The organism is Halomonas sp. KM-1 (genome assembly GCF_000246875.1).
Taxonomy (GTDB): domain Bacteria; phylum Pseudomonadota; class Gammaproteobacteria; order Pseudomonadales; family Halomonadaceae; genus Halomonas; species Halomonas aerodenitrificans.
In genome coordinates this window covers 1-55570 of the sequence record NZ_BAEU01000168.1, presented here as the reverse complement: position 1 = coordinate 55570, position 55570 = coordinate 1, and the positions used below count along the sequence as shown (strand labels likewise).

Sequence of the window (55570 nt, the reverse complement as noted above, 5' to 3'; positions counted from 1 at the left end):
GGGCAGGCGCCTGCGCTCTCTTTCGAAGAGGTCGTGCTGACCGGCATGGCCAGCGATGGCGGTCTCTACGTGCCGGAAACCATTCCGCAGCTCTCCCGTGAAGAGCTTGCCGGCATGGCTGGGCTCTCCTATGCCGAGATCGCCTTTCGCGTGATGCGGCCGTTCGTCAACGGCGAGATCGACGACGAGACCTTCCGCGGCATCGTGCGTGACGCCTACGCCACCTTCAGTCACGACGCCGTGGTGCCGCTCAACCAGCTCGACGCCAACCACTTCCTGCTGGAGCTGTTCCACGGCCCCACACTGGCCTTCAAGGACGTCGCCCTGCAGCTGCTGGGGCGTATCCTCGATCACTTCCTGGTCAAGCGCGGCGAGCGCGCGGTGATCATGGGCGCCACTTCCGGCGATACCGGCTCGGCGGCCATCGAAGGCTGTCGCCACTGCGACAACCTCGACATCTTCATCCTGCACCCGCACAACCGGGTCTCCGAGGTGCAGCGTCGCCAGATGACCTCGGTGCTGGCCGACAACGTCTTCAACATCGCCATCGAGGGCAACTTCGACGACGCCCAGGCGATGGTCAAGGCCAGCTTCGCCGACCAGGGCTTCCTCGATGGCACCCGCCTGGTCGCGGTGAACTCGATCAACTGGGCGCGCATCATGGCCCAGATCGTCTACTACGTGGCCGCTGGCGTGGCGCTGGGTGCGCCGCACCGTCAGGTCAGCTTCTGCGTGCCCTCGGCCAACTTCGGCAACGTCTTCGCCGGCTACATGGCCTACCGCATGGGGCTGCCGGTCAAGCAGTTCATCATCGCCACCAACGCCAACGACATCCTGCACCGCACCATCGCCGCCAACGACTTCTCCAAGCAGGAGCTCAAGGCGACCCTGGCGCCCTCCATGGATATCGTGGTGTCGTCCAACTTCGAGCGCTTGCTGTTCGAGGCCTACGAACGCGACGGTGCCGCCGTGGCTGCGCTGCTCGAGCGCTTCCAGTCCGAGCCCACGGCGCTGGCGGATGCGCCACTGGAGCGGCTGCGGGCGTTGTTCGCCAGCCATAGCGTCGACGATGCCACCATACTCGAGGTGATCCGCGAGGCGCACCACCGTACCAAGGAGGTGCTCGACCCGCACACCGCTACCGGTTACCGTGCCGCCGAGCGGGCTCGGGCCGACGCCGAGACGCCGATGATCACCCTGGCCACGGCCCACCCGGCCAAGTTTGCCGAGGCGGTGGTCAAGGCGGGCTTCCCCGGTGTGCCGCTGCCGCCGCACATGGACGATCTGCTGGAGCGCGAGGAACGTTACACCGTGCTGCCGGCGGAGCTGGCGAAGGTGCAGGCGTTCGTGGCCGAGAACCGGAGGTAAGCACCTTCGTTGACCGTCGCTGGCTGGCTCGGAGCTATGCCGGCGACAGGTCTTCGAGGAGGCGCTGTGAACCCATCCCTGGGCGCTATATTTGCCATCCATGGCAAATAACCTCCTCTACGACCTGTCACCTGCGCTCCTCGCTTCGAGGCAGCCCGAGCGGTGAACGGTGCCCTGCTCTCCTCGCATCGAGGCAGCCCGAGCGGTGGTCAGTGTCGGCGAAGATAGGCCCGGCGCCACTCGATGCCCATTAGCCGGCCGCAAAACCCGTCATGCAACAGGAGCCACGCTTGGACGCGACCGCGCCGCCCAATCTGCACGCCCGACTCAAGCCGCGGCTGTTGCTGCGCCCACGCAACGAGGCTCTCTACGCCCGCGCGCTCAGCGAGGGGCTGACCGAGCTGCAGGCCCGGGTGCTGGCCGGTCGCCTGACTGACTACGAGGGTGAGTTGGCACCGCTGACTCAGCCCAGCCTGCGCTATCTCGAACATCCGGAGCGCCTGGCCGACGGTCGTCGCGCCGCCGAGCGCATCGCTACCGCCGTGGCCGAAGGCGAGCACATCGGCATCCTCACCGACTACGACGTCGACGGCATCACCTCCCACGTGGTCATCCGACGTACCCTGGTGGAGCTCTTCGGCGTACCGGAGTCGCGCCTGCACAGTCTGATCGGCCATCGTATCCACGACGGCTACGGCATCAGCCTGCCGCTGGTGGAGCGTACGCTCGGGCTCTCGCCGCGGCCGACGCTGGTGATTACCGCCGACTGCGGCAGCTCCGACGAGCCGCGCATCGCTCGGCTCAAGGCGGAGGGTATCGACGTGGTGGTGAGCGACCATCACGCCCTGCCGGTGGAAGGGCCGCCGCCCTCGGCTCATGCCGTGGTGAACCCGACACGCGACGACTGCCAGTACCCCGACCGCACCATTGCCGGCTGCATGGTGGCCTGGCTGGTCATGTCGCTGACGCGCAGCGTGCTGGTGGAGTGGGGCGTGATTCCCGAGGCCACGCCCAAGCTCTCCGCCTGGCTCTCCTACGTCGCCTTGGGCACCGTGGCCGACTGCGTGTCGCTGGGCGCGAGCCCGGCCAATCGCGCCGTGGTCAGCCATGGGCTGACGTTGATCAACCGCATGGAGGCCGCCTGCTGGCGTGCCATGGCCACCCGCCTGGGCGATGACAGCGTGCCGTTCTCCGCCGAGACCCTGGCCTTCCAGATGGGGCCGCGCATCAACGCCCGCTCACGCCTCGACGACCCCTACGCGGCGCTGCACTTCATGCTGGCAGGGGATGACACCACAGCGATACGCCATTTGCAGACGCTGGACGACGACAATCAGTCACGCAAGGCGATCGAGGCGGAAATGGTGGAAGAGGCCCGGGCTCTGGCCCTGCCTCAGCTCGAGGCCGACCGGCCGGCGCTGATCGTCTATCTGGAAAGCGGTCATCCGGGGGTGCAGGGCATCGTCGCCTCGCGCCTGGTGCAGGCCTTCGGCCGGCCTGCGTTGGTGCTGACGCCAGCGGCGGCGCCCGGCATGCTCACTGGCTCGGGACGTTCCATCGAGGCGCTGCACCTGCGCAATGCGCTGCAGCGCGCCCATGAGCTGGCGCCCGAGGCGCTGCCGCGCTTCGGTGGGCATCGCGGCGCAGCAGGTGTCGGCGTGCCGGTGGAGCGGCTGGAAACGTTCCGGTCAGTCCTGCTGCAAGCGGTGAGCGAGCAGTTGGGAGAGGCCGAGCTGTTCCCTCATGTCTTCACCGACGGGGCACTTGCCCCCGACCAGCTACGACTGACCACCCTGCTCGAGCTCGAGGCGCTGGGCCCCTACGGGCGCGAGTTCGACGCGCCGCTGTTCGATGGGGAGTTCCTGATCGAGTCGATACGTGCCGTGGGCGCCGAGGGCAATCACCTCTCGATGCATCTCTCATCGGGTGCGACGAGTCTCAAGGCGATCTGGTTTCGCGCTCTCACGCCGGGAGAATTGCCCGCCTTCGGCCTGGGCGATTGGTTGCGCTGCGCCTATCGGCTCAATCGCAATCGCTGGCGGGGCCAGGAGTCGCTGCAGCTGATGATCGAGTATGCCGAGCCGCTCCACCATCCCAAGGAATCGTGAATGGATCCACAAGATCTTCCCACCGATCCCCATCGCCCCTACGAGGACGTGATGGCGATGCTGGTGGGCACGCTGTTCGTCGCCCTCGGCGTCAGCTTCTATACCCAGGCGCTGCTGCTCACCGGCAGTACCGCCGGCATGGCCTTCTTGATGCAGTACGCCACCGGCTGGCGCTTCGGGGTGTGGTTCTTCCTCATCAACCTACCGTTCTACTACCTGGCGGTGAAGCGCATGGGCTGGTCGTTCACCCTGCGCACCTTCGTCGCCATCGCCCTGGTGTCGCTGTTCTCCGAGCTCACCGGCAAGTGGGTCGTTTTCGACAGCCTCGATCCACTCTACGCCTCGCTGATGGGAGGCAGCCTGATCGGCATCGGCATGCTGGTGCTGTTCCGCCACCGCACCAGCCTCGGTGGCATCAACATCCTGGCGCTCTATCTCCAGGCCCGCTACGGCCTGCGCGCCGGCTACGTGCAGCTCGGCATCGACGGGCTGATCATGCTCGCCGCCTTCCTGGTGCTGCCGGCCGACAGAGTGGCGCTCTCGGTGCTCGGTGCGGTGGCGCTGAACCTGATCATTGCCCTAAATCACAAGCCCGGCCGCTATATGGGCGTGAGCTAAAAAGCGGCTTCGCTCGCCGACTTTTCGGTGGGTATCGCTCTTGTCAGTAATTCGGCCAGACGCCCGGCGTGGCCAACTCGATGAGGTGCCCATCGGGGTCGCGGAAGTAGAGGCTCTCACCGCCGCGGGGCCAGTGGGTGCGCCCTTCGATGGCCACGCCATGGTCATCCAACTGGCGCTCCCAGGCGGCCAGCTCCTCGGTGGCGATGGCGAAGGCGACATGCACCCGCCCCTTGCCGTCATGGGGCGGGATGGTGCCCATCTCGTTGGGCAGCACCACGGTTTGCAGCGTCTCGCCCTGCAGGAACAGCAGCAGCACTGAGCCGGCACCGGCATCGTAAGCGGTGAATCGATGATCGGCATTGAAGGGCACGAGGCCCATCACGCCTTCGAAGAAGACCCGCGCCCGGTCCATGTCGTCGACGTAGAGTGCGGTCTCCAGTACGCCGTTGAGCTTGGGCATGGCCATCACTCCCTCTGGCATATGCTTTCAGCTTAGCAGGTGCTGTCGACCGTCCGGCTTAGCGGCGCCACCAGAACCACCACACGATAAGAGCGATCAGCGCCAGGCCGGCGAGGTTGACGATCCAGCTCATGGCAGCATCTCCTCTGTTCGTGCCGGTGCTGCCTGACGCCCGGAGCGGATATCGCCACGGGTCTTGAGCAGCCGCAGCCGGTTGGCATTGCTGACTACCGTGATCGAGGAGAGCGACATGGCCGCCCCGGCGATCATGGGTGAGAGCAGCATGCCGGTGAAGGGGTAGAGCACCCCGGCAGCGATGGGAATGCACACCACGTTGTAGCCGAAGGCGCCCACCAAGTTCTGCTTGATGTTGCGCAGGGTCATGCGGCTGATCTCGATGGCATCGGCGATGCCATGCAAGGAGCTGCGCATCAACGTGATGCCGGCGCTCTCGATAGCCACGTCGGTGCCCTGGCCGATGGCGAAGCCGACATTGGCCCGGGCCAGCGCCGGGGCGTCGTTGATGCCGTCGCCGACCATGCCGACCACCTCGCCGGCCTGCTGCAGACGCTCGATCTCGGCGTGCTTGTCCTCAGGCAAGAGCCCGGCGCGGAAGTCGTCGATGCCCACCTCGCGGGCGATGGCCGCCGCAGTGTGCTTGTTGTCGCCGGTGAGCATCACCACCTTGAGGCCGTCGGCCTGCAGTCGCTTGACCGCCTCCACGGTGTCGGCCCGCAGTGGGTCGCTGATGCCGAACAGCGCGGTCAGCCTGCCCGCCACGGCGAGATAGACCACAGTACGCGCCTTCTGCTCGAGATCGCGAGCCAGTTCGTCTGCGGCACTGAGCGCGATGCCGGCCTCCCTCAGCAGCCGGGTATTGCCCAGCAGCAGCGCTTCTCCGCCAGGCCCGGTGGCCTTGACGCCGCCCCCGGTGACGCTGTCGAAGCCGCTGATGTCGGCGGCCACGGCGCCGGCCTGTTCGGTGTGCTGCAACAGGGCGGCTGCCAGAGGATGCTCCGAGCCGCGCTCCAGCGCCGCCACCAGTCCCAGCAGGGTCGACTCGTCGTTTTCGAGGAAGTGCACTTCGGTGACTCGCGGCTTGCCCTCGGTCAGGGTGCCGGTCTTGTCCACCACCAGGGTGGTGAGGCGGCTGGCCGTCTGCAGCGCTTGGCCGTTTCTCACCAGTACGCCATGCTCGGCGGCCTTGCCCACGCCGATCATGGTCGAGATGGGCGTGGCCAGCCCCAGGGCGCAGGGGCAGGCGATGATCAACACCGTGGTGGCGGTGACCAGCATGTGGATCAGCCGCGGCTCGGCACCGAAGTTGAACCAGGCCAGTGCCGTGATTACGGCGATGATCATCACCGCAGGCACGAAAATGCTCGATACCTTGTCGGCCAGCTCGCCGATGGGCGGACGCGAGTTCTGGGCCAGGGCCACCTGTTCGGTGATCTGACCCAGGCGCGTGTCGCTCCCCACGCGGGTGGCGCGATAGACCAGGCCGCCGCGACCGTTCACCGTGCCGGCGTTGACCTCGTCGCCTTCGCCCTTGGCCACCGGTAGTGGCTCGCCGGTGAGCATCGACTCGTCGATATGACTGCTACCACTGCTCACCACGCCATCCACCGGCAAGCGTTCGCCGGGGCGCACGCGGATATGGTCGCCTTCGCGTACCGCTTCGATGGGCAGCTCGCGCTCGTCCCCATTGCGGATCACCCGCGCCGTGCGGCTCTGCAGGTCGAGCAGGCGCTTAAGCGCCTCGCTGGTACGCCCGCGGGCGCGCAGCTCCAGGGCGTTGCCCAGCAGCACCAGGCCGATGATCATCGCCGAGGCCTCGAAGTAGATGCCGTGGGCCACCGCCGGCAGCCAGGGGGCGAAGGCCACCACCGCCATGGAGTAGAGCCAGGCGGTGCCCGTGCCCATGGCGATCAGGGTGTCCATGTTGGCCTGATGGTGCTTGAAATTCTTCCAGGCGTTGACGAAGAAGTGGCGGCCGGGGCCCACCAGTATCGCCAGCGTCAGCAGGCCGATCACCAGCCAGTAGAGCCGCCCCATGCCCATCGGGTGAGGATGGTAGACGAACATGCTGGCCATCAGCGGTACCGCCAGTGCCAGCGACCAGAAGCTTCCACGCAGGCGGCGCCGATAGGTCTCGGCATCCTTGGCGGTGCGGGCTTCCTCGGCCTGGCGCAGGTCGACGATGGGTTCGGCGTCGTAGCCCGCGGCCTGCACGGCCTTCACCAGTGCCTCGGCATCGATACGACCGTGCACCTGGGCCACGCGGGTGCCGAAGTTCACCGATGCCGTGGCCACGCCCGGGGTGCGCTCCAGCGCCTGCTGCACGCTCTTCACGCAGCTGGCGCAGGTCATGCCCGAGATCGCCAGACGGTAGGTCGTGCCGCCTTCGCGGCGGGGGGCGTCGGCACTATCGGCCGGCGGTGTGGCAGCCCCGGCCTGAGGCGGATAGCCGGCCTGGGCCAGCGCGCCGTCGAGGCGTTCGACATCCAGGGAGGAATGCACCACCAGACGTTTCTCGGCGGGAAAGCCGGTGACCTCGGCCTCGGGGTCGAGAGCCTGGATCGCCTCGCGCATGCGCTTCACGCAGTTCTGGCAGTTCATGCCCGGTACGCTGCGCTCGAGATGGAGCTGGCTCATGTTGATCGTTCCTCGCCGACTCGGGAACAGTGGGAAGGCGCCGCCTCGGGAAAGCTTTCGATCAGGCGGCACAGGCTATGGCCGTCGGGGGTACCGTCGGGCATCTCGGCCCAGGCGTCGAGCGCCTGTTCCATGCGTGCTGCCAGCGCTTCCAGCTCGCGGATGCGGGCACGGATCTGCGGCAGCCGGCTGGCCAGCAGGTCGCGCACCATGGGGCAGGGCGAGTCGCCCTGATCGGCATGGGCCAGGATGTCGCCGATCTCGGCTACGCTGAAGCCCAGTGTGCGGGCACGCTGGATGAAGCGCAGCCGTTCGAGATCGGCCTGGTCGAACAGCTGATAGCCGTTGTCGGGGTCGCGCTGGGGATGCAGCAGGCCTTCCCGTGTGTAGTGACGCACCGTCTCGGCGGTGACCTCGGCCCGCCGGGCCAGCTCGCTGACTTTCATGATGGATCTCCTGGGAGATAGGGATCATGTCAGCAGTGTAAAACCTTTGGGTTACACAAAGGTCAAGCGTGCACGCAGCGCCTCGAGAGGTGGGCTTGCTGCAACGCACAAAGGAAAAGTTCAATGGTTTACGCTAAAACTCAACTAAAGTATTACGCCATATGGCATTAAAACGAACGTTTGGCCTTGAATCGAACGGATGTTTGGCGAAAACTGGCTTGGTAGGGCACCGCTCCGCTGAGGACGGAACAATAACCAGCGCCAGCTCGTATCTGGAAGAGGACGTCGAGACATGCAGAACAAGTTCAACAGGATTACTTGGGCCGTGGCCATCGCCGCTGCCGCCTTCGCCAGCCAGGCCAACGCCGGCGGTTACCAGATCAACGAGCAAAGCGTCAGCGGCCAGGGCTATGGCCATGCCGGACGGAGCTCCAACGTCAACGATGCCACCATCGTCTTCGGCAACCCGGCGGGCATGTCGTTCCTCGACCGTGCCCAGCTCACCGCCGGTGGTACTTACCTGAACGTTAACAGCCGCATTCGCAACGCACGGTCGGACTCCTCGATTGATGGGGCAGCTGCAGGGCTCCCGGTGGCTCCAGGTGATGTACAGGTGCCGTTGGGCCCGATTGATGGCACCAATGATGGCGATATGGTCCCGGGAACCCTGATCCCCTTTGCTTTTTATGCCCATCCAGTCAATGAGCGGTTGGCCTTTGGCTTCGGTGTTTATGCTCCTTTCGGTTCCAAAACCGAGTATGAAGATACGTTCGAGGGGCGAAATTTTGGCAACTATACTGAGGTGAGGGTCATAAGTGCTCAACCTACGGTATCTTATCGGTTCAACGACCAGTGGTCGGTCGGCGTGGGTGTTACTTACAATCGCGTTGACGGCGAATTGGCAACCAGGATTCCTGGCACTCTTTTAGGTCGCCCCGGTGGACCAGACGGAGAGGTTCGGGTTGAAGGTGACGATGAGGCTTACGGTTATAATATCGGGGTGATGTATCAGCCGGTCCCTGAGACGACGTTTGGTCTGACTTACCGCTCAAAGGTTTCCTATACCTTGGAAGGCTCGTCTCGAGCGTCAGGTGGTGCTGAGGCATTGATTCCAAACCAGAATGCTTCTCTTGAGTTGACCACGCCAGAAACGGTCAACTTTTCTGTCACCCAGCAAATGTCAGATAGATTGAAGCTGATGCTCGGAGCCTCTTGGGCGCGCTGGAGCCGTTTCGAAGAGATCCGCATCGATGGTAGTCTCAACCCGGACCCCATTACCCAGGAGACTCAGAACTACTCCAATGCCTGGGCCTTTGGCGTTGGTGGTGAGTATCAGCTCAACCGGCAGCTGGCGCTTCGTGCCGGCGTCACTATAGACAATACACCAACCAGCGATGAGTTCCGCAGCGTGCGTATCCCATCTGATGATCGACGCATTTTCTCGATCGGTGCTGGCTGGAGTCCGACTGAAGATATTACCCTGGACTTCGCCTACTCATATCTGACCGAGCGTGGTACCACCATCGACAGGCAAAGAACGTTAGGGCCAATGGAGTTGGATTATGCTGCCGATTACAAAAACGAGGCCCACGGCTTCGGCGCTCAGCTGACCTATCGCTTCTGAGTCAGTCAAACGCTTGATGTGAGTCAGGCATTCGTTCAAGGCCCGGCAGCTGATGAGCTGCCGGGCCTTGTGCGCAGGGGCTGAGATTTTGAGGGCTAGTCTGGGATTGGCCTGCCGGTCGGCAAGGATGCGCCCCTGCGCCGAGTTCGCTACAATAAGCGCCTTTTCCGCGCCGTCCGCCCAGGGTTCGTATCCTTCGGCGGCGTCGTTACTCCCTAGCGAATCAGGCGAGCGAGCCCCATGCTGGAAACCAACCCCATTCACAACCTCATCAAGGACCTGGCCGAACGGACAGACGTCCTGAGGGGGTATCTTTGACTATGCCGAACGCAAGGATCGGCTAGAGGAAGTCTCCCGCGAGCTGGAAGACCCGAACGTCTGGAACGACCCCGAGTACGCCCAGAAGCTGGGCAAGGAGCGCGCCGCGCTGGAGCTGGTGGTCGAGACCATCGACGAGCTGGACCAGGGGCTGGCGGACAGCCGCGACCTGCTCGAGCTGGCCGAGATGGAGGAGGACGAGGACACCGTCGCCGAAGTTCGCAAGGAGCTCGACGGCCTGCAGGCGAGCCTAGAGAAACTCGAGTTCCGACGCATGTTCTCCGGTGAGATGGACGCCAACAACGCCTACCTCGACATCCAGGCCGGCTCCGGTGGCACCGAAGCCCAGGATTGGGCCAACATGCTGCTGCGCATGTACCTGCGCTGGTGCGAGCACCACGGCTTCAAGGCCGAGATCACCGAGCTTTCCGCCGGTGAGGTGGCGGGTATCAAGTCGGCCACGATTCACGTGCAGGGCGACCACGCCTTCGGCTGGCTGCGTACCGAGACCGGCGTGCACCGTCTGGTGCGCAAGAGCCCGTTCGACTCCGGTGGCCGTCGCCACACCTCGTTCGCCTCGGTGTTCCTGTCGCCGGAGATCGACGACAGCTTCGAGGTCGACATCAACCCGGCGGATCTGCGCGTCGACACCTACCGCTCCAGCGGCGCCGGCGGTCAGCACGTCAACACCACCGATTCCGCGGTGCGTATCACCCACGAGCCCACCGGCATCGTGGTGGCCTGTCAGAGCCAGCGCAGCCAGCACGCCAACCGCGACTTCGCCATGAAGCAGCTCAAGGCGAGGCTGTGGGAGCACGAGATGGAGAAGCGCAATGCCGCCAAGCAGGAGGCGGAAGACTCCAAGGCCGATATCGGCTGGGGCAGCCAGATCCGCTCCTACGTGCTCGACGACCAGCGCATCAAGGACCTGCGGACCGGTGTGCAGACCAGCAACTGCGACCGGGTGCTGGATGGCGATCTGGACGCCTTCATCGAAGCCAGCTTGAAGCAAGGCTTGTAAGCGGCACTAGCGTTTGCCGATACGGTAGAGCCCCTCGATTCGAGGCGTGAAATAACGCGCCTCTCTGGTCGAGGGGCGTCTTGTCTCGGTATCTTTCGAACGGATGAATCCAACAGGTAGCAACATGGCCAACCAGAGCTCCTCCCCGGAAAGCCCCCAGACCGACGAGAACCGTCTGATCGCCGAGCGTCGGGCCAAGCTGGCGGCACGCCGCGAGCGCGCCGCCGCCACCGGTGGCAGCGCCTTCCCCAACGACTTCCGCCGCGACAGCCTGGCGGCCGAGCTGATCGATGAGCTGGGCGAGAAGGACAAGGCCGAGCTGGAGGCGCTCGGCCGTCCGGCTGCGGTGGCCGGGCGCATCATGCGCAAGCGCGGCCCCTTCCTGGTGATCCAGGACCCCAGCGCCACGATTCAGCTCTACGTCGACAAGCAGGGCCTGCCGGAAGAGGTGCTCGAGGACATCAAGGGCTGGGACATCGGCGACATCGTCGCGGCCCGCGGCCCGGTGCACAAGTCGGGCAAGGGCGACCTCTACGTGATGATGGAAGAGGCCAAGCTGCTGACCAAGAGCCTGCGCCCGCTGCCGGACAAGTTCCACGGCCTGACCGACATGGAGGCGCGCTACCGCCAGCGCTACGTCGACCTGATCATGAACCCCGACTCGCGCAAGGTGTTCGAGACCCGCGCCGGGGTGATCAGCGCCATGCGTCGCTTCTTCGAGGAGCGCGGCTTCATGGAGGTGGAAACCCCCATGCTGCAGCCGATTCCCGGTGGTGCCACCGCGCGACCCTTCATCACCCACCACAATGCGCTGGACATCGACATGTACCTGCGCATCGCCCCCGAGCTCTACCTCAAGCGCCTGGTGGTGGGCGGCTTCGAGAAGGTGTTCGAGATCAACCGCAACTTCCGCAACGAAGGCCTCTCGACCCGCCACAACCCCGAGTTCACCATGGTCGAGTTCTACCAGGCCCATGCCAACCATCATGACCTGATGGATCTCACCGAAGAGATGCTGCGCACCATCGCGCTCAAGGTGCTGGGCACCACCACGGTGGTCAACACCGTGCGCAATGCCGAGGGGGAAGTGCTCGAGACCTTCGAGTACGACTTCGGCAAGCCACTGAAGCGCATCAGCGTGTTCGACTCGATTCTCGAGTACAACCCGGACATTCACGCCGAGGCGCTGGCCGACGAGGCCGCCGCGCGGCAGATCGCCGAGCGGCTGGACATCGACGTCAAGGACGGCTGGGGCCTGGGCAAGATCCAGATCGAGATCTTCGAGAAGACCGTCGAGCATCGTCTCAAGGACCCGACCTTCATCACCGACTACCCCACCGAGGTGAGTCCGCTGGCGCGACGCAACGACAGCAACCCGTTCGTCACCGAGCGCTTCGAGTTCTTCGTCGGCGGGCGCGAGATCGCCAACGGCTTCTCGGAGCTCAACGACGCCGAGGACCAGGCCGAGCGCTTCCGCGCCCAGGCCGCGGAGAAGGAGGCCGGCGACCTCGAGGCGATGTACTACGACGCCGACTACTTGCGCGCGCTGGAGTACGGCATGCCGCCCACTGCCGGTGAGGGCATCGGCATCGACCGCCTGGTGATGCTGTTCACCGACAGCGCCTCGATCCGGGATGTATTGCTGTTCCCGGCCATGCGTCCTGAAGGGGAATGAAGGGGCTGCGCTTCGGCCAGGCGTTGTTGCTAGGGAATGAGGCGAACACCTGAGCGCCTAGCCTGGCCTTTGCTCGCCTCCTTCCGCTGGGAGCGGTGGCTGAGCAAGGGGCGCCGGGGGGAGGCCGGAGAGGAGGTCTTTTGCCAGGGATGGCAAAAGTAGCGCCCAGGGATGGGTTCACAGCGCCTCCTCGAAGGCCTGCCCCCCGGTAAAGCCCCGGACTTCTCTGTGTCGACCCGGCGGAAGTATTGGTAAGCGGCGGCGCTAGCGCCCATAATGATCACCGTTTCGACGTCGAGGAGACCGCGATGAAACTGCTCAACCGCTCCGCCCTGAGCGTCAGGCCGACCCGGCACTTCGTGGACTGGATCAATGCGCTGGAACCCACCATGGGGGAGGACGACCTCACCCTGGAAGACGTCGAACGTGAAAGCACGGTCTATCTGATTCCCGAAATGGACACCCCGGAGGCCCTGGAGGCCTTCGTGCGGGAGCGCTATCTCGAGATCCTAGAGACCGAGCTGCGCGCCTGGGAAGAGGACGAGCGGCAGTGGCCCGAGGCCCTGGACTGGGCACTGTTCCAGCGTTTCCTGCAAGTCGAGCACAGCTATCTCGCCATCGACCTGGACGACGAAACGGCGCTGGAAATCTCCGAGGTCGACGATTCCCTGTTGCTGGAAACCGACCAGGACTAACCGCCTTTTCTTAAGCATCACGAGAAACCGGCTGCGGCCGGTTTTCTCGTTACGAACTCCGCAGTGATGGAAACCGAATGAGCCGACTCTTTTCGACCCGGCCCGGCGACGATGGCCTGCCGGGTCCCGAGCGACGCCTGGCGCTGCTGGCGCTGATTCTCGGCACGCTGATGGCGGTGGTCGACGTCACCATGGTCAACATCGCGCTGCCGTCGATAGCGCGCGATCTACAGATTTCCGATGCCCGCGCGGTGTGGGTCACCAACCTCTACCAGATCGTCTGCGCCGCCTTCCTGCTGGTATGCGCCTCCTTCAGCGAGATGATCAGCCGCCGGCGCCTCTACGTGGCCGGGCTGTTCCTGTTCGTGTTCGCCTCGCTGGGCGCGGCGCTGTCGCGCAGCCTGGAGTGGCTGCTGCTGTTTCGTGCCCTGCAGGGTCTGGGGGCGGCTGCCACGCTCTCCATCGGGCCGTCGCTCTACCGTTCTATCTTTCCCACCCGGCTGCTGGGCAGCGCGCTGGGGCTCTCGGCACTGGTGGTAGCGGGTGGCTATGCCGCCGGCCCGGCGCTCGGCGGGCTGATTCTCTCGGTGGCCAACTGGCCCTGGCTGTTCGCCCTCCACCTGCCCCTGGGGCTCATCTCGCTATGGCTGGCCTGGCGCGCGCTGCCGCGTGAGAAGGGGCGTCGCGGCGGCTTCGACGGGCGAGGGGCTCTGGGCTCGGTGATCATGCTGGGCAGCTTCTTCCTGGCCATGGACACCCTGGCCCACGGTGCGCCGCTGTGGCAAGCGCTGGCCTGGCTGGCCGTGAGCGTGGTGGTGGGCTGGCTGTTCCTGCGCCGCCAGCGCCGGGCCAGTCATCCGCTGCTGCCCCCGCAGCTGTTCCGCGTGGCACGCTTCCGCCTGGCGGTTTCCGCCTCGGGCCTGGCCTTCGTCGGCCAGGGGCTGGCCTTCGTCGCACTGTCGTTCCTCTATCAGCAGGAGATGGGCTTCTCGCCGCTGCACACCGCCTGGCTGTTCACACCCTGGCCGCTGGCCATCATGCTGGTAGGGCCGCTGGCCGGCCGCCTGGCCGACCGCGTCAATCCCAGCCTCATGGCCAGCACCGGGCTGGTGCTGCTGATGCTGGGGCTGGCCTCGCTGGCGCTGCTGCCCGAGGATGCCGGGTTGCTCGACAGCCTGTGGCGAACGGCGCTGTGCGGCATCGGTTTCGGCCTGTTCCAGCCGCCCAACAACCGCGAGATGATGACCAGCGCGCCGCGCGAGCTCAGCACCAGTGCCTCGGGAGTGCTCAGCACTACGCGCACCGTGGGGCAGTCTCTCGGCGTGGCCCTGGTAGGCGCCTTCATGGCCGCCAGCGCGCCGGTGCAGATCACGCTATGGGTCGGCTGTCTGGCCTGTCTGCTGGCGCTCGGTGCCAGCCTGGCACGGATGCCGCTTGCCGGTCAGGCGCTGTCGCAGGTGAAGTCGCCGGACAAGCGAGTACAATGACCCCATGTTTCATCATCGAGGAGCCACCATGAGCATTCAGGCCGTCATCGAAGAGAAGCTGCAGGCCCTCGAGCCCACCCACGTAGCGGTGGAGAACGAGAGCCATCGACATGCCGTTCCGGCCAATTCGGAGACCCACTTCAAGGTCACGGTGGTGTCCGAGCATTTTCAGGGCTTGATGCCGGTGAAGCGCCATCAGCGCCTCTATGCGCTGTTGGCCGATGAGCTGGCAGGGCCGGTACACGCCCTGGCGCTGCACCTCTATACGCCCCAGGAGTGGGCGTCCCGCGGTGCGGCGCGGCCCGACTCCCCCGACTGCCGCGGCGCCAGCAAGTGACCACCGAACCGCAGCGCCTCCAATATCTGGAGGCGATGGGGCTGACCGCCTGGGTGGCGCGCTACCAGCTGCCCAATGCCCGGCCGACCGAAGCCTGCGAGTGGACGCTGCCCGAGCGGGCGGTGCCCGCGCCGCCCGCTGAGCGGCTGCATGCGCTGCTGGACGAAGCCGAGGCTGCGCCCCGTCAGGCGCCACCGGCGTCGACGGCAGGCGAAAGTGCACGCCCCAGGCCGCCCCGTCGTGCCCGGCAGCTGCTGGGTATCGAGCCCGAAGGCGAGACACCTGAGACAGACACTGCCCCGCTCGGCGTGAAAACGGCGAACGCCGATGCACCCAGCCCGGAGACGACGCCCACGATGCCACGGCAGGCGCAGGAGCCACTGCGCTTCACCCTGCAACTGGCCTGCCTGGCCGGACGCTGGCTGGTGTTCTTGCCGCAGCCGTCGGCGCCGGATGCCGCCCAGAGCGAGCTGCTGAGCAATGCGCTGAAGGCCGCCGGGATCGACGTTCCCGTGCCGCTGGTCTTCGAGACCTTTCGCTGGCCGCCCATGGAGAACCTGCCGGTCGAGGCCCCCCTGGAAGAGGCGCGGGAAGGACTTGCTGCTTTCATTGACGGCAGCACGCAGAGGCGCGGATGGTCGCCCGAGCGGGTGCTGATCTTCGGCCGTGACGAGACCCTCATGCGGCTGCTGGAGACGAGTGAAGGCGAAGGCCGGGTCGAGCCGCTGGGTCTGCCCGGCTGGCAGGGGCCCGGCCTGGATGAGCTGGAGCAGAGCGCCGCGGCCAAGCGTTCGCTGTGGCCCACGCTGCTGGCGTGGCGGCAGGCCTGGTCGGTGAAGGACGCCGAGGCCGATGACTGAAGGCGAGGTGCGGTGCCTCTCGCTTGGCGATCTGGAGCGGCTGGCGGCACTGGAACGGCAGCAGCCTCGTCACTGGTCCGCTGGCCAGCTGCAGGCCGCGCTTGAGGATCGCGACTGCTGCGTGTTGGGTATCGAGGTCGAGTCGGCGCTCATCGGCCACGCCGTGGTGGCCCGGCTGCCTTTCGAGGCCGAACTGCAGGCCATGCTGGTCGCACCCGCCATGCGCCGCCGCGGTCTGGCGGCGGCGCTGCTGGAAGCGGTGGTGAAGCAGTGTCGGCGCTGGGGTAGCGAGAGGCTGTTGCTCGAAGTGCGGGCGGGTAATGTGGCGGCCATCGCGCTCTATCGGCGTGCCGGCTTCAGCGAAGATGGCCGGCGGCGCGGCTATTACCCGCCCTTGGACGAAGCAGCCGACGCGGCGCGAGAAGATGCCTTGCTAATGTCGCGCCGCTTGTAAAAGAAGTCAGGTTTCAGCTGCGCTCGGTTTCCACTTCGTCGAACTTGCCCAGCAGGGCGGTCAGACGGCGCTCCCACTCTTCGCGCTCCTGCTTCAGCCGGCTGTTTTCCTCGCGCAGCTCCTCTGCCTCCATTTTCAGCAATTCCAGGGCCTCGACGGCACTGGCCACTTTCTGTTCGAGCCGGTTGAAGAGTTCGGTGCTCATCGTGTTCTCCTGAAATAGGTCCTGGCGGGGCGGGCCCTTGCCCGCACTGAATCCGTTGCGCAGCGTAACGCCGAGGGCCGAGGCTCGGCAAGCGTAGCCGAACGGCGACGCAGGTCCTCAGGCGCCGGGCTTCGCCTGGCGTCGGTAGAGCCGGCCGGTGCTGTCGCCGGCGCGTACTTCGCGATGCAGCGCCCAGCTCTCGGGGACCTCGATGTCGAGGCCCGTTTCGGCCTCCAGATAGATCCACGCATCCGCCATGAGCCAGCCCTGCTCCAGCCGTTCAACGCAGGGGGGCGCCAGGCCTTGGCGGAAGGGCGGGTCGAGAAAGACCAGCGAGAAGGGGCCGAGGCCGGTCGGGCCGGCGGCGAGCAGCTCGAGGGCATCGGCGCACCGCACCGTGCCTCGTTCGCCGACGCCCAGGGTTTGCAGGTTGTCGCCGAGGGCCTGGGCAACCCGGGCGTCACGCTCGACGAACAGCGCCTCGGACGCGCCACGGGAGAGTGCCTCCAGGCCCAGTGCGCCGGTACCGGCGAACAGGTCCAGTACCCGTGCTCCCGGGGTGGCGGCCGTCAACCAGTTGAACAGCGTCTCCCGCACCCGGTCGGGGGTGGGACGCAGCCCGGGGCTGTCGAGCACCGGCAGTAGCCGGCGACGAAACTCGCCGCCGATGATGCGCAGGCGTCCGCCGCCCTTGGGCGAGTGGGCGCCGGAGCGGGGGTGGGGGCGGGTAGGAGTGCGGCGTCGGGTCATGGGGGCGAATTGTACCCGTCGCCTTGTCCACAGTCATGATGCGCGGTGTTAGGATGTAGCGATCATTCACCCGTGAGGCTGAATTCCCCCATGTTCGGTTTTTTCAAGCGCAAGAAGCAGCAGGAACAGCAGCAGGAAGAACAGCAGGATCGACGGCCGACGCAGCCCGAAGAAGAGGAAGCGGGCGAGGGACAAACCGCCGAGGAAGCGCCAACAGACGCCACGGCTGACGAGACGGTCAGCCAAACGGCGCCTGCCGAGCCGGACGTGGTCGATGCCCCGCGCGCCGATGAGCGTGCCATGGCCGGCCCCGCAGCGGACGAGGCGCGCGAGCACACCGAGGCGTTCGGCGAGGTCGACCGGGAAGAGGAGAACACGGTGCTGCGCGCTGAGGCGCTGGCTCCCGAACCCGAACCTGAGCCTGAGCCTGAGCCGGCACCTCAAACGACAGCTGGGCCTGAGCCGGAACCTCAGCCTGAGCCCGAACCGGAGCCCGTGCGCACGCCGCTGCAGGAGAAGCCGGTGGCCGAGAAGCAGGGCTGGTTCGCGCGCATTCGTTCCGGCCTGGGCAAGACCCGCGCCAACCTCACCGAGGGCATCGCCGGGCTGTTCCTGGGCAAGAAGCAGATCGACGACGAGCTGATCGAGGATCTCGAGACACAGCTGTTGATGGCCGACGTGGGCATCGAGGCCACCACCGAGATCATCGACCGCCTGACCGAGCGCGTCTCGCGCAAGGAGCTCAAGGACCCCCAGGCGCTCTATCGTGCCCTGCAGGACGAGCTCGCCACGATGCTCGATGCCGTGGCCAAGCCGCTGGCGCTGCCGGCCAAGGGCGAAGGCCCCTTCGTGATCCTGGTGGTGGGTGTGAACGGGGTGGGCAAGACCACCACCATCGGCAAGCTGACCCAGCGCTTTCAGCGCGAGGGGCGCAGCGTGATGCTGGCCGCCGGCGACACCTTCCGTGCTGCGGCGGTGGAGCAGCTCAAAGTGTGGGGCGAGCGCAACAAGGTGCCGGTGATCGCCCAGCACACCGGTGCCGACAGCGCCTCGGTGATCTACGACGCCGTGGCTGCGGCCAAGGCGCGCAAGATCGACGTGCTGATTGCCGATACCGCCGGCCGGCTGCACAACAAGGGGCATCTCATGGAGGAGCTCAAGAAGGTGCACCGGGTGATGGGCAAGCTAGACGATACCGCTCCCCACGAGGTGATGCTGGTGCTCGACGCCGGCACCGGCCAGAACGCGCTTTCCCAGGCCAGTACCTTCAACGAGGCGGTGCCGGTCACCGGCATCACCCTGACCAAGCTCGACGGCACCGCCAAGGGCGGCATCATCTTCGCCCTGGCCAAGCAGCTCGGTACGCCGATCCGCTTCATCGGCGTGGGTGAAAGCCTGGATGACCTGCGTCCCTTCGAGGCCCGCGACTTCGTCGACGCGCTCTTCGATCAGGGCGATGAGGGAGCCGCCGCCTCGTCATGATCCTCTTCGAGCATGTGGGGAAGCGCTACGGCGGACGCTTCGAGGCGCTGGCCAATATCGATTTTCGCATAGAGCGCGGCGAGATGGTCTTTCTCACCGGCCATTCGGGCGCCGGCAAGAGTTCGCTGCTGCGCCTCATCATGCTGCTCGAGCGGCCGACCCGTGGCCGGGTGCTGGTCGCCGGTCACGACATCGGCCGTCTGCATCCCAGCCAGGTGCCGTTCTATCGCCGCCAAATCGGCGTGGTGTTCCAGGATCACCAACTGCTGCACGACCGCTCCATCTTCCACAACGTGGCGCTGCCGTTGGAGATCCGTGGCTTCGAGCCGCGCGAGGCGGCGCGGCGAGTGCGGGCGGCGCTGGACAAGGTGGGCCTGCTGCATCGCGAGAAGGCGCTACCCATCGAGCTTTCCGGCGGTGAGCAGCAGCGCGTGGGCATCGCCCGGGCGGTGGTCTGCAAGCCTTCACTGCTGCTGGCCGACGAGCCTACCGGCAACCTCGACCCGCAGCTCTCGGCCGACATCATGGCACTGTTCGAGGACTTCAATCGTATCGGCACCACGGTGATGATCGCCAGCCACGACCTGGCGCTGATCGCCCGCCTGCGGCATCGCGTGCTGCGCCTGCGTGAAGGCCGCCTGGTGGCCGACGAGGAGGCTGCATGAGCCGTCAGCCGCGAGAAGGCGGTGCGAGCCGCCGCCAGCCGCCTGCGCCGCCGCGCGGCGCCCGTACCCAACGCACCCGCTCCTCGAGCCGCTTCCGCGGCTGGCTGCGTCACCATCGCGCCATGTGTCTCGACAGCGCCCGGCGCCTGCTGCGTGCTCCCATCGGCAGTCTGCTGACCATGCTGGCCATCGCCATTGCCCTGGTGCTGCCGGCGGCGCTGTGGCTGGCGCTGGACAGCGCGCGTCTGCTCGATGCCGAGCTGGAGGAGAGCGCTACCTTGACCGTCTACCTCGAGCATCAGGTCGACGAGGGCCAGGCCGGGCGCATCGACGAGGCGGTGGAAGCCCACGAGGGGGTATCGCGTACCCGGCTGATCAGCGCCGCCGAGGGCATGGCCGAATTTCAGCAGGCGCTGGGACTGGCCGACGCCCTGGGCCGGCTCGAGGACAACCCGCTGCCGGCCAGTATCGTGGTGGTGCCGGTGGACCCGGCTCCCGAGGCCGTGCGGCAACTGGCCGGAGAGCTCGAGGCGCTGAGTGGCGTCGACGAAGTGCGCCTCGACCTGGCCTGGCTCGAGAGGCTGCGCCACTTGGCCGAGCTGGGCAGCCGCCTGGCGCTGGCGCTGGCGGTGCTGTTCGGCCTGGGCGTGCTGCTGGTGGTGGGCAACACCATTCGCCTGGCGGTGGAGAGCCGTCGCCAGGAGATCGAGGTGGTGATGCTGATCGGCGCCACCCACGGCTTCGTGCGCCGGCCGTTTCTCTACAGCGGGGCCTGGTACGGCCTCGGCGGCGGTCTGCTCGCCTGGGGGCTGCTGGCGCTGGGCAATCAGTGGCTGGCGCTGCCGGTCAGTGCGCTGGCAGCCAGCTACGGCGCCACCTTCACGCTGCCGCAGTTGGGGCCGGAGGGCTCGGCAACGCTGCTGTTGTGCAGTACACTACTGGGCTGGCTGGGTGCCTGGATCGCCGTGAGCCGCCACCTCGCGGAGGTTCGGCCGCGGTAAAGAGCAGAGGTTCGGCCGCGATAGAGCAGAGGTTCGGCCGCGGTAAAAGGCCGCGGGGCTCGAGCCCGTGCTAGCGACCGCGCCCAGCATCTGCCACGCTGTCGGCGGACTAGGGAACGTTATCGACTTTTGCCCGTCTAAACGGGCGATTGAAGCGTATATTAGGTTTTCAAGGAGACAACCTGCAATGAGCACCAGTCTTCTGCCGGTGGGTCACCTCTCTCCGGGACATGACCTCAACGGGTACATCCAGGCGGTCAACGGCATTCCCATGCTCACCGCCGAGGAAGAGCGCGAGCTCGCCTTCCGCCTTCACGACGAAGGCGATCTGGAGGCGGCGCGTCGTCTGGTGTTGTCGCATCTGCGCTTCGTGGTGCACATCGCCCGCAGCTACTCCGGCTACGGTCTGCCTCAGGCCGACCTGATCCAGGAGGGCAACGTGGGCCTGATGAAGGCCGTCAAGCGCTTCGACCCCAATCAGGGCGTGCGCCTGGTTTCCTTCGCCGTGCACTGGATCAAGGCCGAGATTCACGAGTTCGTGCTGCGCAACTGGCGCATCGTCAAGATCGCCACCACCAAGGCCCAGCGCAAGCTGTTCTTCAACCTGCGCAGCGCCAAGAAGCGCCTGGCCTGGCTCAACAACGACGAAGTCGACGCGATCGCCCGCGACCTCGACGTAAAGCCCGAGGTGGTGCGCGAGATGGAAGGTCGCCTGGCGGCCCACGATGCCGGCTTCGACGCCTCGCCCAGCGAGGACGAGGATTCCGCCTATCAGGCGCCGGTGCATTACCTCGACGATGACGGCTCCGATCCTGCCGTGCAGCTCGAGGACAGCGACTGGGAAGACGACGCCAACCGGCGTCTGAAGATGGCGCTGGAGGCGCTGGACGAGCGCTCGCGGGATATACTGCAGCAGCGCTGGCTGGCCGACGACAAGGCCACCCTGCATGAATTGGCCGATGTCTACGGCGTCTCCGCCGAGCGTATTCGCCAGCTCGAGAAGAACGCCATGAAGAAGATCCGCCAGCAGTTGGGCGACACCCTGGCCGCCTGACGCGGTGGCCTGCTTCCAGCGAGCTGTGCTGAGGACATGAACAGCGAAGCCCCGACCAGTGGTCGGGGCTTCGTCGTTGGTGTGGCCTAGTCGTTGGCGTGGCCTAGGCGCTCTGGGTAAGCGGTTCGCGCATCAACCGCGCCGAGAGCAGCGCCCACTGGTCGTCCCAGTGCTCGGTGGGTCGGCGCTGGAAGTCGCTGCGCACGTACTGCGAGATGCGCCCCTCGGCTACGGCGATCAGCAGGTTGGCGGTGGCCGATACCGGCAGCACGGTACGTCGTCTTTCGCGCAGTTCGGCCTCGCGCAGCACCTGCTTGAGCTGGGTCTCCACGCGCTCGAAGAGCTGGTGAATGCGCAGTCGCAGCCGGGCGGTCTCGCCGGTCAGGACGTCGCCTTCCAGCAGGCGCGAGAGCCCCGGGTTCTTCTCGGCAAAGGCCAGTAGCAGGGTGAGGATCTGGCCGCAGCGCGGTACCGCCTCGTGCACTTCCTCGAGAATGCGCGAGATACGCTCGAACAGGGTCTCCTCGATGAACGAGATCAGCCCCTCGAACATGCGCGCCTTGCTCGGGAAGTGGCGATAGAGGGCGGCTTCGGAGACGCCCACCTGGCGCGCCAGCGCCGCGATGGTGATGCGTTTGCCGCTGTCTTCTTCCAGCATCAGGGCGAGCGCCTGCAGGATCTGCTCGCGCCGGCTGGTGATCTGTGTAGCCTGCGTCATGTGGGTCTTCTGTTATTCATGGCCGGCGGCGTCCCAGCCCGGCATTGCCGGGCTGGGACGCCGCTCAGGCGTTGTCGTTCCCTTGTCGGTCGGCATCGGTGATCAGGGTGCCGACCCCCGCGTTGGTGAATATCTCCAGCAATGTGGCGTGGGGTACACGCCCGTCGATGATATGGGCGCTGCGTACGCCACCCTTCACGGCATCGAGCGCGCAGCGGATCTTGGGCAGCATACCACCATGGATGGTGCCATCGGCGATCAGGGCGTCAACCTGCGCGGTGGTCAGCCCGGTCAGCACCTCGCCCTCGGCGTTCATCAGGCCGGCCACGTTGGTCAGCAGCATCAGCTTCTCGGCGCCCAGCGCCTCGGCCACCTTGCCTGCCACCAGGTCGGCGTTGATGTTGTAGCTGTTGCCCTTGGCATCGACGCCGATGGGCGCAATCACCGGGATGAAGTCGCGCTCGGCGAGCATCTCGATCAGGTCGGTGGAGACGTGCTCCACCTCGCCCACGTGGCCGATGTCGATGATCTCGGGGGCGGTCATCTCCGGCGTCTTGTGCTCGACCTTGAGCTGACGCGCACGGATCTGGGCGCCGTCCTTGCCGGTGAGGCCGATGGCCTTGCCGCCGCACTGGTTGATCAGGTTGACGATCTCCTTGTTGACCAGCCCGCCGAGCACCATCTCCACCACGTCCATGGTCTCCGAGTCGGTGACCCGCATGCCGTTGACGAAGCGCGACTCGATCTTCAGCTTGGCCAGCAGATCGCCGATCTGCGGCCCGCCGCCGTGTACCACCACCGGGTTGATGCCCACCTCCTTCATCAGCACCATGTTGCGTGCGAAGGAGTCGATCAGGGTGTCCTCGGTCATGGCATTGCCGCCGTACTTGACGACCACGGTCTTGCCGGAAAAGCGCTGGATGTAGGGAAGTGCCTCGGAAAGCACTTCCACTACCAGGCGCGGGTCACGAGTCGTTTCGGTCATGGTCCTTCCTTCAATGAACGAAGCGCTGCCGTCAGCTCGGCAGCGTCAGCGCCGGGTCGACCTGTTTCAGGGCGTCGGCAAACCGGTTGCGGATACGTTCGAGCGCCGCATCGCTCTTGCCCTCGAAGCGCAGCACCAGCACCGGGGTGGTGTTGGAGGCGCGGCATAGGCCCCAGCCGTCCTGATAATCGACGCGAATGCCGTCGAGGGTAGTCTTGACGCCATCGTCGCCGAAGTCGCCCTCGCGAGCCAGCTTCTCCACCAACTCGAACTTGTTCTCGTCGGTGACGTGAACGTTGATTTCGGGGGTGCCGATATCCTGCGGATAACGGGCGAAGAAGGCGTCGGCATCCATGCCCTGTGTGGAGAGGTGCTTGGCGAGGATCTCCAGCAGTCGGGCGGCACCGTAGATGCCGTCGTCGAAGCCGTACCAGCGCTCCTTGAAGAAGATGTGGCCGCTCATCTCGCCGGCGAGCAGGGCGCCGGTCTCCTTCATGCGCGCCTTGATCAGCGAGTGGCCGGTGCGCCACATCTCCGGCGTGCCGCCGGCCCGCTCGACCACGCCTGCCAGGTTGCCGGTGCACTTGACGTCGAAGATGACCCGGGCGCCGGGATTGCGCGACAGCATGTCCTCGGCGAAGGCCATCATCAGGTGGTCGGGGTAGATCAGCTTGCCGCTCGGCGTGACCACGCCGAGGCGGTCGCCGTCGCCGTCGAAGGCCAGGCCGATGTCGGCGCCGGTCTCCTTCACTGCGCGGATCACATCCTGCAGATTCTCGAGCTTGCCGGGATCGGGGTGATGGTTGGGGAAGGTGCCGTCGATCTCGGCGAACAGCGGCACCGTCTCGGCGCCGAGCTTCGCGATCAGCTTGGGGCCGAGCTCGCCGGCCACGCCATTGCCGCAGTCGACCACCGCCTTGAGCGGGCGGGCCAGTTCGATGTCGCCGACGATGCGCTCGAGGTAGGCGTCACGCACGTCCTCATGGCGCACGCTGCCCTGGCCCTCGGTCAGATCGCCGGACTCGATACGCCGGTAGAGCGCGGTGATCGCTTCGCCGGAGAGGGTCTCGCCGCCCAGCACGATCTTGAAGCCGTTGTAGTCCGGCGGATTGTGGCTGCCGGTGACCATCACCCCGGAGGCGGTGCCTTCGAGAATGTGCGTGGCGAAGTAGAGCACCGGCGTGGGTACCATGCCGATGTCGATCACGTCGCGGCCGGCGGCGGTCAGACCGCGCATCAGCGCCTCGCTGAGTCGCGGGCCGGAGAGGCGGCCGTCGCGGGCCACCACCACGGTGGACTCGTTGCGCGCCGCGGCTTCCGAGCCGATGGCGCGGCCGATCTTCTCCACGGTCGCTTCGGTGAGCGTGTCGTCGACGATGCCGCGAATGTCGTAGGCGCGGAAGATGGAGGCCGGTACGCTGCTGTTGGTGGCTTGGCTCATAACGGTTCCTTGTCGGACAAGTGTGAATTCATGTGCCTGGTTGCGAAGACCCTGCCGCAAGGCCCTCTCCTTGGGCCGTGTGCGGCAGCGTCGTGTCGGTCGTCAGTGGCGCCCCGAGCTGCCGAAGCCGCCTGCGCCACGCAGGCTGGCCTCGAAGTCGTCGACGACTTCCAGCTCGGCCTGGACCACCGGCACCAGGACATACTGGGCCAGACGCTCGAAGGGCTCCAGTACGAACGGGGTGTTGCCACGGTTCCAGGTCGAGATCATCAGCTCGCCCTGGTAATCGGAGTCGATCAGTCCTACCAGGTTGCCCAGCACGATACCGTGCTTGTGACCGAGGCCCGAGCGCGGCAGGATCACGCCGGCCAGGCCCGGGTCGCCGATGTGGATGGCGAGTCCGGTGCGCACCAGCTCGCACTGGCCGGGCTCGATGGTCAGCGGCGCGTCGAGCAGGGCGCGCAGATCCATGCCGGCGGAACCCAGGGTGGCATATTGGGGCAGGAAATCGCGCAGACGCTCATCGAGCAGCTTGACCTCGAGGCGCGGCTTTGGGGCTTGGCGGACTGGCTGGGACTCGGACATGGTCGTTCCGTCAGGTTGGCTGAATGTCTGGGTAAATCGCGTCAGTGTACGGGGTGCTCGGCCAGGCGGCTCAGGGCCTGTCTCAGCACGGCCCTGGCGAGTTCGAGCTTGGGCTGCGGCGGCAGGCTCTCGCCGCCTTCGCCCTGGCCGTCGCGCCACATCAGCAGGGCGGCGTTGTCGTCAGCGCCGAAGCCGAGCCCCGCGGTCGAGACGTCGTTGGCCACGATCATGTCGAGCCGCTTGCGCTCGAGCTTGTCGCGGGCATAGGCTTCCAGATCGCGGGTCTCGGCGGCGAAGCCCACCACGAAGGGACGTCCGCCTGCAGCGTCGCGTCGGTCGGCCACGGCCGCAATGATATCCGGATTCTTGATCAGCCTGAGCGTCAGGGTCTCCTCCCCCTCACGCTTCTTGATCTTGTGCTCCGCTGCCGTCTCGGCACGATAGTCGGCCACCGCCGCACAGCCGATGAAGATGTCGCACTCGCCGGCCAGTTGTTGGCTCGCCTCGTGCATCTGCAGCGCCGTCTCGACCTCGATGCGGGTCACGCCCGCAGGCGTCGACAGGCTGACCGGGCCGCTGATCAGGCTGACCTTGGCGCCGAGCTCCGCAGCAGCGGCGGCCAGGGCGAAGCCCATCTTTCCTGAACTGTGGTTGGAGAGATAGCGCACCGGGTCCAGCGGCTCGCGGGTGGGGCCGGCGGTGATCGCAATATGCAACCCCTGGGCGGCTGCCTGTCCCTTGCCGGGCGCCGTAAGCAGTTCGGCCGCGATTGCCTCAGGCTCGAGCATGCGCCCAGGGCCAACGTCGCCGCAGGCCTGATCGCCGCTGTCAGGCCCCAGCAGCCGCCAGCCGTCCTGTGCCAGGCGCTCGGCATTGCGCTGGGTGGCGACGTGGCGCCACATGGCCTGGTTCATGGCCGGTGCCATGACCTTTTCGGCTTCGCTGGCCAGGCACAGGGTCGTGAGCAGATCGTCGGCCATACCCTGAGCCAGGCGCGCCATCAGGTCGGCGGTGGCCGGAGCGATCAGGATGATGTCGGCCCAGCGGGCCAGTTCGATATGCCCCATGCCCGCCTCGGCCTCGGGGTCGAGCAGCGAGGTGCGCACCGGTTCGCCGGTCAGCGCCTGTAGCGTCAGCGGTGTGATGAAGGCCTGGGCGCCCTCGGTCATGACCACGCGTACTTCGCAGCCTGCCTGCTTGAGCAAGCGGGCGAGCTGAGCGCTCTTGTAGGCAGCAATGCCAGCGCTGATGCCGAGCAGAATGCGCCGGCCGGCAAGCCGATTGGCGGACTGCGTTGCCATGAGAATTTCCTGAACTGAAACCCGACCGCCTACCTTACCACTGCCGTTGAAGTTGCGCAGCCGCCGCCTTCGGTGAAGGTCGGTTACAATGGCGGCCTACCGTTCAAAGGAAGCGTAGCAAGGAGACAGGGAATGTCGATTCGCGACTGGCCCGAGGGCGAGCGCCCGCGGGAAAAACTGCTGACGCTGGGGGCCGAGGCGCTCTCCGATGCCGAACTGCTGGCGATCTTCCTGCGCGTGGGGGTGGCGGGGCGCTCGGCGGTAGACCTCGCCCGCGACCTGCTCACGGCCTTCGGCGGCCTGCGCCAACTGCTCGAAGCCGACCAGACGCGCTTCTGCGCCGAGCGCGGCCTGGGGACGGCCAAGTTCGTCCAGCTACAGGCAACCCTCGAGCTTTCCAAGCGCCACCTTGCCGCTCAGTTGGCCCGCGGTAATGCGTTGACTTCCCCCACCCTGGTGCGCGCCTACCTGGCCACCCAGCTTCGCCACCTGGGCCACGAGGAGTTCGCCGCGCTGTTTCTCGATACCCAGCACCGCGTGATCCGCTTCGAGTCGCTGTTCCGTGGCACCCTGGACAGCGCCTCGGTCTACCCGCGTGAGGTAGCGCGCCGGGCGCTGGAGCTGGGCGCCGGGGCGATCATCTTCGCCCACAACCACCCCTCAGGCGTGGCCGAACCCAGCGATGCCGACCGGCGCATCACCGAGCGGCTGCGTGAGGCGCTCTCGCTGTTCGAGATCCGGGTGCTGGATCACTTCGTCGTCGGCGATGGGGACGTGGTGTCTTTCGCCGAGCGAGGCTGGCTTTAGGTGGGGAACCGGCTGCCCTCGGCCATGCGGCGTTGAACCTTGCTTCGCAATGCCGATGCCACTCTCGATGACGCTGAGGGGCGCCGGTGGCAGGTCGGCGAGGAGGTCATTTGCCATGGATGGCAAATGTAGCGTCCAGGGATGGATTCACAGCGCCTCCTCGCCGACCTTTGCCGCCGGCAAAGCCCATAAGAGAGGAAAGCTTGCGGGAGAGGGGGTAAGGGAGTGTAGAATATGCGGCTACTTGTTGCCTGTAGGGGTGCACTCTGCTATAAAGTGCAGCCTTTGAATTCCCTTGGGTCAAATGACAACGGGGTCGTTCCCGGTTTGCCCGACAGGTTTTGAACACTCAGGTTTGACCACCTGGCCAAGCGGTTGGAGGCTCCCATGTCCAAAGTATGTCAGGTTACCGGCAAGCGCCCGGTGACTGGTAATAACGTTTCACACTCCCAGCGCAAGACCCGTCGTCGCTTCTTGCCGAACCTGCACACCCACCGTTTCTGGGTGGAGTCCGAGAACCGCTTCGTCAAGCTGCGGGTCTCCTCCAAGGGTATGCGCATCATCGACAAGAAGGGCATCGACGCGGTGCTCAGCGACATCCGCAAGCGCGGCGAAGCCGTCTAAGCGACCAGATCAGGGAGTAAGCAGCATGCGTGACAAGATCAAGCTGGTGTCCAGTGCCGGTACCGGTCACTTCTACACCACCGACAAGAACAAGCGGAACACTCCGGACAAGCTCGAATTCAAGAAATTCGATCCGGTCCTCCGCAAGCACGTGATGTACAAGGAAGCCAAGATCAAGTAAGCCGATTCGGTGTCCGTCGCCAAGACGGGCGCCCTGGCGACTTGACGGCTTCCAGCCGCAGGTAGCAAGACCTGTCCTCCTGAACCCGGTTTTTACCGGGTTCAGGCGTATCTATTTCCGGGATTTTTCACCATGCCCGAGCTTCCCGAAGTCGAGACCACCCGGCGCGGCATCGCCCCCCACGTGGAAGGGCGCGAGATCGTCGAGGCGATCGTGCGCCAGCCGCGGCTGCGTGTGCCGGTGCCCGAGGATTTCATCGAGCGTCTGGTGGGCTCGCGTATCGGCACGCTGTCGCGCCGCGCCAAGTACCTGCTGCTGCCGATCGAGGGCGAGGGGAGAGCGAGCACCGGCAGCCTGATCTGGCATCTGGGTATGTCGGGTAGCCTGCGTATTGCCCGGCTGGGTGAGCTGCCGAAGAAGCACGACCACGTCGACCTGGTGTTCGACGACGGCGCCATCCTGCGTTACCACGATCCGCGCCGCTTCGGCTTCGTCGACTGGCTGACCGGCAGCGCCGAGCGCGATCCGCGGCTGGCGAACCTGGGGCCCGAGCCACTGTCGGATGCCTTCAACGGTGAACGCCTCTACCAACTCTCCCGGGGCCGGCGCGTGGCAGTCAAGCCGTTCCTGATGGACAATGCCGTGGTGGTGGGCGTGGGCAACATCTACGCCAGCGAGGCGCTGTTCCTGGCCGGCATCGACCCGCGCCGGGCGGCGGGGCGCATCTCCCGCGATCGCTACGAGCGCCTGGCGGCAGCCATCCGCGAGGTGCTGGCCGCCGCCATCACCCAAGGCGGGACGACGTTGCGCGACTTCGTCAGCGGCACCGGCGAGCCGGGCTACTTCAAGCAGCGCCTCAACGTATACGGCCGCCACGGCCAGGGCTGCCTGCGCTGCAACGGCGAGCTGCGGCTGGTGACGCTGGGCCAGCGGGCCAGTGTCTTCTGCCCCTCTTGCCAAACATGATCCCCCATTCCATGAGACCGACCATGACCCAGACCCTGCGCCTCAAGAAGAACGCCGACCGCCGCCTCAAGGCCGGCCACCTGTGGCTCTACTCCAACGAGGTCGACATCGAGGCCACGCCGCTCAAGGGCCTCGAGCCGGGTGCCCAAGTGGTGGTGGAAGCGGCCAATGGCAAGGCCATGGGCGTGGCCTACGTCAATCCCAACTCGCTGATCTGTGCCCGGGTGGTATCGCGCGATCCCAACATGCGCCTCGACCGTTCGCTGCTGGTGCACCGCTTCAACCAGGCGCTGTCGCTACGTCAACGCCTCTATGCCAAGCCGTTCTACCGGCTGGTGCACGGCGAGGGCGACCTGCTGCCGGGGCTGGTGGTGGACCGCTTCGACGACGTGCTCGTGGTGCAGCTCAACACCCTGGGCATGGAGCGCCTCGCCGAGGAGGTCGTCGCCGCACTGGACAAGGTGGTGTCGCCGCGGGTCATCGTGTTCAAGAACGACTCCTCCGGGCGGCGCCAGGAGCAGCTCGAGCGTCAGGTCACCTTGGCCAAGGGCGAGCTCGACGGCCCGGTGCTGATGGAAGAGAACGGCGTGCGCTTCCACGCTCCGGTGCTCGACGGCCAGAAGACCGGTTGGTTCTACGATCACCGCGCCAACCGCGCTTGGCTCAACGGCCTGGTGGCCGGCAAGCGGGTACTGGACCTGTTCAGCTACATCGGCGGCTGGGGCGTACAGGCGGCGGCTCACGGCGCCAGCGAAGTGCTGTGCGTGGACGCCAGCGCCCAGGCCCTGGAGCGGGTGGCCGAGAACGCGGCCCTCAACGGCCTGCACGAGCAGGTGGCGGTGGGCGAGGCCGATGCCTTCGAGGCGCTGGCCGCACTCAAGGCCGACGGCGAGCAGTTCGATGTGGTGATCCTCGATCCGCCGGCCTTCATCAAGAAGCGCAAGGACATCCCCAACGGCGAACGCGCCTACGCCAAACTCAACCGCGATGCGATGCGCCTGCTGGGCCGCGACGGCCTGCTGCTGTCGGCATCCTGCTCCATGCACCTGGCCCCCGAGCGGCTCGTCGACGTGGTGCGCGGTGCGGTGCGCCATCAAGACCGCCACGGTCAGATCGTCTATCAGGGCCACCAGGCGGCGGACCATCCGGTACATCCGGCGATCCCGGAAACCGCTTACCTGAAGGCCTTGGGCGTACGCGTCTTCCGGGATTGAAATGAGCGGCTACGTGCGCGTCTTCGCCCACTCCAATGCGCTGCTGGTCAGCCACGTACGCAACGTGCTGGACGCGGCGGGCATCCCCGTGGAGCTGCGCAACATGGTGTTGGGCGGCGGCGCGGGCGAGCTGCCCCTGGGCGAATGCGAGCCCGAGGTGTGGGTGGCGGTGCACAACCGTGAGCGTGCCGAGGCGTTGATCCAAGCGGCCCTGTCCGGCGCTGCCGACGCACCGGACTGGCGCTGCCCCCACTGCGGCGAAGCGCTGGAGGGCGTATTCGATACCTGCTGGCGCTGCGGCACGTCCAAGACCTGAACCTGCAAGGGAGTGCACCATGACACAGGAGTGGGACCTTCCCGATCCGTTCGTGATCGAACTCGAGGTGCAGGCCTCGGCCATCGACGAGTACGGTCACGCCAACAATGCCGCCTACCTGCGCTGGGTCGAGCAGGTGAGCTGGGCGCATTCGGAGCATCTCGGCCTCGATCTGGCGCGCTATCGTGAGCTGGACCGGGCCATGGCCGTGCACCGCCACGAACTCGACTACCTGGCGCCTGCCTTCGAGGGAGAGCGCCTGACGCTTGCCACCTGGATCGTCGGCTGCGACGGCCGCCTGACCCTGACCCGCCGCTTCCAGCTCGTTCGACCCGCCGACGGTCGCACTCTGCTGCGCGCTCGCACCCGCTTCGCCTGTATCGAACTCTCCAGCGGTCGGCCACGCCGCCTGCCCGAGGAGTACGTGGCGATCTACGGTGGCGCGCTGGTGGCCGAGTGAGGCGTGATTTTTTTGTCATCACGCTCTTAAAAATAACGATTTTCTGCTGCTCTGGCCTTGAGAATGGATTTTTGCCGTTCTTTACCGTTGGTACTTCGTGTATGGACTGACTGTGCTGTAATGGGCGTGACGATCCCCTGACAAGGACGATCCCTAACAAGACAGCGCCGTTGGAGGTACCCCATGAAGATCGCCGTGCCGAAGGAAATCAAGAACCATGAGTATCGCGTCGCCCTGACTCCCACCGGAGCGCGGGAGCTGGCGGCGCGTGGCCATTCGGTGACCGTTCAGGTGGGGGCCGGGGAAGGAGCGGGCTTCGCCGATACCGACTATGAAGCGGCAGGCGCCCGGCTCGAGGCCGACGTCGATACCCTGTGGGGCGAGGCCGAGCTGATCCTCAAGGTCAAGGAGCCGCAACCGGAAGAGGTGGCGCGGCTCTCCCGCGGCCAGACCCTGTTCACCTACCTGCACCTGGCGGCCGAGGAGAAGCTGACCCGCGGCCTGATGGAGAGCGGGGCCACCTGCATCGCCTACGAGACCGTGACCGACCGCCAGGGCGGCCTGCCGCTGCTGGCGCCGATGAGCACCGTGGCCGGTCGCATGGCCATTCAGGCCGGCGCTCACAGTCTGGAAAAGGCCCAGGGCGGCTCCGGTGTGCTGCTGCCCGGCGTGCCCGGCGTGGCGCCGGGCAGGGTGACCGTGATCGGCGGCGGTGTGGTGGGCGAGAACGCCGCGCGCATGGCATTGGGCCTGGGTGCCGAGGTCAGCGTGCTGGACAAGTCGATTGCGCGCCTCGAAGTGCTCGACGACCGCTACCAGGGGCGTATGAAGACCATCTTCTCCACCGCCGACGCCATCGACGAGGCGGTGCGCGAGAGCGACCTGATCGTGGGTGCCGTGCTGATTCCCGGCGCCGCCGCGCCCAAGCTGATCACCCGGGCCATGCTCGCCGACATGAAGCCCGGCAGCGTGCTGGTGGACGTCGCCATCGACCAGGGCGGCTGCTTCGAGACCAGCAAGCCTACCACCCACGCCGAGCCGACCTACGTGGTCGACGGTATCGTCCACTACTGCGTGGCCAACATGCCGGGTGCGGTGGCGCGTACCTCGACCCAGGCGCTGACCAACGCCACCCTGCCGTTCGTCATCGCCCTGGCCGACAAGGGCTGGAAGCGGGCGCTGGCCGACGATGCCCACTTCCTGCCCGGGCTCAACGTCCACGACGGGCAGATCACCTACCGCGCCGTGGCCGAGGCTTTCGGCCTGGAATCTGTCGATCCCGCCACTCTGGTGCGATGAAGACTGAGGTATGCGAGGGCGTCGAGGTAGGGTCCGGGGACAGGTCGAAGCGGAGATCATTCTTCATGGATGAAGAATGTAGCGCCCAGGGATGGGTTCACAGCGTCTCCGCGTAGTGCCTGTCGCCGGGACCCTTCCGGTCGTAGCAACGTCTCACGGCCATGAGGAATCTCTTTTCGGGGTGGTCTCTGCCAGGTCGCCTTGACCGCCCCCTCGCGTTACCATAGCGGGCATTTCCGACAAGCAGAGTCCGCTTTCCATGAGTGCAGCTTCCCAGAAGACACGCGTTCTCACCGGTATCACCACCACCGGTACACCGCACCTCGGCAACTACGTCGGTGCCATCAAGCCCGCCATCGCCGCGAGCCAGGACCCGAGCGTGCAGTCCTACTACTTTCTCGCCGACCTGCACGCACTGATCAAGTGCCAGGACCCGCAGCGGGTGCAGGAGTCGCGCCTGGAGATCGCCGCCACCTGGCTGGCGCTGGGGCTCGATACCGACAACGCCATCTTCTACCGCCAGTCGGACATTCCCGAGATCCCCGAACTCACCTGGATGCTCTCCTGCGTGTGCGCCAAGGGCCTGATGAATCGCGCCCACGCCTATAAGGCGGCGGTGGCCGAGAACGAGGCCGCCGGCAACCAGGACCCCGACAAGGGCATCACCATGGGCCTGTTCGGCTACCCAGTGCTGATGGCCGCCGACATCCTCATGTTCAACGCCCACAAGGTGCCGGTGGGGCGTGACCAGATCCAGCACATCGAGATGGCCCGCGACATCGGCGGGCGCTACAACCACCTGTTCAAGGGCGAATACTTCACCCTGCCCGAGGCGGTGGTCGACGACGAGGTGGCAGTGCTCAACGGCCTCGACGGGCGCAAGATGTCCAAGAGCTACAACAACACCATCCCGCTGTTCGTCTCCGAGAAGAAGCTGCTCAAGCTGGTGCGCAAGATCAAGACCAACTCGCTGGAGCCCGGCGAGCCCAAGGACCCGGAAGGCTGCACCCTGTTCCAGATCTACTCCGCCTTCGCCAGCCGCGAGGAGCGCGAAGCGATGCGTGCCGAGTACGCCAACGGCATCGGCTGGGGCGAGGTCAAGAACCGCCTGTTCGAGCAGCTCGACACTCAGCTGCGCGAACCGCGGGAGCGCTACCAGGCGCTGATGGAGGACCCCGGCCACATCGAGAGCGTGCTGCAGAAGGGCGCCGAACGGGCACGCGCCGAGGCCGCGCCGTTCATGGACCGGCTGCGCCAGGCCGTGGGCCTGGGACGTTTCGTCTAGCCTGCGAAACTGACCTTCGAAGCTGACCTTGGAAGGGAGTTGAACGGGGCGCCTGCGGGCGCCCCGCTGCGTTGGGTGCACGCTGGCGGACTGCGGCCGAACTTGCCAAGCTGCAGGGGCAACTCGAAAGGAGAAGTTTCATGGCCACTGCATTGGAAGCGAAAGGGCCCCGGCAAATCTCCCTGGCACTGGGGGCACTGGGGGCACTGCTGCTGGCTGGCGCTGTGTTGATCGGCCTGGCCTATGGTACCCGCCTGGGTCTGCTGATGATCGTCGGGGCACTGCTCGGCATGTCGCTCTACCATGCCGCCTTCGGCTTCACTGCCGCCTGGCGGGTGTTCATCAGCGAGCGACGCGGGCGCGGGCTGCGCGCCCAGATGGTGATGCTGGCCATCGCCGTGCTGCTGTTCTTTCCCGCCCTGGGGGCGGGCACCCTGTGGGGCCAGAGTGTGACCGGCTTCGTCTCTCCGATAGGCATCTCGGTGGTGGTGGGCGCCTTCCTGTTCGGCATCGGCATGCAGCTCGGCGGTGGCTGTGCCTCGGGCACGCTGTTCACCGCCGGCGGCGGTAACGCCCGCATGGTCATCACCCTGATCTTCTTCATCGTCGGCTCGGTGATCGGCAGCGCTCACTTCACCTGGTGGATGGGCTTGCCGGCCTTTCAGCCGGTATCGCTGGTACAGACCTTCGGCCCCGGCGGCGGTATCGCCGTGAGCCTGACTCTGTTCGCTGCCATTGCCGCATCCACGATATTGCTGGAGAAGCGCCGTCACGGCGGTCTGGAGGAGGCGCCGCGGGCCAACTTCAGCCAGGGGCGTTGGCTCACCGGTCCCTGGCCCTTGCTGCTGGGTGCCGTGGCGCTGGCGCTGCTCAACTTCGCCACCCTGGCGCTTGCCGGGCGCCCTTGGGGCATTACCTCCGCTTTTGCCCTGTGGGGGGCCAAGGTCTACGAGTTCATTGGTGGCGACGTGAGCCAGTGGGGCTACTGGCAGAGTCCCGATAATGCCGCGGCGCTGCGCGCCAGCGTGTGGAGCGACATCACCACGGTGATGAATGTGGGGATTATTCTCGGTGCCATGGTGGCCGCCACTCTGGCCGGGCGCTTCGCGCCGACCCTGCGCATTCCGCTCGGCTCGGTGATGGCGGCGGTGATCGGCGGGCTGATGTTGGGCTATGGCGCGCGGCTCGCCTTCGGCTGCAACATCGGCGCCTACTTCAGCGGCATCGCTTCCGGCAGCCTGCACGGCTGGGTATGGCTGGTGGCGGGTTTTGCCGGCAATGCGGTCGGCGTGCGACTGCGTCCGCTGTTCTTCGAGCGCCCCAGCGAAGGATCCCGGGCCAAGAGCGGCTGAGGCGGTGAGCCATGGTGCGGGAGGCGTGGTAGAGTTACGCCAAAGCGCCACCAGAGCGCTTGGGAAGCCCGCCTGTCGAGCGTTTCCCTACGGCCCGGTTCCAGTCACCGTATCGAGACAAGAGATGCCTGAAAGCAAACGTCCACTTTACATTCCCTACGCTGGTCCTTCGCTGCTCGAGATGCCGCTGCTCAACAAGGGCAGCGCCTTCACTCGCGATGAGCGGCTCGAATTCAATCTGGTCGGTCTGCTGCCGCAGAACGTGGAGTCCATCGAGGAGCAGGCCGAACGGGCCTACCACCAGTACCAGCAGTGCCATAGCGACCTGGAGCGGCACATCCACCTGCGGGCGATCCAGGACGACAACGAGACGCTCTACTATCACATGGTCATGGAGCATCTCGAGGAGATGCTGCCGATCATCTACACCCCCACGGTGGGGCAGGCCTGCGAGGAGTTCTCCAACATCTACCGCAGCCACCGCGGTCTGTTCATCAGCTACCCCGACCGGGAGCGGATGGATGACATCCTGCGCAGCGCCACCAAAGACAAAGTCAAGGTGATCGTGGTCACCGACGGCGAGCGTATTCTCGGTCTCGGCGATCAGGGTATCGGCGGCATGGGCATCCCCATCGGCAAGCTGGCGCTGTATACCGCCTGTGGCGGCATCAGCCCAGCCTATACGCTGCCGATCATGCTCGACGTGGGCACCAACAATCAGACGTTGCTCGACGATCCCATGTACATGGGCTGGCGTCACCCGCGCATCTCCCAGGAGGAATATGACGTCTTCCTCGAGGACTTCATCGCCGCGGTTAAACGGCGCTGGCCCAACGTGCTGCTGCAGTTCGAGGACTTCGCCCAGGCCAATGCGGTGCCGCTGCTGGAGCGCTATCGCGACCAGTTATGCTGCTTCAACGATGACGTGCAGGGCACTGCGGCGGTGGCCGTGGGCACCCTGATGGCGGCCTGCCAGGCCCGTGACGAGACCATCGCCGACCAGCGCGTGGTGTTCGTCGGCGCCGGCTCCGCTGGCTGCGGCATCGCCGAGCAGGTCGTCATTGCCATGCAGGCCGAAGGCCTCAGCGAGAAGGAGGCGCGGCGGCGGGTGTTCATGGTCGACCGCGAGGGGCTCGTCACCAGCGATCAGGAGTGGCTGCGCGACTTCCAGCGCCGCCTGGCTCACGATCCGGCGCTGGTCAAAGAGTGGCAGGACCAGTCGCTGCTCGAGGTGGCGCGTCACATCAAACCCACCGTGTTGATCGGTGTCTCGGGGCAGCCGGGGCTGTTCTCCGAGGAGGTCATCCGCGCTATGCACGCCGGCTGCGAGCGCCCGGTGATCATGCCGCTCTCCAACCCTACCTCCCGCGTCGAGGCCGTGCCGGCGGACGTGATCGAGTGGACCAACGGCCAGGCCCTGGTGGCCACCGGCAGTCCCTTCCCGCCGGTGGAGTACGAGGGCAAGATCTACCCCATCGCCCAGTGCAACAACGCCTACATCTTCCCCGGCATCGGCCTTGGCGTGGTGGCCAGCGGTGCCAAGCGCATCACCGATACCATGCTGATGACCGCGTCCCGGGCGCTGGCCCGCGAGGCGCCGCTGGTGAAGGAGGGCAAGGGGGCATTGCTGCCGCCGCTGTCCCACATCCGCGAGCTTTCCAAGGCCATTGCCTTCGAAGTCGCCGCCCAGGCCCAGCAGGAGGGGATGGCGCTGCGCACCGACGGCATCAAGCTGCGTCAGGCCATCGAGCGCAGCAGCTGGACGCCGGAGTATCGCAGCTATCGGCGACGCTCGTTCTGAACCAGAAGCACTAGCCCCTGCAATGGCAAAGGCCCTGCCGGTTTTCCGGCAGGGCCTTTGCGTGAGGGCAGTTGGTAGAGGCCTACGCCGCGCCGATCATCCGCCGCAGCACGTAGTGGAGAATGCCGCCGTGGCGGTAGTACTCCAGTTCGTTGGCGGTGTCGATGCGGCACAGGGCTTCGATTTTCTTCTCTCCCTTGGCGCTCTTCACCGTGACCGTGACCTGGCCACCCGGGGTGAGGTCGGCCAACCCCTCGATGGAGATCGTCTCGTCGCCGGTCAGGCCGAGTGTCTTGCGGCTCTCGCCCTCGGGGAACTGCAGCGGTACCACGCCCATGCCGATCAGGTTGGAGCGGTGGATACGCTCGTAGGACTCGGCCAGCACCGCGCGCACGCCGAGCAGCCGTGTGCCCTTGGCCGCCCAGTCCCGCGACGAGCCGGTGCCGTACTCCTTGCCGGCCACCACCACCAGCGGCGTGCCCATCTCCTGATACTTCATCGCCGCATCGTAGATCGCCATCTGCTCGCCCGAGGGCACGTGGCGGGTCTCGCCGCCCACCACGCCGTCGAGCATCTCGTTGCGGATACGCACGTTAGCGAAGGTGCCGCGCATCATCACTTCGTGATTGCCGCGCCGGGAGCCGTAGGAGTTGAAGTCCACCGGCTTGATACCGCGCTCCTGCAGATAGCGACCGGCAGGGCTGTCGGGCTTGATCGAGCCGGCCGGCGAGATGTGGTCGGTGGTCACCGAGTCGCCCAGGATGGCGAGGATATGGGCGTCTCTGACGTCCTCGATCGGCTCCGGGGTACGGCCCATGCCCTCGAAGAAGGGCGGGTGCTGGATGTAGGTGGAAGAGGGCGACCACTCGTAGACCTGGCTATGGGGCACCTGCAGCGCCTTCCAGGTCTCGTCGCCCTCGAACACCTCGGCGTACTCCTTGCGGAACATCTCGGTCTTGACCTTCTCCACCGCATTGGCGATGTCGGCCTGTGAGGGCCAGATGTCCTGCAGATAGACCGGATTGCCGTCCTGGTCCTCGCCCAGCGGGTCCTGGGTGAGATCCAGGCGCACGTTGCCGGCCAGGGCGTAGGCCACCACCAGCGGCGGCGAGGCGAGCCAGTTGGTCTTCACCAGCGGATGAATGCGCCCTTCGAAGTTGCGGTTGCCGGAGAGCACCGAGGCCACGGTGAGGTCGCCGTCTTCCACGGCCTTCTCGATGGGCGGCGGCAGCGGACCGGAGTTGCCGATACAGGTGGTGCAGCCGTAGCCCACCAGGTTGAAGCCCAGCGCATCCAGATCGTCCTGCACGTCACCGGCAGCCAGGTATTCGGTGACCACCTTGGAGCCCGGCGCCAGCGAGGTCTTGACCCACGGCTTGGTGGTGAGCCCTTTGGCGCGGGCATTACGTGCCAGCAAGCCGGCGGCCAGCATCACGCTGGGGTTGGAGGTGTTGGTGCAGGAGGTAATGGCGGCGATGACCACGGCACCGGGGTTGAGCTTGAACTGCTCGCCGTCCAGCTCGACGTTCTGGCTGTCATGATGCTCGTAGCTGTCGTGGACGCCGACGGCGGTCTGCCCGCCTTCGGAGAACAGGCGACCTTTCTCTTCGCTGGGCGGTGCCTTGCCGTTCTCTTCCCCCTGCATCAGCTTCTCGAAGGTGGCTTTCATGTCCTTGAGCGCCACCCGATCCTGAGGCCGCTTGGGGCCGGCCAGGCTGGCCTCGACGTCGCTCAGGTCGAGGTGCAGGGTGTCGCTGAAGATTGGCTCGTCGCCGGGCTCTCGCCACAGCCCCTGGGCCTGGCAATACTCCTTCACCAGAGCGATCAGGCTGTCGTCGCGGCCGGTCAGGCGCAGGTAGGCCAAGGTCTCGTCATCGACCGGGAAGAAGCCGCAGGTGGCGCCGTATTCCGGCGCCATGTTGGCGATGGTGGCGCGGTCGGCCAGCGGCAGGTCGGCCAGGCCGTCGCCGTAGAATTCGACGAACTTGCCTACCACGCCGCGGCTACGCAGCATCTGGGTCACCGTCAGCACCAGGTCGGTGGCGGTGATGCCTTCCTTGAGCTTGCCGGTGAGCTTGAAGCCGACCACTTCGGGAATCAGCATCGACACCGGCTGGCCGAGCATGGCGGCTTCGGCCTCGATGCCGCCGACCCCCCAGCCGAGCACGCCGAGGCCGTTGATCATGGTGGTGTGGGAGTCGGTGCCTACCAGGGTGTCGGGGTAGGCAAAGGTCTTACCGCTCTCCTCCTTGGTCCACACCGTGCGGCCCAGGTACTCCAGGTTGACCTGATGACAGATGCCGGTGCCCGGCGGCACCACGCTGAAGTTGTCGAAGGCGTCCTGACCCCAGCGCAGGAACTCGTAGCGCTCGCGGTTGCGCTCCATCTCGATGGCGACGTTGTCCTTGAAGGCGGTGGGGTTGCCGAACTTGTCCACCATCACCGAGTGATCGATGACCAGATCCACCGGCGACAGCGGGTTGATGCGTGACGGATCCTCGCCGAGCTTTTCCACCGCGGCGCGCATCGAGGCCAGGTCCACCACGCCGGGAACGCCGGTGAAGTCCTGCATCAGCACCCGTGCCGGGCGATAGCCGATCTCGCGATTCGAGCGTCCGCCCTGCTGCCAGTCGATCAATGCCTGGATGTCCTCGCGCGCCACGCTCGGGTCGTCGGCGAAGCGCAGCTGATTCTCCAGCAGGATCTTCAGCGTCTTGGGCAGCCGGTCGATGTTGCCCATCTCCTCGGCCACCTTGGGCAGCGAGTAGTAGTGATAAGTGGTGCCGTCTGCGGCCAGGGTCTGCAGCGTATCCGGCATCTCGTCACGGCTCATGAAGGCCTCCTGTCACGGTTGAGAACGGTCCTTTTCGTACTCTCGTCTTTATCACATGGTCATGATAGGTCCCCCTTTCAAGCGCTGCCCAAGGTTTCTATGCTGAAGGAAAATCCGTTGCATGGCGCCGAGGCTCCGCCGGGGGAGGAGTTGGCGCCGGGAGTTTCGTCATGCATGAAGAGCGCCTCGACAGCCATTCCGTTCACTGCCCCTACTGCAGCATGCCCTTCGACCTGCCGCTGGACCTCTCCCAAGGCAGCCACCAGACCTGGGAGGACTGCCCGTTCTGCTGCGCGCCGATCCAGGTGCGGGTCGACGTGTCGCCCATGGATGGGGAGCTGGAGAGCCTGATGCTGGGTCGCGATGACGAGGTGCTGTAGGCAGGCCCGTGCTTCAGGGGCCGAGCTTGGATACACCCACCGCGAGCCATGGGCTGGTACAATGGCGGCAACCGTCTCTCCGGCAACAGGCAATGACCGCGACCGGAGCGAGTCAACTCCCCTCTTTGCGTTTTCGAACAGCGAGGATCTCTTCATGAGCGAAGCGCGTCACGAACGCCTGATCATCCTGGGTTCCGGTCCGGCCGGTTATACCGCCGCCGTCTATGCGGCACGGGCCAATCTCAAGCCGGTGCTGATCACCGGTATCCAGGCCGGCGGTCAGCTGACCACCACCACCGACGTGGACAACTGGCCCGGCGACGATGCCGGGGTGCAGGGGCCCGAGCTCATGGAGCGCATGAAGCGCCATGCCGAACGCTTCGATACCGAAGTGCTGTTCGACCATATCCATGAGGTGGACCTGCGCAACCGCCCCTTCACCCTGAAGGGCGACAGTGGCAGCTACACCTGCGACGCCCTGATCGTCGCCACCGGTGCCAGCGCCCGCTACCTGGGGCTGCCCTCGGAGCAGCAGTTCATGGGCCAGGGGGTGTCGGCCTGTGCTACCTGCGACGGCTTCTTCTATCGCAACAAGGAGGTCGTGGTGGTGGGCGGCGGCAATACCGCCGTGGAAGAGGCGCTCTATCTCTCCAACATCGCGTCGAAGGTGACCCTGGTACACCGCCGCGACAGCCTGCGCGCCGAGAAGATCCTGCAGGACAAGCTGCGCGAGAAGGCCGAGAGCGGCAACGTGGTGCTCGAGTGGAACCACGTGCTGGAAGAGGTGCTGGGCGACGCCAGCGGCGTGACCGGCGTGCGTATCCGTTCCACCCTCGACGACAGCGTGAAGGAGATCGAAGCGCCTGGCGTGTTCATCGCCATCGGCCACAGCCCCAACACCGGCATCTTCGAGGGGCAACTGGAGATGCATGACGGCTACATCAAGGTGAAGTCCGGCCTCGAGGGCAATGCCACCGCCACCAGCATTCCTGGCGTGTTCGCCGCCGGCGACGTGATGGATCACGTCTACCGCCAGGCGGTGACCTCTGCCGGCACCGGCTGCATGGCGGCGCTGGATGCGGAGCGCTACCTGGACGATCTGTAAACAAACCTGGAAGCTGCTTGGCTATAAGCCCGCGGCTTCCTGGCGACAGGCCCGTTCGGGGGCGCTGTGAACCCATCCCTGGGCGCTACCGATGCCATCCATGGCATCGGACCCCCTCTCAGGCCTGCCCCCAGCGCCGCTTGTGTTGGTGGCGTCAATCTCTGGCCAGGCGGGTCAATAGTGCGGTGGCACCTCATCCTGCGGTGACGGTGCCGCCATCTCCGCTTCCTGCAATGCCTGCTGCTGATCGCGCAGCTTCTCCTGCATCAGCGCATTGATGCGCTCCAGCTGAGCCAGGCGCCGCTCCTGGCCGGCGACGGCCTGATCCAGCGTGTCGAGCCAGTGCTCCTGGTAGGCGATACGGCTTTCCAGCGCCTCCAGGCGTGCAGCGAGCGCATTCTCGGGGCTCATGCTAGAATCGTCGCGCTGCGTGTCGCTGTTCATCGTGACACCTTCATCGGTCGACGAGGCCTCGGGTCGTGTCGTCATAGATATCTCGTTTCAACATTCCACATAACAAGTGAGCAATACGGATCCATGAATCGCAAGGTTATCTTTCGCTGTACGTTGATCAGCCTATTATTGGCACTGCCGGCTCCACTGCTGATCGTTCTCTTTCTCTCGCTGTTCGGCGGCGAGCTGGCGGCTCAGCTGTTCCCCATTCTGGAGGGCGGCGGCGTGGCGCCGGGCTATCTTGCCGTGGCTGCCGCCGCCTTCGTGCTGCTGCTGATCGCCACTCTCACCCTTCACGCCTTCAGCCCCCGGCTTGCGGTACTCGCCGAGGTGGAAAACGACGACCGCGAAATCGGCGAAGTGAAGTGGTTCAACGTCAACAAGGGTTACGGCTTCATCAAGCGCGAGACGGGTGAAGACGTGTTCGTCCATTTTCGCGCCATTCGCGGTCGTGGCCACCGTACCCTGGCCGAGGGCCAGAAGGTGCGCTACCACGTGATCGAAAATGATCGGGGGCTGCAGGCCGACGACGTCACGGTAATAACTTGAACGAAGCGCCTGTGCTCGACCAGGCGTTGTTGGAGTGTGGAAAGAGAGCACTTCCGCCTAGCCTGGTCATCGCTCGCCAGCTTTCGCCAGCTGGTCAGGCTCAAGAACATCGCCCCGCTTTCGCGGGGCGATGTCGTTTCGGGTCACTGGCCGGAGTCGGGCCAGTCGATGGCGCCTTCGTTGCCGTCGGGGAGCACCTGCCAGAAGCGGTCGGGGTCGTCGCCGGGCTGCCAGCCGCCCAGCGAGCAGCGCACTTCGCAGCCGAGCCGGGCGGCGGCGTCGCGGGCGCAGTCGCAGTCCCGCGGCCAGGGCGTACGGTCGCTGTCGAACCACAGGCTGGCAAAGCCGTCGGCGGCTTTCTCCACCAGCAGTACCGGCACGACCTGCCCGTCGTAGTGGCCCCGGGTCTGCCACTTGTTGCGCCCGGCCGCACGCAGCGGGGCTGCGTCCAGCGCTTCGCCCAACCAGGCGTCGATGGCCTCGAGCGGCGCCTGGCGCAGGTAGACCTCGATGTCCGGATAGTGCAGTTGGCTGTCGTGCGAGTCGGGCATGGTGAACTCTTCCTTGGCGTATTCAGGGCTGGGCGGAGCCGTTGACGAAGAGCTTACCCAGAATCGCTTCGTAGATCCGGCTCAGGTCGTCCAGATCGGCGGCACGCACGCGTTCGTTGGTCTGGTGAATGGTGGCGTTACGCGGCCCCAGCTCCACCACCTGGCTGCCCAGGGTGGCGATGAAGCGTCCGTCCGAGGTGCCGCCGCTGGTGGAGAGCTTGGGACGCCGGCCGAGTACGGCTTCGACACCGTGCAGGGCGGCATCCACCAGTTCGCCTTCGGCGGTCAGGAACGGCTCGCCGTTGAGGGTCCAGTCAAGCTGATACTCGAGGCCGTGGGCGTCGAGGATGGCCTGGGTGCGCTCGCGCAGCTGCTCGTGGGTCACCTCGGTGGAGAAACGGAAGTTGAACACCACCTCCACGTCGCCGGGGATCACGTTGGTGGCCCCGGTGCCGGCGCGGATGTTGGAGATCTGAAAGCTGGTAGCGGGGAAGAAGTCGTTGCCCGAGTCCCAGTGTTCACGCACCAGGGCATCGAGCGCAGGCATGGCCTGGTGGATGGGATTGCGCGCCAGGTGCGGGTAGGCCACGTGGCCCTGGATGCCCCTGATGTGCAGCACGCCGCCCAGCGAGCCGCGGCGGCCGTTCTTGATCACGTCGCCCAGCACGTCGGTGGAGGAGGGCTCGCCGACGACGCAGTAGTCGAGGCGTTCGTTGCGCTCGCGCAGGTGCTCCACCACGGCCCGGGTACCGTCCACCGCCGGCCCCTCCTCGTCGGAGGTGATCAGAAAGGCGATACGACCATGGTGGTCGGGGTGGGCGCTGACGAAGCGCTCCACCGCGGTGATCATGGCCGCCAGGCTGCCCTTCATGTCAGCGGAGCCGCGGCCTCGCAGCATGCCGTCGTCATCGATGCAGGGCTCGAAGGGCGGGTACTCCCAGTAGGTGTGCGGCCCGCTCGGTACCACGTCGGTATGGCCGGCGAAGGCCAGCACGGGACCGTGGTGGCCGTGGGTCGCCCAGAAGTTTTCCACGTCGCCGAAGGGCAAACGTTCGACGTGAAAGCCGAGCCGCTCCAGGCGCTCGATCATCAGCGCCTGGCAGCCCAGGTCGTCGGGAGTGACGGAGGGCCGGCGGATCAGCTCCATGGCGAGCTGCAGGGTCGGGGAGAGTCCCTGTGGCTCAGTCGTTGGCATGCAGGGCCTCGTTGAGCGCGATGGCGCTCTTGTTGGTCAGGCACTCGATGCGGCCGTTCTGCGAGTTGCGGCGCAGCAGCAGGTCGCTCTGGCCGGCCAGCTCGCGGGCCGCCACGGTCTTGACCTCCTGGCCCTGGTCGTCGAGCAGGGTGACCTTGGCCCCGGCGGTGATGTAGAGCCCGGCTTCCACGGTGCAGCGGTCGCCCAGGGGGATGCCGATACCGGCATTGGCGCCGATCAGACAGCCTTCGCCGACCTTGATCACGATGTTGCCGCCGCCGGAGAGGGTGCCCATGGTGGAGCAGCCGCCGCCCAGGTCGGAGCCCTTGCCCACCAGCACGCCGGCGGAGATGCGCCCTTCGATCATGCCGGGGCCTTCGGTGCCGGCATTGAAGTTGACGAAGCCCTCGTGCATCACGGTGGTGCCTTCGCCGAGGTAGGCGCCCAGGCGTACCCGGGCGGTATCGGCGATGCGCACGCCGCTGGGCACCACGTAGTCGGTCATCTTGGGGAACTTGTCGACGCAGTCCACCGAGAGTGCGCGGCCTTCGAGGCGCGCCTTGAGGCGCCGGGCGGGCAGCTCGTCGATGTCGATCGGGCCTTCGCTGGTCCAGGCCACGTTACGCAGCAGGCCGAACATGCCGGTGAGATCGAGCCCGTGGGGCTTGACCAGACGGTGCGACAGCAGGTGCAGCTTGAGGTACACCTCGGGCACGCTCTGCGGCGGCACGTCGCTGTCGATGAAGGTGGCGACCAGCGGACGCTGGCTGACGGCCAGTGCCTCGGCCAGTTCGGCCTGGGCCACGTGGCCTGCGGCCTTGAGCGCCTCGGCGATGTCGCCGCAGTGCTCCGGCAGGAAGCTGACAGCACCGTTGCCGCTGGGGATGTCGAGCACCTTGCCGACGGCTGCTACCAGGCTGGCATCCGGCTTGAGCAGCGGGGCCGGATAGTAGATCTCCAGCCAGTCGCCCTGGGTGTTCTGGGTGCCGATTCCGAAGGCAAAACTCAACATGGGGTGTCCTCGTTTCTTGATGGTAAGTCTTTATGGAAAGGGGTCAGCCTTTGAGGTCGTCGTAGTCGCCGTCGCGATAGCCGACGCGAATCTCGTCGCCGGTATCGAGCAGCGGTCGCTTGAGCAGGGTGGGGTTGGCCATGATCAAGGCGCGGGCCTTGTTGGCGTCGAGATCCTGCCTGTCCTCTTCGGGGAGATTGCGCCAGGTGGTGCTGCGCCGGTTGAGCGCCTCCATCACCGGCACGCGCGCGAGAATGTGTTCGAGCAGGGCGGCGGAAAGCCCGTCTTCACGCAGGTCGTGGACCTGATACGGCAGGCCCTTCTCGTCCAGCGCCTTGCGTGCCTTGCGGCAGGTGTCGCAGCTCTTGATCACGAACAGGGTTGCCATCATGCCCTCCTTTCGATGAAACGGCGAATCCGGTCGGCGGCTTCTACGGTGGGCTCGAGTTCGGCCACCAGCGCCAGGCGGATGCGCCCGGCACCGGGGTTCACGCCCCGGCCATTCTCGCGACCCATCCCGTCGCCGGCTGCGGGGCGACCCATATAGCTGCCCGGTAGCACGCTGACGTGCTCGGCGGCGAACAGCTCGCGGGTGAAGGCTTCGTCGTCACCGCCCGGTACCGCCGGCCATAGGTAGAAACTGGCTTCGGGCGCGGGAAATTCAAGCGCCGGGGCGAGAATTTCGGTCACCGCGGCGAACTTCGCGCGGTAGGCATCGCGGTTGGCACGCACGTGGGCCTCGTCGTTCCAGGCGGTGATCGAGGCGTACTGCAGCGGCAGCGACATGGCGCAGCCGTGATAGGTGCGGTAGCGCTTGAACGGGGCGATCAACTCGGCGTCGCCGGCGACGAAGCCCGAGCGCAGCCCGGGCAGGTTGGAGCGCTTGGAGAGCGAATGGAACACCAGGCAGCGACGGTAGTCGTGGCGGCCCATCGCCGCGCAGGCTTCCAGCAGCCCCGGCGGCGGTGCGTCCTCGTCCAGGTAGAGCTCGGAGTAGCACTCGTCGGAGGCGATGATGAAATCGAACTCGTCGGCCAGGGCGATCAGCTTCTCGAACTCGGCCCGCGGCGTCACCGCGCCGGTGGGGTTGCCCGGCGAGCAGAGGAAAAGAATCTGCACTTCGCGCCACACTTCGGCCGGCACGGCGTCGAAGTCGGGGCGAAAGCCGCTCTCGGCCCGGCAGTCCAGATAGAGCGGCTGGCCGCCGGCGAGCAGGGTGGCGCCCTCGTAGATCTGATAGAAGGGATTGGGCACCGCCACCCGTGCCGGGCGGCTGCGGTCCAGCGCGGCCTGGACGAAGGCGAAGATCGCCTCGCGGGTGCCGTTGACCGGCAGCACCTGGTGCTCGGGGTCGAGCCCGTCGAGACGAAAGCGACGACGGGCCCAGTCGGCAATGGCGCCACGCAGCTCGGGGATGCCGGCGGTGGCCGGGTAGCGGGCGAAATCGAGCTGGTGTTCGTGCAGCGTCGCCAGCGCCTCGGCGAAGGGCGCATGCTGCGGTTCGCCGATGGTCAGCGGGATGTGCGCGAGCTGCGCAGGTGGCGTCACACCGGCCTTGAGCGTGGCGAGCTTCTCGAAGGGATAGGGCTTGAGGGCGTCGAGATCGGGGTTCATGGTGTCCAGGCGCCGGTAAGCGGCGTCGTTGTCGTGGCTGCGGGCAGACCGACGATTATAGGGAAGCCCCTGACTTGCCTCAAACCAATCGCGCCCGGCTTAAAGCAATCGCGCTCGGCGCAGACCAGTAGCGCTCCTGGCGCCAAGCGCGGCGGGTCTCAGCCCGCCACGTCCAGCACTTCGATCAGCCTCGCGCGCAGGCGCTGCTGGCGCTCGGGGTCGGTCAGCGGTGCGCCCGACTTGTCGGTGATGAAGAAGACGTCCTCCACCCGCTCGCCCAGGGTGGCGATCTTGGCCGCCGAGAGCGAGATGTCCTGCTCCATGAAGATGCGCCCGACCCGGGCCAGCAGGCCGGGGCGGTCGGGAGCGGTCAGCTCCAGCAGGGTACGCTCGTTGGCCGGGTCCTGCTCGATCAGCACCTCGGTGGGCACCTTGAAGTGGCGAAGCTGGCGCGGCGTATGGCGGGTGACGATCTGCGGGTAGTCGTCGGGGTCGTCGAGTTCCTCGACCAGGTGCGCGCGGATCTCCTCGATGCGGGCCGGATCGCGAATGGCTCGCCCGAGATCGTCGAGCACGATGAAGGTGTTGAGCGTCCAGTCGTTGCTCGAGGTGGCGATGCGGGCGTCGTGGATCGACAGTCCGAGCTGCTCCATGGCGGCGGCGGTGGCGGCGAACAGGTCATCCACCGAACGGGTGTGGATGAACACCTTGGTGCCGCCGTCGGACATGTCGTCGGCGGGGGCGCTGATCAGGATCAGCGGCAGCTCGGAGCCGCCATGGGCGAGAATGCCCATGGTCTGCCACACGATCTCGCTGGGGGCGTACTGCAGGAAGTACTCCTCGCCGAGCAGCTCCCACAGGCGCTCGACCCGCTCCAGGTCGGCGCCCACGGCCGCCAGCAGCGAGCGCGCCTCGTTGCGCGTCTCGGCGACCCACTCCTCGCGGTCGAGGGGGTTGTCCAGGCCGCGGCGCAGGGCGCGCTTGGTCTCGGCGTGGAGCTGACGCAGCAGCGAGGCCCGCCAGCCGTTCCACAGCGTCGGGTTGGTGGCGTTGATGTCGGCCACCGTCAGCACGTAGAGGTAGTCCAGGCGGGTCTCGTCGCCGACGTGGGCGGCGAACTCGCGGATCACGTCGGGGTCGGTGATGTCGCGCTTCTGGGCCACCATCGACATCACCAGATGGTTCTCCACCAGCCAGCTCACCAGCCGCGTGTCGCGGCTCGACAGGCCGTGGCGTTCGGCGAAGCGCTCCACGTCGTGGGCGCCGAGAATCGAGTGGTCGCCGCCGCGGCCCTTGCCGATGTCGTGATAGAGCCCGGCGATCCACAGCAGCTCCAGCTTGGGCAGCTGATGCACCAGTTCCGCCACCACCGGGAACTCCTCGCGGGCCTCGGGCTTGCGGAACTGGTGAATGAACTTGAGCAGGCGCAGGGTGTGGGCATCCACCGTATAGATGTGGAACAGGTCGTGCTGCATCAGCCCTACCGCCTGGCCGAACTCCGGCAGGTACTTGCCGAGTACGCCGTAGCGGTTCATGCGCCTGAGCTGACGCGCCACGTTGCCGCTCGAGCACAGCAGCGACATGAACAGGTGCTGGTGCTGGGCGTCGTCGCGGTAGAGGTCGTCGATGAGATGACGGTTGTCGCGAATCAAGCGGATGGTGTCGGCGCGTACGCCCTCGATCTCGGGATGCTCCGCCATCAGCAGGAACAGCTCCAGCAGCGCGTAGGGGTGCTCGCGGAAGACCGAGCGGTGACGCGCCTTGATATAGCTCCCTTCGATCACGAAGCGCTCGTTGAGGTCGGTGATCTCGAGCTTTTCGCCGCCGCGCAGGATGGCTTCGTCGAAGTGCTGCAGCAGCATGTCGTTGAGCCCCGCCAGCGCCGTCACGTGGCGGTAGTAGCGCTTCATGAACTGTTCGACGGCCAGGCGCTCGGGAGTATCGCGGAAGCCGAACAGCTCGGCGATGGTGCGCTGGTGGTCGAACAGCAGGCGATCCTCGGCGCGCCCGGTGAGCATGTGCAGGGCATAGCGCACCTGCCACAGGAAGGCCCGGCCCTGGCTCAGGATGTGCAGCTCGGCGTCGTTCATGAAGCCGTTCGCCACCAGGTCGCCGTAGCGCTGGCTGCCGAAGTGGCGCTTGGCCACCCAGCCGATCATCTGGATGTCGCGCAACCCGCCCGGTGAACTCTTGATGTTGGGCTCGAGGTGGTACTCGGAGTTGTTGAAGCGGTGATGGCGGCTGATCTGCTCCTGCCACTTGGCTTCGAAGAAGCGGTCGGCGGGCCAGATGCGCTCGGGCGCGATGCGCGCCTTCATCGCCTCGCGCAGCGACTCGGGGCCGGCCAGGGTGCGCGACTCCATCAGGTTGGTGATGATGGTGATGTCGGCACTGGCCTCACGTTCGCAGTCGGCCAGCGAGCGCACGCTGTGGCCGATCTCCAGGCCGATGTCCCACAGCAGGGTGATGAAGGCGGTCAGCGGCTCGCGATAGGGCGAGTCGTCGTCGTCCGCCAGCAACAGCATCAGGTCGATGTCGGAGCGTGGGTGGAGTTCGCCGCGTCCGTAACCGCCCACGGCGAGCAGCGCCACGCCGTCGTCGGGCCACTCCTGCAGCGACCACGCCACGCCGAGCAGTTGGTCGAGACACCAGGCCCGGCCGTGCACCAAGTCGCGAATGTCGGCGCCGGCACGGAAGCGCTCGTCCAGGCGCTGCTGAATGTCGCGCAGCGCCGCCTTGAACGGCGCTATCGGCGAGCGAGTGCCGGCGAGTTCGCTGCGGAAGGTGGCAGCATCGAACAGCGTCTCATCGGGAACGAAACGGTAGTGGTGCAGCAGCATGTTGGCTCGACTCAGTGGTCGAGGAAGGAGAAATCTTCCTCGTGGCGCGCCGTGAGCACCTCGACGCCGGTTTCGGTGACCAGCAGGGTGTGCTCCCACTGTGCGGACAGGCTCTTGTCCCGGGTCACCGCGGTCCAGCCGTCGCGCAGCACCTTGGTCTGGTGCCCGCCGACGTTGATCATCGGCTCGATGGTGAAGCACATGCCGGCGGCCAGGGTAGCGTCGGCCTCGGGCGCGTAGCCGTCATAATGCAGCACCTGGGGGTCTTCGTGGAAGGTGGCACCGATGCCGTGGCCACAGAAGTCGCGCACCACCGAGTAGCCGTTGACCTCGGCATGGCCCTGAATGGCGCGAGCCAGTTCGGAGAGGCGCGCGCCCGGCCGCACCAGGGCGATGCTCTTGTACAGGCACTCCTGGGTCACCCGGCACAGCCGCTCGCCCTGGATGTTCTCGCCGACGATGAACATCACACTGGTGTCGCCGTGGTAGCCGTCGGCGGTCTTCACGGTGACATCGACGTTCATGATGTCGCCCTTCTTCAGCTTCTTGTCCGGATCGGGAATGCCGTGGCAGACCACGTGATTGAGCGAGGTGCAGATCGACTTGGGAAAGCCGTGATAGTTGAGCGGTGCCGGAGTGGAGCCCAGTTCGTTGACGATATAGTCGTGGCACAGGCGATCCAGCTCGCCGGTGGTCACGCCGGCCTGGACGTGGGGGGCGATCATCTCCAGCACGCTGGCGGCCTGGCGACCGGCCTCGCGCATCTTCTCGATCTCGTCGGGCGTCTTGATGGCTATGTTCATGGAGTCTCGTATCAGAGGAATGGCAGTGCCGGCAGCATGGGATAAGGCGGCGGGCGACTTCATCTCGTGGATGAACTATGGTATAAAGCCGCGCGCTTTCCTGCAATCGTCAGGGTCCAGGCCAAACGGCCGGCCGGCGAGGCAGCGACGGCGTCGGCGGCGAGTCGCCCAAGCGCCTGGCGCAGCACGACTCGAGCCGTTAACTCAACAGCCTTGAAAACACACACGTACCGGCACATGGTCCCGGGTGCTGCCGCGGTTCTTCCCGGCGGTCGGATCCATGGGGTGCGTGGAGGCCTAACCCGATTTTCAGGAGTCATCCATGGCACACGTCAACATGCGTGACCTGCTCAAGGCAGGCGCACACTTCGGTCACCAGACCCGTTACTGGAACCCGAAGATGGGCAAGTTCATCTTCGGCGCTCGTAACAAGATCCACATCATCAACCTCGAGCACACCCTGCCGGCCCTCAACGAGGTGATCGACGTGGTCGAGAAGATGGCCGCTTCCAACAACAAGATCCTGTTCGTCGGCACCAAGCGCAGCGCGAGCAAGATCATCAAGGAAGAAGCCAATCGCGTCGGCATGCCGTTCGTCAACCACCGCTGGCTCGGTGGCATGCTGACCAACTACAAGACCATCCGTCAGTCGATCAAGCGTCTGCGCGACCTCGAGACCATGCGCGAGGACGGCACCTTCGACAAGCTGACCAAGAAAGAAGTCCTGATGGCGACTCGCGAGCAGGACAAGCTCGAGCGCTCCATCGGCGGCATCAAGGAGATGGGCGGTCTGCCCGACGCGCTGTTCGTCATCGACGTGGACCACGAGCGCATCGCCATCAACGAGGCGAACAAGCTCGGCATCCCGGTCATCGGCGTGGTGGACACCAACTCCGATCCGGACGGCGTCGACTACGTGATACCCGGCAACGATGACTCCATTCGCGCCATCCAGATCTACGTCAAGGCGATTGCCGACGCCTGTGCGCGTGCGAAAGAAGGTCGTCCCGACGAGTTCGTCGAGGTCACCGAGGGTGAAAGCGGCGACGCTACTGCCGCCGCCGAGTAACGGCGCGTTGCTCGAGCCGGCACTGCCGGCTCGGCAGGGCGGTCGCCCAGTGCGTCCGCCCGCTACCGTTCCGCCACGGCGGAGCGAGTGTTCACCGGGCCTTCGGGCCCGGCGCCCTTATTCCCAGGTCGAACCTGGATCAACCCGGGTTCCACTTACCAAGAGGTGAATTACCATGGCAGCGATCAGCGCTTCCCAGGTCAAGGAGCTGCGCGAGCGTACCGGGCTCGGCATGATGGAGTGCAAGAAAGCACTCACCGAAGCGGGTGGTGACATCGAACTCGCCATCGAGAACCTGCGCAAGAGCTCCGGCCTGAAGGCCGCCAAGAAGGCCGGCCGTACCGCCGCCGAAGGCACCGTGGTGACCCGTGTCGCCGCAGACGGCAGCTACGGCGTGGTGGTCGAGATCAACTCCGAGACCGACTTCGTCGCACGCGACGACAACTTCAAGGCCTTCGCCGACAAGGTCGCCGACGCCTTCTTCGCCGCCAAGAGCGAGGACGTGGCTGCCGTGATGGCCGGCGAGCTCGAGAGCGCTCGCGAGCAGCTGGTGCAGAAGATCGGCGAGAACATCGGTGTGCGTCGCTGCGCCGTCGTCGAGGCGCCGGCAGGCGCGCTGGTGGGCGAATACGTCCACGGCGGCCGCATCGGCGTGCTCACCGTGCTCAAGGGCGGTAACAGCGAAGTGGCCAAGGACGTTGCCATGCACGTGGCCGCGATCAACCCGGCCGTGGCGCTTCCCGAGGACATGCCTCAGGAGCAGCTCGACAAGGAGAAGGCGATCATCCTGGCTCAGCCCGACATGGCCGGCAAGCCCGAGCAGATCGCCGAGAAGATGGTCGAAGGCCGCCTGAAGAAGTACCTGGCCGAGAACAGCCTGACCGAGCAGCCCTTCGTCAAGGATCCGAACCAGTCCGTGGCCGAGTTCGTCAAGGCCGCCGGCGGTGAGGTGCTTGGCTTCACCCGCTTCGAAGTGGGCGAGGGCATCGAGAAGGAAGAGGTCGACTTCGCCAAGGAAGTCATGGAACAGGCTGGCCGTCGCTAAGGTCAGAGGTTCCAGCTCGAGAACGGCGTGCGCGAGAGCGCACGCCTTCTCGTATCCGGCTCCCGCGCCGGACGTAGTAGAGTAGCTTCATCCCCTTGACGCCAGGAGAGTTGCCATGCCCCCGACCGATCACGTCGACAGCCTCGCCAAGCCCCGTACCGACAAGTCGAAGTACAAGCGCATCCTGCTCAAGCTCTCCGGCGAAGCGCTGATGGGCGAGCACGATTTCGGCATCGATCCGCAGGTGCTCGACCGCATGGCACTGGAGATCGGTCAACTGGTGGGTATCGGTGTACAGGTCGGTATCGTCATCGGCGGCGGCAATCTGTTCCGCGGCGCGGCGCTCAACGCAGCGGGCATGGATCGGGTCACCGGCGACCACATGGGTATGCTGGCCACGGTGATGAACGCCCTGGCCATGCGCGACGCGCTGGAGCGCTCCAACATCCGCTCGCGGGTGATGTCGGCCATTCCCATGAGCGGCGTGGTCGAGCACTACGACCGCCGCACGGCGATTCGCTACCTCACCTCCGGCGACGTGGTATTGTTCTCCGCCGGTACCGGCAATCCTTTCTTCACCACCGACTCGGCCGCCTGTCTGCGCGGCATCGAGATCGACGCCAATGTGGTGGTCAAGGCCACCAAGGTGGATGGGGTCTACGACAAGGATCCGGTCAAGCACGCCGATGCAGTCAAGTACGATCATCTGAGCTACGATGATGCGCTCGACCAGAAGCTCGGCATCATGGATTTGACCGCTATCTGCCTGGTGCGGGACCATGACATGCCGGTTCGCGTCTTCAACATGAACAAGCCGGGCGCCCTGCTGAATCTGGTGGTGGGCGGCAAGGAAGGCACGCTGATAGACAGAGGTTGACACCGTGATCAATGACATCCAGAAAGATGCAGAAAGTCGCATGAAGAAGAGCCTCGAGGCCCTTCATGCCAACTTCAACAAGATTCGTACCGGGCGTGCTCACTCCAGCATCCTCGACTCAGTCACCGTGGACTACTACGGCAGCCAGGTGCCGCTCAACCAGGTCGCTTCGGTGAACATCGAAGATGCCCGCACCCTCTCCGTGGTGCCCTGGGAGCAGAACATGGTGCCCAAGATCGAGAAGGCGATCATGACCTCCGACCTGGGCCTCAACCCGTCGAGCGCCGGCAACGTGATTCGTGTGCCGATGCCGATGCTCACCGAAGAGACCCGCAAGGGCTACATCAAACAGGCCCGCTCCGAGGCCGAGAACGCCCGCGTGGCGGTGCGCAACGTACGCCGCGATGCCAACAGCGATCTCAAGGCCCTGCTCAAGGAGAAAGAGATCTCCGAGGACGAGCAGCACCGTGCCGAAGACGTGATCCAGAAGCTGACCGACAAGTACATCGGCGAGATCGACAAGCAGCTCGAAGTGAAGGAACACGACCTGATGCAGGTCTGAGCAGCGCCGGGTGGCCCTGCCTGGCCACCCGGATCTCCCACCGCCATTGCGAGACATCATGACGTCAGCGCAGACCTCTGCATCGAAGATGCCACCGAAGCCCCCCGGCGACGGCCTGCCGCGCCATGTGGCGGTCATCATGGACGGCAACAACCGCTGGGCGCGTGCGCGAGGGCTCTCCGGTATCCGTGGCCATCATGCCGGCGTCGAGGCCGTGCGGGCGGTGATCCGGCGCGCCGCCGAGCGCGGCATCGAGACCCTGACGCTGTTCGCCTTCTCCAGCGAGAACTGGCGTCGCCCCGAGGCTGAAGTGAGCGCTCTTATGGAGCTGTTTCTCCTCGCGCTCAAGCGTGAAGTGAAGAAGCTCCACAAGAACGGCATCCGGCTCTCGGTGATTGGCGACCGCTCCGCCTTCTCCAGCTCGATCCAGAAGCACATCGACAGGGCCGAGGCGCTGACCCGCGACAACCAGCGCATGCATCTGGTGATCGCGGCCAACTATGGCGGTCGCTGGGACATTGCCATGGCGGCGCGCCGCCTGGCCGAGCGTGCTGCGGCCGGGGAGCTGGATCCGGCTGCGGTCGATGAGTACGCCGTGCAGGGCGAGCTTTGCCTGGCCGATGAGGCGCCGGTGGATCTGTGCATCCGCACCAGCGGCGAACAGCGCATCTCCAACTTTCTGCTGTGGCAGATGGCCTATGCCGAGCTCTATTTCACGCCGCTGCTGTGGCCCGATTTCGATGGCGATGCCTTCGACCTGGCAGTGGACGACTTCCGCCGACGGCAGCGCCGCTTCGGTATGACCGACGAACAGATCGAGGCTGAAGGTGCTTAGACAGCGAGTCATTACGGCGGCATGGTTGGCGCCGCTGATGCTGGCCGGACTGTTCGGCCTTACGGGCGGTGCCTTTGCCCTCTTCACCGGCGGCATCGTGCTGCTGGCCGCCTGGGAATGGACCAATCTGGCCGGGGTGAGCGAGACGACCCGGCGGCTGGCCCTGGTGGCGGGCATGGCGCTGCTGATGCTCGTGCTGTGGGCAGCAGGCGCTGCGCTGTCGGTCGGGCTCCTGTGGCTGGCCGTGGCTGGCTGGCTGGTCAATCTCTATTGGATCGTTCAGTACCCTGCGCGAAGTGAGCAGTGGCAGTCCATGGCCATGCGCCTGAGCATGGGGCTGTGGGTGCTGCTGCCGACCTGGGTCGGCTTCAACGTGCTGCGCGATACCGGCGGCATCTGGTTGCTCTACGTGCTGCTGCTGGTATGGGGGGCCGATATCGGCGCCTATTTCAGCGGTCGCGCCTGGGGCAGGCGCAAGTTGGCGCCGGCGGTCAGTCCGGGCAAGTCCTGGGAAGGCGTGGCCGGCGGGCTGGCGGTGACGCTGATGCTGGCGCTGGTATTTGCCACCTGGCAGGGGTTGGGTGCGGCGGCTGGCTTGGGGCTGGTCGTGGTCACGGCGATCGTGACGCTGGTCTCGGTGATGGGCGATCTTTTCGAGAGCATGCTCAAGCGCTTCCGCGGTATCAAGGACTCCAGCAACCTGCTGCCGGGCCACGGCGGCGTACTCGACCGCATCGACAGCCTGACCGCCGCGGTGCCGCTGTTCGCGCTGCTCTCGCTCGGGGTCCTGTAGCGTGGATCGCCGTGAGATGAGCGACTCTCGCCGGCAACAGGGCGTGACGGTGCTGGGAGCGACCGGTTCCATCGGCACCAGCACGCTGGACGTGATCGCACGCCACCCCGAACGTTACCGGGTGCATGCGCTGACTGCCCACCGCTCCCGCGAGGCGCTGCTGACCCAGTGTTTGCGCCATCGACCCAGCCTGGCCGTGCTCGACGAGGAGCACGATGCCGCCTGGCTGCGTGAGCGCCTCCTGCAGGCGGGTCTGGCCACCGAGGTGCGGGCCGGGCAGCAGGCGCTCATCGAGGTGGCAAGCGACACCGAGGTGGACGTGGTGATGGCGGCCATCGTCGGCGCCGCGGGGCTGCTGCCGACGCTTGCCGCGGTGCGCGCCGGCAAGCGGGTGCTGCTGGCCAACAAGGAAGCCCTGGTGATCTCGCGATAT

The 55570-nt window shown here is 66.0% G+C and carries 54 protein-coding genes and 1 pseudogene (1 of these 55 cut by a window edge); 36 read left to right on the top strand and 19 right to left on the bottom strand.

What is annotated here, in order from left to right:
- From thrC to B8115_RS22910, 3 genes are all read left to right on the top strand, one after another.
- Positions 1–1368, top strand: partial view of a threonine synthase gene (gene thrC, locus B8115_RS22920; protein ID WP_010630208.1) — the 3' portion only. Its footprint begins 21 nt before the window's first position; the window shows 1368 of its 1389 coding nt (coding positions 22–1389); the start codon falls outside the window, past its left edge; its stop codon occupies positions 1366–1368.
- 290 nt (positions 1369–1658) lie between these two features.
- Positions 1659–3476: a DHH family phosphoesterase gene (locus B8115_RS22915; RefSeq protein ID WP_010630207.1), complete on the top strand. Its 1818-nt coding sequence runs from the start codon at positions 1659–1661 to the stop codon at positions 3474–3476.
- Positions 3477–4094, top strand: coding sequence for a YitT family protein (locus tag B8115_RS22910; protein ID WP_010630206.1), 618 nt, complete (start codon positions 3477–3479; stop codon positions 4092–4094).
- A gap of 43 nt (positions 4095–4137) precedes the next feature.
- Here B8115_RS22910 and B8115_RS22905 read toward each other — a convergent pair whose 3' ends face one another.
- The 3 genes from B8115_RS22905 to B8115_RS22895 all read right to left on the bottom strand — a co-directional run bounded on the left by B8115_RS22905 (position 4138) and on the right by B8115_RS22895 (position 7658).
- On the bottom strand, positions 4138–4557 hold the full coding sequence (locus tag B8115_RS22905) for a VOC family protein (RefSeq protein ID WP_010630205.1): 420 nt from the start codon (positions 4555–4557) through the stop codon (positions 4138–4140).
- Between the two features lie 129 nt (positions 4558–4686).
- Positions 4687–7212 carry a heavy metal translocating P-type ATPase gene (locus tag B8115_RS22900; protein WP_010630204.1) on the bottom strand — a complete coding sequence of 842 codons (2526 nt, stop codon included), beginning with the start codon at positions 7210–7212 and terminating at the stop codon, positions 4687–4689.
- Positions 7209–7658 (bottom strand): MerR family transcriptional regulator, encoded by a 450-nt coding sequence (locus tag B8115_RS22895; RefSeq protein WP_010630203.1) that lies wholly within the window; start codon positions 7656–7658, stop codon positions 7209–7211. Before B8115_RS22895 ends, B8115_RS22900 begins: the two co-directional genes overlap by 4 nt.
- A gap of 292 nt (positions 7659–7950) precedes the next feature.
- Between B8115_RS22895 and B8115_RS22890 the strand changes: the two genes are divergently transcribed.
- The 8 genes from B8115_RS22890 (at position 7951) to rimI (ending at position 16129) form a co-directional block, all read left to right on the top strand.
- A complete protein-coding gene (locus B8115_RS22890) occupies positions 7951–9282 on the top strand; it encodes an OmpP1/FadL family transporter (RefSeq protein WP_010630202.1) in 1332 nt (443 codons plus the stop codon).
- 240 nt (positions 9283–9522) lie between these two features.
- Positions 9523–10621, top strand: a protein-coding gene (gene prfB, locus B8115_RS22885) for a peptide chain release factor 2 (protein WP_141638690.1) whose coding sequence is annotated in 2 segments (ribosomal slippage) — positions 9523–9597 and positions 9599–10621 — 1098 coding nt in all. Because the reading frame shifts where the segments join, the coding sequence is not laid out codon by codon here.
- A gap of 124 nt (positions 10622–10745) precedes the next feature.
- On the top strand, positions 10746–12296 hold the full coding sequence (gene lysS, locus B8115_RS22880) for a lysine--tRNA ligase (protein WP_010630200.1): 1551 nt from the start codon (positions 10746–10748) through the stop codon (positions 12294–12296).
- 308 nt (positions 12297–12604) lie between these two features.
- Positions 12605–12991 carry a hypothetical protein gene (locus B8115_RS22875; RefSeq protein ID WP_010630199.1) on the top strand — a complete coding sequence of 129 codons (387 nt, stop codon included), beginning with the start codon at positions 12605–12607 and terminating at the stop codon, positions 12989–12991.
- Between the two features lie 77 nt (positions 12992–13068).
- A complete protein-coding gene (locus tag B8115_RS22870) occupies positions 13069–14478 on the top strand; it encodes an MFS transporter (protein WP_010630198.1) in 1410 nt (469 codons plus the stop codon).
- A 28-nt stretch (positions 14479–14506) separates the two neighbouring features.
- A complete protein-coding gene (locus B8115_RS22865; RefSeq protein ID WP_010630197.1) occupies positions 14507–14815 on the top strand; it encodes a BolA family transcriptional regulator in 309 nt (102 codons plus the stop codon).
- Positions 14812–15675 carry a hypothetical protein gene (locus tag B8115_RS22860; RefSeq protein ID WP_010630196.1) on the top strand — a complete coding sequence of 288 codons (864 nt, stop codon included), beginning with the start codon at positions 14812–14814 and terminating at the stop codon, positions 15673–15675. The genes B8115_RS22865 and B8115_RS22860 overlap by 4 nt, the downstream gene beginning before the upstream one ends.
- On the top strand, positions 15668–16129 hold the full coding sequence (gene rimI / locus B8115_RS22855) for a ribosomal protein S18-alanine N-acetyltransferase (RefSeq protein ID WP_010630195.1): 462 nt from the start codon (positions 15668–15670) through the stop codon (positions 16127–16129). The genes B8115_RS22860 and rimI overlap by 8 nt, the downstream gene beginning before the upstream one ends.
- A gap of 13 nt (positions 16130–16142) precedes the next feature.
- Here rimI and B8115_RS22850 read toward each other — a convergent pair whose 3' ends face one another.
- Complete coding sequence (locus B8115_RS22850) at positions 16143–16334, bottom strand: cell division protein ZapB (RefSeq protein ID WP_010630194.1); 192 nt, start codon at positions 16332–16334, stop codon at positions 16143–16145.
- Positions 16335–16451: 117 nt separating this feature from the next.
- Entirely contained in the window at positions 16452–17084 is a 633-nt protein-coding gene (gene rsmD / locus B8115_RS22845; protein ID WP_010630193.1) for a 16S rRNA (guanine(966)-N(2))-methyltransferase RsmD, read from the bottom strand.
- A 90-nt stretch (positions 17085–17174) separates the two neighbouring features.
- On the opposite strand from rsmD, the gene ftsY reads away from it, so the two are divergent.
- The 4 genes from ftsY to rpoH all read left to right on the top strand — a co-directional run bounded on the left by ftsY (position 17175) and on the right by rpoH (position 21286).
- The gene (gene ftsY, locus B8115_RS22840; protein ID WP_010630192.1) at positions 17175–18566 is read left to right on the top strand and encodes a signal recognition particle-docking protein FtsY; all 1392 of its coding nucleotides are present in this window, start codon (positions 17175–17177) and stop codon (positions 18564–18566) included.
- Positions 18563–19231 carry a cell division ATP-binding protein FtsE gene (ftsE, locus tag B8115_RS22835; protein ID WP_010630191.1) on the top strand — a complete coding sequence of 223 codons (669 nt, stop codon included), beginning with the start codon at positions 18563–18565 and terminating at the stop codon, positions 19229–19231. The genes ftsY and ftsE overlap by 4 nt, the downstream gene beginning before the upstream one ends.
- On the top strand, positions 19228–20232 hold the full coding sequence (ftsX, locus tag B8115_RS22830; protein WP_010630190.1) for a permease-like cell division protein FtsX: 1005 nt from the start codon (positions 19228–19230) through the stop codon (positions 20230–20232). The genes ftsE and ftsX overlap by 4 nt, the downstream gene beginning before the upstream one ends.
- 187 nt (positions 20233–20419) lie before the next feature.
- On the top strand, positions 20420–21286 hold the full coding sequence (gene rpoH, locus B8115_RS22825; RefSeq protein ID WP_010630189.1) for an RNA polymerase sigma factor RpoH: 867 nt from the start codon (positions 20420–20422) through the stop codon (positions 21284–21286).
- 103 nt (positions 21287–21389) lie between these two features.
- Here rpoH and slmA read toward each other — a convergent pair whose 3' ends face one another.
- The 5 genes from slmA to coaBC form a co-directional block, all read right to left on the bottom strand.
- Positions 21390–22004: a nucleoid occlusion factor SlmA gene (gene slmA / locus B8115_RS22820; protein WP_010630188.1), complete on the bottom strand. Its 615-nt coding sequence runs from the start codon at positions 22002–22004 to the stop codon at positions 21390–21392.
- 64 nt (positions 22005–22068) lie between these two features.
- Complete coding sequence (argB, locus tag B8115_RS22815) at positions 22069–22989, bottom strand: acetylglutamate kinase (protein WP_010630187.1); 921 nt, start codon at positions 22987–22989, stop codon at positions 22069–22071.
- 31 nt (positions 22990–23020) lie between these two features.
- Positions 23021–24430, bottom strand: coding sequence for a phosphomannomutase/phosphoglucomutase (locus B8115_RS22810; protein ID WP_010630186.1), 1410 nt, complete (start codon positions 24428–24430; stop codon positions 23021–23023).
- A 102-nt stretch (positions 24431–24532) separates the two neighbouring features.
- Positions 24533–25015 carry a dUTP diphosphatase gene (dut, locus tag B8115_RS22805; RefSeq protein ID WP_010630185.1) on the bottom strand — a complete coding sequence of 161 codons (483 nt, stop codon included), beginning with the start codon at positions 25013–25015 and terminating at the stop codon, positions 24533–24535.
- A gap of 41 nt (positions 25016–25056) precedes the next feature.
- Complete coding sequence (coaBC, locus tag B8115_RS22800; RefSeq protein WP_010630184.1) at positions 25057–26316, bottom strand: bifunctional phosphopantothenoylcysteine decarboxylase/phosphopantothenate--cysteine ligase CoaBC; 1260 nt, start codon at positions 26314–26316, stop codon at positions 25057–25059.
- A 132-nt stretch (positions 26317–26448) separates the two neighbouring features.
- Here coaBC and radC point away from each other — a divergent pair, with 132 nt between their 5' ends.
- The 11 genes from radC (at position 26449) to B8115_RS22745 (ending at position 36621) form a co-directional block, all read left to right on the top strand.
- A complete protein-coding gene (gene radC / locus B8115_RS22795) occupies positions 26449–27123 on the top strand; it encodes a DNA repair protein RadC (protein WP_010630183.1) in 675 nt (224 codons plus the stop codon).
- Between the two features lie 387 nt (positions 27124–27510).
- Positions 27511–27747 carry a 50S ribosomal protein L28 gene (gene rpmB / locus B8115_RS22790; protein WP_010630182.1) on the top strand — a complete coding sequence of 79 codons (237 nt, stop codon included), beginning with the start codon at positions 27511–27513 and terminating at the stop codon, positions 27745–27747.
- Positions 27748–27772: 25 nt separating this feature from the next.
- On the top strand, positions 27773–27928 hold the full coding sequence (rpmG, locus tag B8115_RS22785) for a 50S ribosomal protein L33 (protein WP_010630181.1): 156 nt from the start codon (positions 27773–27775) through the stop codon (positions 27926–27928).
- Positions 27929–28060: 132 nt separating this feature from the next.
- The gene (gene mutM, locus B8115_RS22780; RefSeq protein ID WP_010630180.1) at positions 28061–28894 is read left to right on the top strand and encodes a bifunctional DNA-formamidopyrimidine glycosylase/DNA-(apurinic or apyrimidinic site) lyase; all 834 of its coding nucleotides are present in this window, start codon (positions 28061–28063) and stop codon (positions 28892–28894) included.
- A 23-nt stretch (positions 28895–28917) separates the two neighbouring features.
- Positions 28918–30108, top strand: a complete 1191-nt coding sequence (locus tag B8115_RS22775) for a class I SAM-dependent rRNA methyltransferase (RefSeq protein WP_010630179.1) — start codon at positions 28918–28920, stop codon at positions 30106–30108.
- 1 nt (position 30109) lies between these two features.
- Complete coding sequence (locus B8115_RS22770; protein ID WP_010630178.1) at positions 30110–30424, top strand: DUF2007 domain-containing protein; 315 nt, start codon at positions 30110–30112, stop codon at positions 30422–30424.
- Positions 30425–30443: 19 nt separating this feature from the next.
- The gene (locus tag B8115_RS22765; RefSeq protein WP_010630177.1) at positions 30444–30884 is read left to right on the top strand and encodes a thioesterase family protein; all 441 of its coding nucleotides are present in this window, start codon (positions 30444–30446) and stop codon (positions 30882–30884) included.
- A gap of 183 nt (positions 30885–31067) precedes the next feature.
- Complete coding sequence (gene ald, locus B8115_RS22760; protein WP_010630176.1) at positions 31068–32183, top strand: alanine dehydrogenase; 1116 nt, start codon at positions 31068–31070, stop codon at positions 32181–32183.
- A gap of 259 nt (positions 32184–32442) precedes the next feature.
- On the top strand, positions 32443–33468 hold the full coding sequence (locus B8115_RS22755; protein WP_010630175.1) for a tryptophan--tRNA ligase: 1026 nt from the start codon (positions 32443–32445) through the stop codon (positions 33466–33468).
- 140 nt (positions 33469–33608) lie between these two features.
- Positions 33609–34820: a YeeE/YedE family protein gene (locus tag B8115_RS22750; RefSeq protein WP_010630174.1), complete on the top strand. Its 1212-nt coding sequence runs from the start codon at positions 33609–33611 to the stop codon at positions 34818–34820.
- Between the two features lie 124 nt (positions 34821–34944).
- The gene (locus B8115_RS22745; RefSeq protein WP_010630173.1) at positions 34945–36621 is read left to right on the top strand and encodes an NAD-dependent malic enzyme; all 1677 of its coding nucleotides are present in this window, start codon (positions 34945–34947) and stop codon (positions 36619–36621) included.
- An 82-nt stretch (positions 36622–36703) separates the two neighbouring features.
- On the opposite strand, the gene acnA is transcribed toward B8115_RS22745, so the two are convergent.
- Positions 36704–39454: an aconitate hydratase AcnA gene (acnA, locus tag B8115_RS22740; protein ID WP_010630172.1), complete on the bottom strand. Its 2751-nt coding sequence runs from the start codon at positions 39452–39454 to the stop codon at positions 36704–36706.
- Between the two features lie 170 nt (positions 39455–39624).
- On the opposite strand from acnA, the gene B8115_RS22735 reads away from it, so the two are divergent.
- Both B8115_RS22735 and trxB read left to right on the top strand, forming a co-directional pair.
- On the top strand, positions 39625–39834 hold the full coding sequence (locus B8115_RS22735; RefSeq protein ID WP_010630171.1) for a CPXCG motif-containing cysteine-rich protein: 210 nt from the start codon (positions 39625–39627) through the stop codon (positions 39832–39834).
- Positions 39835–39988: 154 nt separating this feature from the next.
- The gene (gene trxB, locus B8115_RS22730; protein WP_010630170.1) at positions 39989–40939 is read left to right on the top strand and encodes a thioredoxin-disulfide reductase; all 951 of its coding nucleotides are present in this window, start codon (positions 39989–39991) and stop codon (positions 40937–40939) included.
- 174 nt (positions 40940–41113) lie between these two features.
- Here the strand turns inward: trxB and B8115_RS22725 are convergent, their stop codons facing one another.
- A complete protein-coding gene (locus tag B8115_RS22725) occupies positions 41114–41428 on the bottom strand; it encodes a SlyX family protein (protein ID WP_010630169.1) in 315 nt (104 codons plus the stop codon).
- A 48-nt stretch (positions 41429–41476) separates the two neighbouring features.
- On the opposite strand from B8115_RS22725, the gene B8115_RS24095 reads away from it, so the two are divergent.
- Entirely contained in the window at positions 41477–41941 is a 465-nt protein-coding gene (locus B8115_RS24095; RefSeq protein WP_026038334.1) for a cold-shock protein, read from the top strand.
- A gap of 143 nt (positions 41942–42084) precedes the next feature.
- Here the strand turns inward: B8115_RS24095 and B8115_RS22715 are convergent, their stop codons facing one another.
- From B8115_RS22715 to map, 7 genes are all read right to left on the bottom strand, one after another.
- Positions 42085–42492, bottom strand: a complete 408-nt coding sequence (locus B8115_RS22715) for a hypothetical protein (RefSeq protein ID WP_010630167.1) — start codon at positions 42490–42492, stop codon at positions 42085–42087.
- Between the two features lie 22 nt (positions 42493–42514).
- Positions 42515–43687 carry a succinyl-diaminopimelate desuccinylase gene (gene dapE, locus B8115_RS22710; RefSeq protein ID WP_026038333.1) on the bottom strand — a complete coding sequence of 391 codons (1173 nt, stop codon included), beginning with the start codon at positions 43685–43687 and terminating at the stop codon, positions 42515–42517.
- Positions 43674–44699 carry a 2,3,4,5-tetrahydropyridine-2,6-dicarboxylate N-succinyltransferase gene (dapD, locus tag B8115_RS22705; RefSeq protein WP_010630165.1) on the bottom strand — a complete coding sequence of 342 codons (1026 nt, stop codon included), beginning with the start codon at positions 44697–44699 and terminating at the stop codon, positions 43674–43676. Before dapD ends, dapE begins: the two co-directional genes overlap by 14 nt.
- A gap of 43 nt (positions 44700–44742) precedes the next feature.
- Complete coding sequence (locus B8115_RS22700; protein ID WP_010630164.1) at positions 44743–45087, bottom strand: Spx/MgsR family RNA polymerase-binding regulatory protein; 345 nt, start codon at positions 45085–45087, stop codon at positions 44743–44745.
- The gene (gene dapC, locus B8115_RS22695; protein WP_010630163.1) at positions 45087–46313 is read right to left on the bottom strand and encodes a succinyldiaminopimelate transaminase; all 1227 of its coding nucleotides are present in this window, start codon (positions 46311–46313) and stop codon (positions 45087–45089) included. Before dapC ends, B8115_RS22700 begins: the two co-directional genes overlap by 1 nt.
- A gap of 158 nt (positions 46314–46471) precedes the next feature.
- Positions 46472–49153, bottom strand: a complete 2682-nt coding sequence (locus B8115_RS22690; protein WP_010630162.1) for a [protein-PII] uridylyltransferase — start codon at positions 49151–49153, stop codon at positions 46472–46474.
- Positions 49154–49164: 11 nt separating this feature from the next.
- The gene (gene map / locus B8115_RS22685; RefSeq protein WP_010630161.1) at positions 49165–49956 is read right to left on the bottom strand and encodes a type I methionyl aminopeptidase; all 792 of its coding nucleotides are present in this window, start codon (positions 49954–49956) and stop codon (positions 49165–49167) included.
- Between the two features lie 322 nt (positions 49957–50278).
- Here map and rpsB point away from each other — a divergent pair, with 322 nt between their 5' ends.
- From rpsB to B8115_RS22650, 7 genes and pseudogenes are all read left to right on the top strand, one after another.
- Complete coding sequence (gene rpsB / locus B8115_RS22680) at positions 50279–51025, top strand: 30S ribosomal protein S2 (protein WP_010630160.1); 747 nt, start codon at positions 50279–50281, stop codon at positions 51023–51025.
- A 175-nt stretch (positions 51026–51200) separates the two neighbouring features.
- Entirely contained in the window at positions 51201–52070 is an 870-nt protein-coding gene (gene tsf / locus B8115_RS22675) for a translation elongation factor Ts (RefSeq protein WP_010630159.1), read from the top strand.
- A 115-nt stretch (positions 52071–52185) separates the two neighbouring features.
- A complete protein-coding gene (gene pyrH / locus B8115_RS22670; RefSeq protein ID WP_010630158.1) occupies positions 52186–52947 on the top strand; it encodes a UMP kinase in 762 nt (253 codons plus the stop codon).
- A 4-nt stretch (positions 52948–52951) separates the two neighbouring features.
- A complete protein-coding gene (frr, locus tag B8115_RS22665; RefSeq protein WP_010630157.1) occupies positions 52952–53509 on the top strand; it encodes a ribosome recycling factor in 558 nt (185 codons plus the stop codon).
- A gap of 58 nt (positions 53510–53567) precedes the next feature.
- On the top strand, positions 53568–54344 hold the full coding sequence (gene uppS, locus B8115_RS22660; RefSeq protein WP_026038332.1) for a polyprenyl diphosphate synthase: 777 nt from the start codon (positions 53568–53570) through the stop codon (positions 54342–54344).
- Entirely contained in the window at positions 54337–55137 is an 801-nt protein-coding gene (locus B8115_RS22655; protein ID WP_026038331.1) for a phosphatidate cytidylyltransferase, read from the top strand. Before uppS ends, B8115_RS22655 begins: the two co-directional genes overlap by 8 nt.
- A gap of 16 nt (positions 55138–55153) precedes the next feature.
- A pseudogene (locus B8115_RS22650) lies at positions 55154–55570 on the top strand (1-deoxy-D-xylulose-5-phosphate reductoisomerase); the annotation flags it as partial.

Excerpts from the sequence above, each read along its gene's own strand:
- B8115_RS22910 (WP_010630206.1), top strand. The coding sequence starts at position 3,477 with ATGGATCCACAAGATCTTCCCACCGATCCCCATCGCCCCTACGAGGAC.
- B8115_RS22905 (WP_010630205.1), bottom strand. The coding sequence starts at position 4,557 with ATGCCCAAGCTCAACGGCGTACTGGAGACCGCACTCTACGTCGACGAC.
- B8115_RS22900 (WP_010630204.1), bottom strand. The coding sequence starts at position 7,212 with ATGAGCCAGCTCCATCTCGAGCGCAGCGTACCGGGCATGAACTGCCAG.
- B8115_RS22895 (WP_010630203.1), bottom strand. The coding sequence starts at position 7,658 with ATGAAAGTCAGCGAGCTGGCCCGGCGGGCCGAGGTCACCGCCGAGACG.
- B8115_RS22890 (WP_010630202.1), top strand. The coding sequence starts at position 7,951 with ATGCAGAACAAGTTCAACAGGATTACTTGGGCCGTGGCCATCGCCGCT.
- lysS (WP_010630200.1), top strand. The coding sequence starts at position 10,746 with ATGGCCAACCAGAGCTCCTCCCCGGAAAGCCCCCAGACCGACGAGAAC.
- B8115_RS22875 (WP_010630199.1), top strand. The coding sequence starts at position 12,605 with ATGAAACTGCTCAACCGCTCCGCCCTGAGCGTCAGGCCGACCCGGCAC.
- B8115_RS22870 (WP_010630198.1), top strand. The coding sequence starts at position 13,069 with ATGAGCCGACTCTTTTCGACCCGGCCCGGCGACGATGGCCTGCCGGGT.
- B8115_RS22865 (WP_010630197.1), top strand. The coding sequence starts at position 14,507 with ATGAGCATTCAGGCCGTCATCGAAGAGAAGCTGCAGGCCCTCGAGCCC.
- rimI (WP_010630195.1), top strand. The coding sequence starts at position 15,668 with ATGACTGAAGGCGAGGTGCGGTGCCTCTCGCTTGGCGATCTGGAGCGG.
- B8115_RS22850 (WP_010630194.1), bottom strand. The coding sequence starts at position 16,334 with ATGAGCACCGAACTCTTCAACCGGCTCGAACAGAAAGTGGCCAGTGCC.
- rsmD (WP_010630193.1), bottom strand. The coding sequence starts at position 17,084 with ATGACCCGACGCCGCACTCCTACCCGCCCCCACCCCCGCTCCGGCGCC.
- ftsY (WP_010630192.1), top strand. The coding sequence starts at position 17,175 with ATGTTCGGTTTTTTCAAGCGCAAGAAGCAGCAGGAACAGCAGCAGGAA.
- ftsE (WP_010630191.1), top strand. The coding sequence starts at position 18,563 with ATGATCCTCTTCGAGCATGTGGGGAAGCGCTACGGCGGACGCTTCGAG.
- ftsX (WP_010630190.1), top strand. The coding sequence starts at position 19,228 with ATGAGCCGTCAGCCGCGAGAAGGCGGTGCGAGCCGCCGCCAGCCGCCT.
- rpoH (WP_010630189.1), top strand. The coding sequence starts at position 20,420 with ATGAGCACCAGTCTTCTGCCGGTGGGTCACCTCTCTCCGGGACATGAC.
- slmA (WP_010630188.1), bottom strand. The coding sequence starts at position 22,004 with ATGACGCAGGCTACACAGATCACCAGCCGGCGCGAGCAGATCCTGCAG.
- argB (WP_010630187.1), bottom strand. The coding sequence starts at position 22,989 with ATGACCGAAACGACTCGTGACCCGCGCCTGGTAGTGGAAGTGCTTTCC.
- B8115_RS22810 (WP_010630186.1), bottom strand. The coding sequence starts at position 24,430 with ATGAGCCAAGCCACCAACAGCAGCGTACCGGCCTCCATCTTCCGCGCC.
- dut (WP_010630185.1), bottom strand. The coding sequence starts at position 25,015 with ATGTCCGAGTCCCAGCCAGTCCGCCAAGCCCCAAAGCCGCGCCTCGAG.
- coaBC (WP_010630184.1), bottom strand. The coding sequence starts at position 26,316 with ATGGCAACGCAGTCCGCCAATCGGCTTGCCGGCCGGCGCATTCTGCTC.
- radC (WP_010630183.1), top strand. The coding sequence starts at position 26,449 with ATGTCGATTCGCGACTGGCCCGAGGGCGAGCGCCCGCGGGAAAAACTG.
- rpmB (WP_010630182.1), top strand. The coding sequence starts at position 27,511 with ATGTCCAAAGTATGTCAGGTTACCGGCAAGCGCCCGGTGACTGGTAAT.
- rpmG (WP_010630181.1), top strand. The coding sequence starts at position 27,773 with ATGCGTGACAAGATCAAGCTGGTGTCCAGTGCCGGTACCGGTCACTTC.
- mutM (WP_010630180.1), top strand. The coding sequence starts at position 28,061 with ATGCCCGAGCTTCCCGAAGTCGAGACCACCCGGCGCGGCATCGCCCCC.
- B8115_RS22775 (WP_010630179.1), top strand. The coding sequence starts at position 28,918 with ATGACCCAGACCCTGCGCCTCAAGAAGAACGCCGACCGCCGCCTCAAG.
- B8115_RS22770 (WP_010630178.1), top strand. The coding sequence starts at position 30,110 with ATGAGCGGCTACGTGCGCGTCTTCGCCCACTCCAATGCGCTGCTGGTC.
- B8115_RS22765 (WP_010630177.1), top strand. The coding sequence starts at position 30,444 with ATGACACAGGAGTGGGACCTTCCCGATCCGTTCGTGATCGAACTCGAG.
- ald (WP_010630176.1), top strand. The coding sequence starts at position 31,068 with ATGAAGATCGCCGTGCCGAAGGAAATCAAGAACCATGAGTATCGCGTC.
- B8115_RS22755 (WP_010630175.1), top strand. The coding sequence starts at position 32,443 with ATGAGTGCAGCTTCCCAGAAGACACGCGTTCTCACCGGTATCACCACC.
- B8115_RS22750 (WP_010630174.1), top strand. The coding sequence starts at position 33,609 with ATGGCCACTGCATTGGAAGCGAAAGGGCCCCGGCAAATCTCCCTGGCA.
- B8115_RS22745 (WP_010630173.1), top strand. The coding sequence starts at position 34,945 with ATGCCTGAAAGCAAACGTCCACTTTACATTCCCTACGCTGGTCCTTCG.
- acnA (WP_010630172.1), bottom strand. The coding sequence starts at position 39,454 with ATGAGCCGTGACGAGATGCCGGATACGCTGCAGACCCTGGCCGCAGAC.
- B8115_RS22735 (WP_010630171.1), top strand. The coding sequence starts at position 39,625 with ATGCATGAAGAGCGCCTCGACAGCCATTCCGTTCACTGCCCCTACTGC.
- trxB (WP_010630170.1), top strand. The coding sequence starts at position 39,989 with ATGAGCGAAGCGCGTCACGAACGCCTGATCATCCTGGGTTCCGGTCCG.
- B8115_RS22725 (WP_010630169.1), bottom strand. The coding sequence starts at position 41,428 with ATGACGACACGACCCGAGGCCTCGTCGACCGATGAAGGTGTCACGATG.
- B8115_RS24095 (WP_026038334.1), top strand. The coding sequence starts at position 41,477 with ATGAATCGCAAGGTTATCTTTCGCTGTACGTTGATCAGCCTATTATTG.
- B8115_RS22715 (WP_010630167.1), bottom strand. The coding sequence starts at position 42,492 with ATGCCCGACTCGCACGACAGCCAACTGCACTATCCGGACATCGAGGTC.
- dapE (WP_026038333.1), bottom strand. The coding sequence starts at position 43,687 with ATGCCAACGACTGAGCCACAGGGACTCTCCCCGACCCTGCAGCTCGCC.
- dapD (WP_010630165.1), bottom strand. The coding sequence starts at position 44,699 with ATGTTGAGTTTTGCCTTCGGAATCGGCACCCAGAACACCCAGGGCGAC.
- B8115_RS22700 (WP_010630164.1), bottom strand. The coding sequence starts at position 45,087 with ATGGCAACCCTGTTCGTGATCAAGAGCTGCGACACCTGCCGCAAGGCA.
- dapC (WP_010630163.1), bottom strand. The coding sequence starts at position 46,313 with ATGAACCCCGATCTCGACGCCCTCAAGCCCTATCCCTTCGAGAAGCTC.
- B8115_RS22690 (WP_010630162.1), bottom strand. The coding sequence starts at position 49,153 with ATGCTGCTGCACCACTACCGTTTCGTTCCCGATGAGACGCTGTTCGAT.
- map (WP_010630161.1), bottom strand. The coding sequence starts at position 49,956 with ATGAACATAGCCATCAAGACGCCCGACGAGATCGAGAAGATGCGCGAG.
- rpsB (WP_010630160.1), top strand. The coding sequence starts at position 50,279 with ATGGCACACGTCAACATGCGTGACCTGCTCAAGGCAGGCGCACACTTC.
- tsf (WP_010630159.1), top strand. The coding sequence starts at position 51,201 with ATGGCAGCGATCAGCGCTTCCCAGGTCAAGGAGCTGCGCGAGCGTACC.
- pyrH (WP_010630158.1), top strand. The coding sequence starts at position 52,186 with ATGCCCCCGACCGATCACGTCGACAGCCTCGCCAAGCCCCGTACCGAC.
- uppS (WP_026038332.1), top strand. The coding sequence starts at position 53,568 with ATGACGTCAGCGCAGACCTCTGCATCGAAGATGCCACCGAAGCCCCCC.